General features: G+C 43.9%; 57 protein-coding genes and 2 riboswitches. Of the genes, 47 read left to right on the forward strand and 10 right to left on the reverse strand.

Translation table 11 applies throughout. The features are described 5' to 3' along the window. Positions 1 to 148: 148 nt before the first annotated feature. The 8 genes from ACUB3H_RS05900 (at position 149) to ACUB3H_RS05935 (ending at position 7,028) form a co-directional block, all read left to right on the forward strand. The gene (locus tag ACUB3H_RS05900) at positions 149 to 541 is read left to right on the forward strand and encodes an alpha/beta fold hydrolase (RefSeq protein ID WP_459129737.1); all 393 of its coding nucleotides are present in this window, start codon (positions 149 to 151) and stop codon (positions 539 to 541) included. A 121-nt stretch (positions 542 to 662) separates the two neighbouring features. Next, positions 663 to 2,444, forward strand: a complete 1,782-nt coding sequence (locus ACUB3H_RS05905) for a serine hydrolase domain-containing protein (RefSeq protein WP_459129738.1) — start codon at positions 663 to 665, stop codon at positions 2,442 to 2,444. Between the two features lie 8 nt (positions 2,445 to 2,452). Then, positions 2,453 to 3,106, forward strand: a complete 654-nt coding sequence (locus tag ACUB3H_RS05910) for a response regulator transcription factor (protein ID WP_459129739.1) — start codon at positions 2,453 to 2,455, stop codon at positions 3,104 to 3,106. Next, positions 3,106 to 4,029 carry a sensor histidine kinase gene (locus ACUB3H_RS05915; RefSeq protein WP_459129740.1) on the forward strand — a complete coding sequence of 308 codons (924 nt, stop codon included), beginning with the start codon at positions 3,106 to 3,108 and terminating at the stop codon, positions 4,027 to 4,029. Before ACUB3H_RS05910 ends, ACUB3H_RS05915 begins: the two co-directional genes overlap by 1 nt. 90 nt (positions 4,030 to 4,119) lie before the next feature. Further along, positions 4,120 to 5,343, forward strand: a complete 1,224-nt coding sequence (locus ACUB3H_RS05920) for an MFS transporter (RefSeq protein ID WP_459129741.1) — start codon at positions 4,120 to 4,122, stop codon at positions 5,341 to 5,343. A 3-nt stretch (positions 5,344 to 5,346) separates the two neighbouring features. Continuing rightward, the gene (locus ACUB3H_RS05925) at positions 5,347 to 5,811 is read left to right on the forward strand and encodes a macro domain-containing protein (protein WP_459129742.1); all 465 of its coding nucleotides are present in this window, start codon (positions 5,347 to 5,349) and stop codon (positions 5,809 to 5,811) included. A gap of 62 nt (positions 5,812 to 5,873) precedes the next feature. Beyond that, positions 5,874 to 6,287: a GtrA family protein gene (locus ACUB3H_RS05930; RefSeq protein WP_459129743.1), complete on the forward strand. Its 414-nt coding sequence runs from the start codon at positions 5,874 to 5,876 to the stop codon at positions 6,285 to 6,287. Positions 6,288 to 6,296: 9 nt separating this feature from the next. Beyond that, positions 6,297 to 7,028 carry a carbon-nitrogen hydrolase family protein gene (locus ACUB3H_RS05935; RefSeq protein WP_459129744.1) on the forward strand — a complete coding sequence of 244 codons (732 nt, stop codon included), beginning with the start codon at positions 6,297 to 6,299 and terminating at the stop codon, positions 7,026 to 7,028. A gap of 8 nt (positions 7,029 to 7,036) precedes the next feature. Here ACUB3H_RS05935 and ACUB3H_RS05940 read toward each other — a convergent pair whose 3' ends face one another. Further along, entirely contained in the window at positions 7,037 to 7,378 is a 342-nt protein-coding gene (locus ACUB3H_RS05940; RefSeq protein ID WP_459129745.1) for a Spx/MgsR family RNA polymerase-binding regulatory protein, read from the reverse strand. After that, positions 7,375 to 8,289, reverse strand: coding sequence for a folate family ECF transporter S component (locus tag ACUB3H_RS05945; protein WP_459129746.1), 915 nt, complete (start codon positions 8,287 to 8,289; stop codon positions 7,375 to 7,377). The genes ACUB3H_RS05940 and ACUB3H_RS05945 overlap by 4 nt, the downstream gene beginning before the upstream one ends. A gap of 36 nt (positions 8,290 to 8,325) precedes the next feature. Continuing rightward, positions 8,326 to 8,420: riboswitch (THF riboswitch) on the reverse strand. Between the two features lie 79 nt (positions 8,421 to 8,499). Here ACUB3H_RS05945 and ACUB3H_RS05950 point away from each other — a divergent pair. Next, positions 8,500 to 9,108 (forward strand): LysE/ArgO family amino acid transporter, encoded by a 609-nt coding sequence (locus ACUB3H_RS05950; protein ID WP_459129747.1) that lies wholly within the window; start codon positions 8,500 to 8,502, stop codon positions 9,106 to 9,108. Between the two features lie 24 nt (positions 9,109 to 9,132). On the opposite strand, the gene ACUB3H_RS05955 is transcribed toward ACUB3H_RS05950, so the two are convergent. Further along, positions 9,133 to 9,504: a DsrE family protein gene (locus tag ACUB3H_RS05955; RefSeq protein ID WP_459129748.1), complete on the reverse strand. Its 372-nt coding sequence runs from the start codon at positions 9,502 to 9,504 to the stop codon at positions 9,133 to 9,135. Between the two features lie 135 nt (positions 9,505 to 9,639). Here ACUB3H_RS05955 and ACUB3H_RS05960 point away from each other — a divergent pair, with 135 nt between their 5' ends. After that, positions 9,640 to 12,234 (forward strand): calcium-translocating P-type ATPase, PMCA-type, encoded by a 2,595-nt coding sequence (locus tag ACUB3H_RS05960; RefSeq protein WP_459129749.1) that lies wholly within the window; start codon positions 9,640 to 9,642, stop codon positions 12,232 to 12,234. On the opposite strand, the gene ACUB3H_RS05965 is transcribed toward ACUB3H_RS05960, so the two are convergent. Beyond that, positions 12,224 to 12,610, reverse strand: coding sequence for a hypothetical protein (locus ACUB3H_RS05965; protein WP_459129750.1), 387 nt, complete (start codon positions 12,608 to 12,610; stop codon positions 12,224 to 12,226). The genes ACUB3H_RS05960 and ACUB3H_RS05965 overlap by 11 nt on opposite strands. Before the next feature lie 76 nt (positions 12,611 to 12,686). On the opposite strand from ACUB3H_RS05965, the gene ACUB3H_RS05970 reads away from it, so the two are divergent. After that, positions 12,687 to 13,277 (forward strand): SIMPL domain-containing protein, encoded by a 591-nt coding sequence (locus ACUB3H_RS05970; RefSeq protein WP_459129751.1) that lies wholly within the window; start codon positions 12,687 to 12,689, stop codon positions 13,275 to 13,277. On the opposite strand, the gene ACUB3H_RS05975 is transcribed toward ACUB3H_RS05970, so the two are convergent. Next, on the reverse strand, positions 13,274 to 13,729 hold the full coding sequence (locus ACUB3H_RS05975; protein WP_459129752.1) for a YbaK/EbsC family protein: 456 nt from the start codon (positions 13,727 to 13,729) through the stop codon (positions 13,274 to 13,276). The genes ACUB3H_RS05970 and ACUB3H_RS05975 overlap by 4 nt on opposite strands. A gap of 52 nt (positions 13,730 to 13,781) precedes the next feature. On the opposite strand from ACUB3H_RS05975, the gene ACUB3H_RS05980 reads away from it, so the two are divergent. After that, positions 13,782 to 14,333 (forward strand): hypothetical protein, encoded by a 552-nt coding sequence (locus ACUB3H_RS05980; protein WP_459129753.1) that lies wholly within the window; start codon positions 13,782 to 13,784, stop codon positions 14,331 to 14,333. A gap of 10 nt (positions 14,334 to 14,343) precedes the next feature. Continuing rightward, entirely contained in the window at positions 14,344 to 14,901 is a 558-nt protein-coding gene (locus ACUB3H_RS05985; RefSeq protein WP_459129754.1) for a hypothetical protein, read from the forward strand. Between the two features lie 6 nt (positions 14,902 to 14,907). On the opposite strand, the gene ACUB3H_RS05990 is transcribed toward ACUB3H_RS05985, so the two are convergent. Both ACUB3H_RS05990 and ACUB3H_RS05995 read right to left on the reverse strand, forming a co-directional pair. Then, complete coding sequence (locus ACUB3H_RS05990; protein ID WP_459129755.1) at positions 14,908 to 16,197, reverse strand: metallopeptidase TldD-related protein; 1,290 nt, start codon at positions 16,195 to 16,197, stop codon at positions 14,908 to 14,910. Then, a complete protein-coding gene (locus tag ACUB3H_RS05995) occupies positions 16,197 to 17,615 on the reverse strand; it encodes a TldD/PmbA family protein (protein ID WP_459129756.1) in 1,419 nt (472 codons plus the stop codon). The genes ACUB3H_RS05990 and ACUB3H_RS05995 overlap by 1 nt, the downstream gene beginning before the upstream one ends. Before the next feature lie 75 nt (positions 17,616 to 17,690). Here ACUB3H_RS05995 and rlmH point away from each other — a divergent pair, with 75 nt between their 5' ends. The 4 genes from rlmH (at position 17,691) to ACUB3H_RS06015 (ending at position 21,598) form a co-directional block, all read left to right on the forward strand. Next, a complete protein-coding gene (gene rlmH, locus ACUB3H_RS06000) occupies positions 17,691 to 18,170 on the forward strand; it encodes a 23S rRNA (pseudouridine(1915)-N(3))-methyltransferase RlmH (protein WP_459129757.1) in 480 nt (159 codons plus the stop codon). A 111-nt stretch (positions 18,171 to 18,281) separates the two neighbouring features. Then, positions 18,282 to 19,619 (forward strand): APC family permease, encoded by a 1,338-nt coding sequence (locus ACUB3H_RS06005; protein ID WP_459129758.1) that lies wholly within the window; start codon positions 18,282 to 18,284, stop codon positions 19,617 to 19,619. 108 nt (positions 19,620 to 19,727) lie between these two features. Then, a complete protein-coding gene (locus ACUB3H_RS06010; protein WP_459129759.1) occupies positions 19,728 to 20,450 on the forward strand; it encodes a queuosine precursor transporter in 723 nt (240 codons plus the stop codon). A gap of 8 nt (positions 20,451 to 20,458) precedes the next feature. Then, the gene (locus tag ACUB3H_RS06015) at positions 20,459 to 21,598 is read left to right on the forward strand and encodes an MFS transporter (protein WP_459129760.1); all 1,140 of its coding nucleotides are present in this window, start codon (positions 20,459 to 20,461) and stop codon (positions 21,596 to 21,598) included. On the opposite strand, the gene ACUB3H_RS06020 is transcribed toward ACUB3H_RS06015, so the two are convergent. Continuing rightward, positions 21,570 to 23,114, reverse strand: coding sequence for a ClC family H(+)/Cl(-) exchange transporter (locus ACUB3H_RS06020; RefSeq protein WP_459129761.1), 1,545 nt, complete (start codon positions 23,112 to 23,114; stop codon positions 21,570 to 21,572). The two genes, ACUB3H_RS06015 and ACUB3H_RS06020, sit on opposite strands and share 29 nt — an antisense overlap. 119 nt (positions 23,115 to 23,233) lie before the next feature. On the opposite strand from ACUB3H_RS06020, the gene ACUB3H_RS06025 reads away from it, so the two are divergent. The 25 genes from ACUB3H_RS06025 to ACUB3H_RS06145 all read left to right on the forward strand — a co-directional run bounded on the left by ACUB3H_RS06025 (position 23,234) and on the right by ACUB3H_RS06145 (position 46,592). Then, positions 23,234 to 23,863 carry a precorrin-8X methylmutase gene (locus ACUB3H_RS06025; RefSeq protein ID WP_459129762.1) on the forward strand — a complete coding sequence of 210 codons (630 nt, stop codon included), beginning with the start codon at positions 23,234 to 23,236 and terminating at the stop codon, positions 23,861 to 23,863. 20 nt (positions 23,864 to 23,883) lie between these two features. After that, a complete protein-coding gene (locus tag ACUB3H_RS06030; protein WP_459129763.1) occupies positions 23,884 to 24,990 on the forward strand; it encodes an Ldh family oxidoreductase in 1,107 nt (368 codons plus the stop codon). Positions 24,991 to 25,049: 59 nt separating this feature from the next. Next, positions 25,050 to 26,525: a zinc ribbon domain-containing protein gene (locus tag ACUB3H_RS06035; RefSeq protein WP_459129764.1), complete on the forward strand. Its 1,476-nt coding sequence runs from the start codon at positions 25,050 to 25,052 to the stop codon at positions 26,523 to 26,525. Between the two features lie 23 nt (positions 26,526 to 26,548). Next, positions 26,549 to 26,779 (forward strand): glutaredoxin family protein, encoded by a 231-nt coding sequence (locus ACUB3H_RS06040; protein ID WP_459129765.1) that lies wholly within the window; start codon positions 26,549 to 26,551, stop codon positions 26,777 to 26,779. Next, positions 26,772 to 27,476: a hypothetical protein gene (locus tag ACUB3H_RS06045; protein ID WP_459129766.1), complete on the forward strand. Its 705-nt coding sequence runs from the start codon at positions 26,772 to 26,774 to the stop codon at positions 27,474 to 27,476. The genes ACUB3H_RS06040 and ACUB3H_RS06045 overlap by 8 nt, the downstream gene beginning before the upstream one ends. Next, the gene (locus ACUB3H_RS06050) at positions 27,473 to 28,261 is read left to right on the forward strand and encodes an alpha/beta hydrolase (protein ID WP_459129767.1); all 789 of its coding nucleotides are present in this window, start codon (positions 27,473 to 27,475) and stop codon (positions 28,259 to 28,261) included. The genes ACUB3H_RS06045 and ACUB3H_RS06050 overlap by 4 nt, the downstream gene beginning before the upstream one ends. Before the next feature lie 43 nt (positions 28,262 to 28,304). Then, a riboswitch (cobalamin riboswitch) is annotated at positions 28,305 to 28,474 on the forward strand. A 112-nt stretch (positions 28,475 to 28,586) separates the two neighbouring features. Then, entirely contained in the window at positions 28,587 to 29,327 is a 741-nt protein-coding gene (locus ACUB3H_RS06055) for an energy-coupling factor ABC transporter permease (RefSeq protein WP_459129768.1), read from the forward strand. A 3-nt stretch (positions 29,328 to 29,330) separates the two neighbouring features. After that, entirely contained in the window at positions 29,331 to 29,624 is a 294-nt protein-coding gene (locus ACUB3H_RS06060) for an energy-coupling factor ABC transporter substrate-binding protein (protein ID WP_459129769.1), read from the forward strand. Further along, positions 29,605 to 30,420: an energy-coupling factor transporter transmembrane component T family protein gene (locus ACUB3H_RS06065; RefSeq protein ID WP_459129770.1), complete on the forward strand. Its 816-nt coding sequence runs from the start codon at positions 29,605 to 29,607 to the stop codon at positions 30,418 to 30,420. The genes ACUB3H_RS06060 and ACUB3H_RS06065 overlap by 20 nt, the downstream gene beginning before the upstream one ends. Further along, a complete protein-coding gene (locus ACUB3H_RS06070) occupies positions 30,404 to 31,210 on the forward strand; it encodes an energy-coupling factor ABC transporter ATP-binding protein (protein WP_459129771.1) in 807 nt (268 codons plus the stop codon). Before ACUB3H_RS06065 ends, ACUB3H_RS06070 begins: the two co-directional genes overlap by 17 nt. Continuing rightward, positions 31,189 to 31,908 (forward strand): sirohydrochlorin cobaltochelatase, encoded by a 720-nt coding sequence (locus ACUB3H_RS06075; protein WP_459129772.1) that lies wholly within the window; start codon positions 31,189 to 31,191, stop codon positions 31,906 to 31,908. The genes ACUB3H_RS06070 and ACUB3H_RS06075 overlap by 22 nt, the downstream gene beginning before the upstream one ends. Continuing rightward, positions 31,898 to 32,965: a cobalt-precorrin-5B (C(1))-methyltransferase CbiD gene (gene cbiD / locus ACUB3H_RS06080; protein ID WP_459129773.1), complete on the forward strand. Its 1,068-nt coding sequence runs from the start codon at positions 31,898 to 31,900 to the stop codon at positions 32,963 to 32,965. The genes ACUB3H_RS06075 and cbiD overlap by 11 nt, the downstream gene beginning before the upstream one ends. Beyond that, positions 32,955 to 33,632: a precorrin-2 C(20)-methyltransferase gene (gene cobI, locus ACUB3H_RS06085; RefSeq protein WP_459129774.1), complete on the forward strand. Its 678-nt coding sequence runs from the start codon at positions 32,955 to 32,957 to the stop codon at positions 33,630 to 33,632. The genes cbiD and cobI overlap by 11 nt, the downstream gene beginning before the upstream one ends. Then, the gene (gene cobM / locus ACUB3H_RS06090) at positions 33,629 to 34,393 is read left to right on the forward strand and encodes a precorrin-4 C(11)-methyltransferase (protein ID WP_459129775.1); all 765 of its coding nucleotides are present in this window, start codon (positions 33,629 to 33,631) and stop codon (positions 34,391 to 34,393) included. The genes cobI and cobM overlap by 4 nt, the downstream gene beginning before the upstream one ends. Then, positions 34,371 to 35,321 (forward strand): cobalt-precorrin 5A hydrolase, encoded by a 951-nt coding sequence (locus tag ACUB3H_RS06095; RefSeq protein WP_459129776.1) that lies wholly within the window; start codon positions 34,371 to 34,373, stop codon positions 35,319 to 35,321. Before cobM ends, ACUB3H_RS06095 begins: the two co-directional genes overlap by 23 nt. After that, positions 35,318 to 36,040, forward strand: a complete 723-nt coding sequence (gene cobJ, locus ACUB3H_RS06100) for a precorrin-3B C(17)-methyltransferase (RefSeq protein WP_459129777.1) — start codon at positions 35,318 to 35,320, stop codon at positions 36,038 to 36,040. Before ACUB3H_RS06095 ends, cobJ begins: the two co-directional genes overlap by 4 nt. Then, on the forward strand, positions 36,037 to 36,759 hold the full coding sequence (gene cobK / locus ACUB3H_RS06105; RefSeq protein ID WP_459129778.1) for a precorrin-6A reductase: 723 nt from the start codon (positions 36,037 to 36,039) through the stop codon (positions 36,757 to 36,759). The genes cobJ and cobK overlap by 4 nt, the downstream gene beginning before the upstream one ends. After that, on the forward strand, positions 36,728 to 37,855 hold the full coding sequence (gene cbiE, locus ACUB3H_RS06110) for a precorrin-6y C5,15-methyltransferase (decarboxylating) subunit CbiE (protein ID WP_459129779.1): 1,128 nt from the start codon (positions 36,728 to 36,730) through the stop codon (positions 37,853 to 37,855). The genes cobK and cbiE overlap by 32 nt, the downstream gene beginning before the upstream one ends. Continuing rightward, entirely contained in the window at positions 37,852 to 39,180 is a 1,329-nt protein-coding gene (locus tag ACUB3H_RS06115) for a cobyrinate a,c-diamide synthase (RefSeq protein ID WP_459129780.1), read from the forward strand. The genes cbiE and ACUB3H_RS06115 overlap by 4 nt, the downstream gene beginning before the upstream one ends. Positions 39,181 to 39,196: 16 nt before the next feature. Beyond that, a complete protein-coding gene (locus tag ACUB3H_RS06120) occupies positions 39,197 to 40,144 on the forward strand; it encodes a nitronate monooxygenase (RefSeq protein WP_459129781.1) in 948 nt (315 codons plus the stop codon). Positions 40,145 to 40,243: 99 nt separating this feature from the next. Beyond that, on the forward strand, positions 40,244 to 41,584 hold the full coding sequence (locus tag ACUB3H_RS06125; protein ID WP_459129782.1) for an MATE family efflux transporter: 1,341 nt from the start codon (positions 40,244 to 40,246) through the stop codon (positions 41,582 to 41,584). Further along, positions 41,581 to 42,360 carry a PfkB family carbohydrate kinase gene (locus ACUB3H_RS06130; RefSeq protein WP_459129783.1) on the forward strand — a complete coding sequence of 260 codons (780 nt, stop codon included), beginning with the start codon at positions 41,581 to 41,583 and terminating at the stop codon, positions 42,358 to 42,360. The genes ACUB3H_RS06125 and ACUB3H_RS06130 overlap by 4 nt, the downstream gene beginning before the upstream one ends. Positions 42,361 to 42,368: 8 nt before the next feature. After that, a complete protein-coding gene (locus ACUB3H_RS06135; RefSeq protein WP_459129784.1) occupies positions 42,369 to 43,658 on the forward strand; it encodes an MFS transporter in 1,290 nt (429 codons plus the stop codon). A 95-nt stretch (positions 43,659 to 43,753) separates the two neighbouring features. Further along, the gene (locus ACUB3H_RS06140; RefSeq protein WP_459129785.1) at positions 43,754 to 45,226 is read left to right on the forward strand and encodes a PHP domain-containing protein; all 1,473 of its coding nucleotides are present in this window, start codon (positions 43,754 to 43,756) and stop codon (positions 45,224 to 45,226) included. Positions 45,227 to 45,398: 172 nt separating this feature from the next. After that, positions 45,399 to 46,592, forward strand: coding sequence for a CehA/McbA family metallohydrolase domain-containing protein (locus ACUB3H_RS06145; RefSeq protein WP_459129786.1), 1,194 nt, complete (start codon positions 45,399 to 45,401; stop codon positions 46,590 to 46,592). A 52-nt stretch (positions 46,593 to 46,644) separates the two neighbouring features. On the opposite strand, the gene ACUB3H_RS06150 is transcribed toward ACUB3H_RS06145, so the two are convergent. Beyond that, positions 46,645 to 48,453 (reverse strand): sigma 54-interacting transcriptional regulator, encoded by a 1,809-nt coding sequence (locus ACUB3H_RS06150; protein ID WP_459129787.1) that lies wholly within the window; start codon positions 48,451 to 48,453, stop codon positions 46,645 to 46,647. Between the two features lie 134 nt (positions 48,454 to 48,587). Between ACUB3H_RS06150 and dapF the strand changes: the two genes are divergently transcribed. From dapF to ACUB3H_RS06175, 5 genes are all read left to right on the forward strand, one after another. Beyond that, positions 48,588 to 49,436, forward strand: a complete 849-nt coding sequence (gene dapF, locus ACUB3H_RS06155) for a diaminopimelate epimerase (RefSeq protein ID WP_459129788.1) — start codon at positions 48,588 to 48,590, stop codon at positions 49,434 to 49,436. Further along, a complete protein-coding gene (locus ACUB3H_RS06160; protein WP_459129789.1) occupies positions 49,436 to 50,689 on the forward strand; it encodes a dicarboxylate/amino acid:cation symporter in 1,254 nt (417 codons plus the stop codon). Before dapF ends, ACUB3H_RS06160 begins: the two co-directional genes overlap by 1 nt. 4 nt (positions 50,690 to 50,693) lie before the next feature. Further along, a complete protein-coding gene (lysA, locus tag ACUB3H_RS06165) occupies positions 50,694 to 51,992 on the forward strand; it encodes a diaminopimelate decarboxylase (protein WP_459129790.1) in 1,299 nt (432 codons plus the stop codon). A gap of 8 nt (positions 51,993 to 52,000) precedes the next feature. Beyond that, positions 52,001 to 53,023: a 1-aminocyclopropane-1-carboxylate deaminase/D-cysteine desulfhydrase gene (locus ACUB3H_RS06170; protein WP_459129791.1), complete on the forward strand. Its 1,023-nt coding sequence runs from the start codon at positions 52,001 to 52,003 to the stop codon at positions 53,021 to 53,023. 339 nt (positions 53,024 to 53,362) lie between these two features. Continuing rightward, entirely contained in the window at positions 53,363 to 54,727 is a 1,365-nt protein-coding gene (locus ACUB3H_RS06175; protein ID WP_459129792.1) for a YjiH family protein, read from the forward strand. Positions 54,728 to 54,771: 44 nt separating this feature from the next. Here ACUB3H_RS06175 and ACUB3H_RS06180 read toward each other — a convergent pair whose 3' ends face one another. Beyond that, entirely contained in the window at positions 54,772 to 56,166 is a 1,395-nt protein-coding gene (locus ACUB3H_RS06180) for an NCS2 family permease (RefSeq protein ID WP_459129793.1), read from the reverse strand. Positions 56,167 to 56,291: the final 125 nt, after the last annotated feature.

Below are 56,291 nucleotides of genomic sequence, written 5' to 3' on the forward strand. Positions count from 1 at the left end.
ATGTGATAAGAAAGCGTCCTATTCCTCATGGAATCCTTAGAAGTTCAGCGGCCTTCCTTATTGTCGGTATTCTTCTCGCGGTTGGTTTTACGTGGTTTACTCAAGTTACAGCCTATACTCCACCCATTTTAGATGACAATGGAAGGGTATGGATTATCTAAACTACCTCGGTAGCATCATGGGAAGTAATCCTGAAATCAATGAGGGTGGAGACATCCTAGGAGACATCTTATCCGAAGAATATGGAATGCTCGATAAGGTGAATTATATTCGAGGGCTCATGGAGAACTTTGGTTGCTTCTATCTTCAGCTTTATCCTATTGATCTACGTGAGTGCTATGATAAACTTGAGGTGCCTGTGTACTTCCTACTCGGAAGACACGACATCAATGCGCCTCTCTCTTTAGCACAAGATTATTTTGATCGTCTTGAAGCACCGAGAAAGGAGATTCGTTGGTTTGAGCATTCAGGTCATAATCCTTGGCTCACGGAGAGCGATCTCTTTGTACAAACGGTGCTGGAGTTAACAGGTGTAAGCTGATTTCTAAAGCCAAGCAAGTGTGCTTGGCTTTTTTCGTGCAATGGAAGAAATAATGTTCAGTTAATACTTCCTAACATTCGATTAATAGAGGTACCCTATACTACCAAATGGAGGTACTTTTATGAAAAAGATTATCGCATTATTACTAGTCGTTCTTTGCACTACTTTTAGCTTTACAGGCATCGTCTTTGCCGCAGACTTAGGAAATTTACCCAACGAGGTTGAATCATTTATCGCAGAGAGAAAGGCTGGAACAGCCTCGGTTTCCTTAGGCGTATTTCAAAACGGAAAACCTCTCTATTCGACACAATATGGTTACATCGATGAAGAGAACAAGGTCCTCTCAGGGAAGGATACGATCTACGAGTGGGGTTCTGTCTCCAAGGTTTTAGTGTGGATTTCTCTGATGCAACTAGAAGAAAGTGGAAAAGTGGATCTTACAAAAGACGTAAAGACCTATCTTCCAGAGGACTTTGCTTCAAAGCTCCACTTCTCTTATCCCGTTCGTCTTCTAGACATCATGAATCTTCAAGCAGGCTTTCAAGAAGTGGGTCTTAAGGTTGAATTTGACGAAGGAGAGACGATTCCAGATCTAGGAAAGCTCCTTTTAGAGAGCGAACCGAAGCAAGTGTTTAAGCCAGGAACAGTCACTGCTTATAATAACTGGACACCAGCTTTAGCTGCCTATGTCGTAGAAACAGTAAGTGGTAAACCCTTTCGTGAATACGTACAGGAAAATATTTTTAAGCCTCTAGGCATGAATCACACGGCAGCAGGATCCGACTGGAGCGATAATCCCTTTGTAAAAGAGAACAGACCTCGTTCAAAGAGTTACTACTACACTTCTGAAGAACACGAAAGTTTGGGCACAAATATCAAATATATTGGTCTCTACCCAGCAGGAGCATCAGCAGGTACGTTTGAAGACTTTCTAACCTTTTCCACGGAATTTACTTCTGACCATCCACGCTTCTTTAAAAACGCAGAAACGTATAAGAAGATGCTTGACGCCTCCGTTCTTTTCTCCGATGGTCTTCCTCGCATTCACCATGGACTCCTATCGATCGATAATGTGAAGCATCTCATTGGTCATAGCGGTAACACGCAGGGCTTCACTTCAGCCTTTTGGTTTGATCCTGAGACAAAGCTCGGTTATGTCGTGATGACGAATGAGCCAGGAGAAACGGCCTATAACTATGGATTCAGTGAGTTCTTATTTGGCACTTTGAAGGCACAAGCGAAGCCGGGCACAGATATCTCTGGACTCTTTACGAGTGAACGTTCCATTCATCGTGGCGCTCTACGCTTTATCAAATATTTGAATGGAATCCTTCCGATTCAAGCGACCGAAAGTGAGAACGTATTTCAAGTTCCTATGGCTCAGATAAAAGTGACCTCTTTAGGAAATCACCGCTACCTCTTTGACAACGGAAATGGCTTAGCTTATCAAGTGGTCGAGAAGGACGGGGGAAAGACCTTAGAGAACTTTACGACCGATAGCAAACACTTACCTTTAGCGGAAACCATCGGTGCGTATGGCTTACTGATCGTAACCCTTCTCGTTCCCGTCGCTCTTCTCATTCGCTTCCTTGTCCTTCTCGTAAAGCGTTTAAGAGGTAAGACCTTTAACGTCTTCACAGCTGGTATGGTGAGTCACATTGCTGCAGCCGTCATTTCCCTTGACTTTATTTACCTCTGGCTCTTCTGCCCGAGCTATTCAAGAACTCACTTACTGATCGTAAGTATCATTTGTATCCTAGCAAGTGTTGTGATTGTTACGAATTTCGGCTTAAAGCTTTATAATAGAGTAAAGGGCGAAGGAAAGGGACTTGTAGCTGTAACCTGGCCACTACTCATTCCCGCCTTTGCATGGTTTTATGAGCTATTTAACTTCTGGGCTTAGGAGAAGGTATGAACAAATATCAAATTCTCATCTGTGACGATGAACAAGAGATCATCGACTTACTATCCTTATATTTTGATGCTGAGATCTACGACATTCATTCAGCTAATGATGGGAAAAGAGCACTTGAGATTCTAGAGAGTGAACCCATTGATCTCGCACTCATAGACATCATGGTGCCGTCGATTAATGGCTTAGAGCTCATCCAGAAAGTAAGAGATCGCCTAGAGATTCCCTTGATCATCATCTCTGCACTCGATCGCTTACAGGATAAGCTCAAAGGCTATGAGATTGGTGCAGATGATTACATTGCGAAGCCCTTTGAACCCATGGAGGTTTTGGCTAAGGTTAAGAGTCGCTTAAAGAGTAAGAAGAGTGAAGAAGTGATCGAACAGAATGGGGTTCTACTTGATACCATCCGCTGTCAGCTAGAAGTGAATGGAGAGCGTATGGATCTAACCAAGGTAGAATTTGAAGTTCTTCAGCTACTCATGAGTGAGCCTATGAGAGTCTTTACCAAAGAGCAGATCTACAGTGCTGGTTGGGATGAAGAATACCTCTTTAATGACAATTCGATTCGAGTCATCATCAATCGCATTCGAAGCATGGTAGGCGAAGAGCATATTGAAACCATCCGTGGCATCGGATATCGGTGGAAATGATGAAAAAACTCCAACATAAAATCATCCGCTCCTTTATCCTTCACGTTCTCTTTTTAGCTCTCGTTCAAGCCGTCTTTAACGATGGCTTTAATGTCCTTATAGAACGTCACCTGAAGGGTTGGGGACCGACGTACTTGTACGCCATGCTTCTTTTAAATCTCCTATTGGACATTGGAGCTTTCACCCTTGTCGCCTTGCACTTTTATCATCGAATCAAAGGCTATATCGATGAAGAAATGAAGCGTCAGATGGAGGAGGAGCATTTTCTCTATTCCTCCATTGCGCACGATTTAAAGACGCCTATGACCATTATTAAAGGCTATGCACAAGCGCTCTTAGATGAGAAGATTCCCTCTGAAAAACAACCAGAAATCTATCGAATCATTCGAGATAAGACCGACCGTTCGGTCGTACTTTTAAGTGATCTTTTGACGTATTCGAAGCTTCTTAAAGAGGAACTGAAAAGTGATGATAACCTAGAGCTTGTCGATTTATCTCAAACTTTAGTTCAGATGGTTGCTGATAATTACGATCACATTGAAAAAGAAGGCGTTCAATTAGAGCTGGATGTCAAAGAAGAGCTCAAATATCCCATCCAACCGCTTGATTTCAGACGAATTTGTGAGAATCTACTCATGAATGCCATAAAGCATAATGAACGTGGTGTATCCATAAAAATTGGACTTCAAAAGCATGAAAACGAAGTGATCTTTTACGTCGCTGATTCAGGAAAAGAGATAACAGATGATCATATTTTTGAGGCGTTTCATACAGGAAATGAAGCTAGAAGTCCAGAGTCAGGCCATGGACTTGGATTAGCCATTGTCTCTAAGCTTGTAAAAAAATATGGAGGGAGTGTTTCAGTAGAAGCTCCTTATTCCACTTATACCAAGGCTTTTGTCGTGAGGTTTCCTGTAAAATAAGTCTCCCTCTCGTTTGACTAATGCTCAATAAAGGATTAAAATAACGGAGTTGAAATTGTCATCCTATGCTTAATGGATTGGAGGCTTTCCATGGAGACAAAAAAACATCGATTCACTCCTGCTGTAACTGTCATTATCATGTTTGGCATCATCAGTATGCTAGGCGATATGGTCTACGAAACAGCAAGAAGTAGTAATAGTCAATATCTAAATCTCATTGGAGTCAGCGCTACCAAAGTGGGAATTGTCTTTGGTATTGGAGAGTTCCTAGGTTACTTTGTTCGACTCTTATCAGGCTTTCTTTCTGATAAGAGCGGAAAACACTGGATCTTTCTCTTCATCGGTTACGGACTTCTCATTGTCGTACCTTTCATAGGCTTTACGCAGCACTGGAACATCATTCTCGTCCTCATTCTCATGGAACGCATCGGTAAAGCACTTCGTAGTCCTGCGAAGGATACGGTACTGTCTGAAGTTGCCAATAATCAAGTGGGCATCGGCTTTGCCTTTGGTCTTCAAGAAGCACTCGATCAGATTGGTGCTTTTGCAGGTCCACTCATCTTTACAGCCGTCTTTTACTTTACTGGAAAGCATGGTCTTTTTGAGTATCAGCTAGGTTATAAGCTTCTACTTATCGCTTACCTCGTCTTAATGGCCGTTCTTACCCTCGTCTATTTTCACATTCAAAAGAATCATCTCATCCCTGAGGTCAGGAAAGAGCATCACAGTGAGCGTCTCCAACCGATCTTTTGGATCTATACAGCCTTTACCTTCTTTTGTATGCTAGGCTTTGTAAACTTCAGTACCATAGGCTACCACCTAAAGGAAACGAAGTTACTGAGTGACGGAAGCATCACACTGATCTATTCCTTGGCCATGGTCGTCGATGCCGTTTCTGCTGTCATTGTAGGAAAGGTCTATGATAATATTAAGCTTAAATCGGGAAGAAAAGCAGAAGGCCTCTTAGTCTTAATGGTTCTTCCTGTCATCTCGATCTTTCTGCCCCTCTTGACACTCAGTCGCTCCGTTGTGCTCATCGTCATCGGAATGATCGTCTTTGGTATCATCATGGGTATTCAAGAGACTGTCATGCGTTCAGCCATCGCTGACGTTACACCTTATGATAAGCGCGGTACAGGTTACGGTGTCTTTAATACGGGCTATGGTTTAGCGCTCCTCTTTGGCGCTAGTATCATGGGTTATCTCTACGACCAAGAACTCATCAGTGCGATTATCATCTTCACTGTCATTACACAAGCCATCGCTGTTGTACTCTACTACAAGATGAACCAGATGGTTAAGAAGGAAAAATAAAAGATGCCATTCGAAGTGATCCACACAGACATCACAACACTAGCGGTCGATGCGATCGTAAATGCTGCAAACACGTCCCTCTTAATGGGAGGTGGCGTGTGTGGAGCGATTTTTCGCTCTGCTGGAATAGAAAAGCTTGAACGTGCCTGTAGAAGTCTTGCTCCCATTCAAACGGGAGAGGCAGTGATTACAGAGGGGTTTAACCTGAAGGCCTCCCATGTGATTCATACGGCAGGACCGATCTATGAAGCATCGAATGCAAACGAATGTAGAAGACTTCTCGCTTCCTCGTATGAGAATTCTTTAAGGCTCGCATACGAGAAGGGCCTTAAGTCCATCGCCTTTCCCTTAATATCGAGCGGTATATACGGTTACCCTAAAGAGGAAGCCTTTGAGGTTGCAAAGAACACCATAGAGGACTTTCTAAAGACGCATGATATGGATGTCTTTTTAGTGCTCTTTCCCTAGAGATCGAAAGATCTCTTTTTTATTTTCTATCTAAATCATGTAGAATGGACCTAGGAGGAATTATGAAAAACGAATCTTGGATTCAAGTAGTAAAATTTACACTGCTCTCGCTTTCTGCAGCAGTCGTCGATACGGCATCCTTTTTCCTTTTAAAGCTCATTTTCCCAACCATGTCCATAGGACTAAGACAGACCATCAGTGTCATCCTCTCTGTCCTCTGGAACTTTACGTTAAATAGGCGCTATACCTTTAAATCATCGAATAATATTCCGATCGCGATGCTTAAGGTCGCCGTCTTCTACGTCATCTTCATTCCCATCTCTTCATGGGTAAGTACTGTCCTTTCACAGATGGGTGTTTCTGAAGTCATCATTAAGGGGCTCACCTTAATCGCCAATGGAATCGGTGAATTCATCTGGTGGAAGTTCGTTGTCTTTAAGGGAAGTGAGAATACAAACGATCTAGCAAAGAAATAGGGAAAGAGAATGAAAATTGGACTATGTAGCTTAGCCTTTAAGACTCATGAAACAAAGAAGAATCTTGAAACAATGCTTTCGACTCTTGAAGCGTATCGTGGAAAGGTCGATCTACTCCTCTTTGGTGAATCGTTTTTACAGGGCTTTGAAGCACTTAGCTTTCACTATAAGACCGATAGAGAAGTAGCCGTTAGCGTAGAGGGTCCTGAGATCGAAGTACTTAAAAAGAAATGTAAAGAGACAGGAGTCGCTCTGAGCTTTGGCTTCATTGAACGAGAGGAATACCTTTATTCGAGCCAGCTTACGATCGGCCCCGACGGAGAAATACTCGACCTCTTCCGAAGAGTCAGTGTCGGTTGGAAAGAATCCATTGCAGACGAACACTACAAGGAAGGAGAGGGCTTTCACCTCTTTACATACCTAGAAAAGACGTTTGCCGTGGGACTCTGCGGAGACTTCTGGTTTGATCACAATGTAGAGGCTGTAAGAGCGCTTCAACCTGACTATGTGCTTTGGCCTGTTTATACGGACTTTTCATCTCATGAATGGAATAAGACCATGAAGTATGAATATCTAGAGCAAGCGAAGAAAATAGGTGAGAGAGTGCTCTATGTGAACTCTGTCTGTTACGATAACGATGGACCCGAAAGAGCAAAGGGTGGGGCCTGCTATTTTCATGCTGGAACCATTCTCTCAGAACATCCTTCTGGAACAGAGGGAGTACTCGTTGTAGAATGTTAAAGGTCCTCCTAGCGGAGGACCTTTTTCACGTCTTGACCTACGTAAATCTCTTCGTCTGTAATGAGAATGGGACGTTTTACTAACATTCCATCACTCGCTAAGAGATCTAGTTTTTCATCTTGACTCATATCTTCAAGTTTTTCTTTAAGACCCATCTCTCTGTAAAGCGTTCCACTCGTATTGAAGAAGCGCTTAATAGGGAGTTTCGACTGTTCAAGCCATTTCTTTAGTTCATCCCTTGTGGGTCTTTGGGCCTTGATGTCTCTTTTTTCTAACTTATAACCCTTATCTAAAAGTTCCTTTTCGATGCGCTTACAAGTCGTGCAGCGCTCATAGCAGATGAAGATCAACGGGTTGCTCCTTCTCGCTTCGCACCGAAGGTGATGACCTTTGATAAGACATCGTTCATGCTAATGATTAAGAAGGCATAGATCGGGATGCTCACGAGTTGCTTTGTGAGAGCCTTGATCGCATAGAATTCGAAGGTGTTCTTTGCATAGAGGAGTGCTTGGAAATAGGGAACCATGAGGACAGAGGTGATCATCTGGCCGATGAAGATTCCAATGAGTACCTTTATGAAAGAGAGCTTTGGATACTTTTCTCCTAAGAGCGTTGTAACGAGTACGGGAATAAGTCCTGTAAGGGCTGAGGTGAGTGTGAAGATCGGGTTAAAGGCATTTCCAGAAGGTCTTACGAGAAAACCTAAGAGGTCTGCCAGAGCTCCTACAATGAATCCTCCGATGGGGCCTAGGACGTAGCCACCGTAGATGATCGGAAAGCCTCCGAAGCTTACGCTTCCAACGCGTAAGGAGTTAATGGCTACAGAGAGTGCGATAAAGACGGCCATCGTCGTGATGCGGTTCGTCGTAAGCTTTTGACGATCCTTTTCTAGAATCTCTGCAATGGCTCCTCCAAAGAGTCCTACGATGATCCCGATGAGGATCATCCAGTAGAAATTACTACCTAAGAAGCTATTGAAGGCATCTGATTCTTTTACATATTTGGCGAGGGCTTTCGCACTGAGATCAGGCGTGTAGGGAATGTTTAGGCGAAGGAGTATTCCAGCACCTACCGTTAGGAATCCAAAGATCGAACCGATGACTCGGTTGGAACTAAGACTCAAGAGAAAGACTGCGGCCAAGGAAAAATAGTAACCTACGATGAGTGTAGGCTTTGCTCCAAAGAAGATCGATAAAGCTCCTGCAATGGCCAGTGCAAGAACGACGATCCACTTTCTTAGTGGTAAACTAAAATGTTTCATTCATCCTCCTTTTTATCTACTTAAGAGGACTTCTTAAGCAGTGAACGCGGTCATTGATCGCAAAAATTACTTTTTTCGTATTGGAGCGACGTCCCATCTCCAATCACTTAACGCCAATGACCTACCCTGAGCAATTCTCACTATAGAGAAAAGCTTTCTCGTTGTCAATTCCTGTGGTAAAGTTAATGTATCTATGTTTAGGGAGAAATTATGCAATTCTTTTTTCAAGGCTTTTTAATGGGGCTCGCATATGTCGCGCCCATTGGTACTCAGAACTTATTTATGATTAATACGGCCCTTACGACCTCAAAGAAACGCACGCTTCTTACAGCACTCATCATTGCTTTCTTTGACATTACGCTTTCCTTTGCCTGTTTCTACGGCATAGGAATTTTGATGTCTCGCTATGAGCTCGTTTCAAAGATTGTGCTTGCAATCGGGTCTATCGTCGTCATCTGGATCGGTATCGGTCTTCTTCGCTCAAAGGCAACCTTCTCCAAAGTCGATGTAGATCTTCCGCTCTTTAAGGTTATTGCTACAGCCTGTGTCGTCACATGGTTTAATCCGCAAGCCATCATCGATGGAACGATGCTTCTTGGATCCTTTAAGGCATCGATTCCAGCAGGGCTCGACCAGTTCTTCATTTACGGCGTCATGACTGCCTCACTCACATGGTGGCTTACGCTATCTACCGTCGTCGGCTTTTTAAAGCAAGCGATGAACGACAAGATTCTAAGAGCGATAAATATTGTAAGTGGATGTATTATCGTTTATTACGGAGTAAAGCTCTTAATTAGCTTTATTAAGCAAGTAATGTAAAATAGCGCAGAAACTGCGCTATTTTTAGTTAAGCTGTAAGCTTTTTTTGGCACTCATGAGTGCATCTACGACATAGTCTGCCGTAATCATTGAGGCTCCTTCGATGAGGTCTGTTTCTTCGACTCCATTATGCTTCATACAAGCGGTGCAGACCTTTAAGCGTCCGCCATTATTTAAAAATTCTGGAATCAGCTTTTTAAGAGGTTCGAAGGGTGAGCCGATGTCAATCTTATCGGCATAGCCTTTCTTTGCTAAGAATACGCCATTCGAAAGAAGGAGTAGTTCTACGTCGTGGCCTTTTTCTAAAGCCATAAGTCCCATAGAGAAGGCGATGGTGACGTTGTTACTATTGTCTTCGTTGTGGGTTAGGGTAATGAGTAAATCGATATTTTCCATATTTTGCTCCTTTCAAGGAGTTTATACCCCAAACTAGCATCAGCCAAAAATAAAAAAGAAATATTAGAAAGAACTCTATTTGTCATATAATATGGGTATATTCAAGTCGTTATCTCTATGAAAAGGATGGAATCAATGAATACTTGGCATCATTTGTCAGAAGAACAAGTTCTAAAAGAGCTCGATGCGAGAAGAGAAGGTCTCACTTCAAAAGAAGCGGAAGACCGACTCAAAACGTATGGAGCAAACGAGTTAGAGGGAAAGAAGCAAGAAAGCCTTTTTAAGCGCTTCCTCATGCAGATGAAAGATCCTATGATCATCGTTCTACTCGTTGCAGCAGTACTGAGTGTCGTTGCAAGTGGCTTTACCGACTGGGTCGATGCAGTCATCATTCTACTCATTGTCGTCATTAATGCAGTCATTTCGATCTCTCAAGAGGATAATGCGAATAAGGCACTAGAAGCCTTAAAGAAGATGTCGGCACCTTTGGCGAAGGTCTATAGAAATGGTGTCATCGAGAGAATTCCAGCAAACCTCATGGTTCCCGGTGACGTCTTCCTCTTAGAAGCAGGCGATCTCGTTCCTGCCGACGGTAGACTTTTAGAGGCTGCAAACCTCAAAGCCGATGAATCTGCGATGACGGGTGAAAGCGTTCCTGTATCGAAAAATGTCATCGAATCGCTACCAGAAGAGACGGTGCTCGGTGATAGAAAGAACGGCGTCATCAGTTCTACCGTGATTACAAACGGTCGCGGTGTAGCAGTCGTTACAGGTACCGGAATGAATACGGAAGTCGGAAAGATCGCCAACATGCTCTTAAAAGAAGATGAGGGTGAGACACCGCTTCAAAAGAAGATGACAGAGATCTCGAAGAGTCTTTCCATCATCTGTCTCGTCGTCGTTGTGATCATGTTTGGCGTCGGTCTCTATTATAAGAGAGGACTCCTAGAAATCTTTATGATGGCCGTATCCTTAGCTGTTGCAGCCATTCCTGAAGGCCTTGCTGCGGTCGTTACGATCGTTCTCGCTCTAGGCGTTCAGCAGATGGTTAAGCGTAATGCCATCATTAAAAAACTCCCTGCTGTAGAAACGCTAGGAGCTGCTAGTGTCATCTGTTCCGATAAGACGGGAACCTTGACACAAAATAAGATGACGGTCGTTGAAGTCTATACACCCAATGAATCAGACCGTGCGCTCGCCTTAACGATCGGTAACCTCTGTAATGATACCGTCATTAAAGAAGAGGGCGAGAGCTATACGCTCGCAGGTGATCCGACCGAAACAGCCTTTATCGACATTGCTTTAAAAGAAGGCATTCATAAGGTGAAGCTCGAGGAAATGTATCCGAGAGTAGAGGAACTTAGCTTTGACTCAGAGCGCAAACTCATGAGTACGATCCATAAGATAGACGGTCGTTTTAGAGTCGCTGTAAAAGGCGCTCCCGACGTGCTCTTAAAGCGTTCTAACATCGATCAAAGCTTACGAGAAGAAATCCTTCAGAAAAATGCTTCCATGGCATCGAATGCACTTCGTGTACTAGGTGTCGCATATAAAGATATCGATTCCATTCCAGCAGAACTCAATTCTGAAACGCTTGAAAACGACCTCACCTTTGTCGGTCTCATCGGTATGATCGACCCGCCGAGACTCGAAGTAAAAGATGCTGTAAAAGAATGTGCTCAAGCCGGTATTCGTCCAGTCATGATTACGGGTGACCACAAGCTCACTGCAGTCGCCATCGCAAAAGAACTCGACATCTACCGCGAGGGAGACAAGGCTCTTTCCGGTGAAGAACTCGATCAGATTAGTCAAGAAGAACTTGAAAAGACCGTAAAAGATTACTCCGTCTATGCTCGTGTATCTCCTGAGCATAAGATGAGAATCATTGAAGCGTGGAAATCGAATCACCAAATTGTCGCCATGACGGGTGATGGTGTAAACGACGCTCCCGCCTTAAAGGTTGCAGATATCGGATGTGCCATGGGTATTACAGGTACCGATGTCGCAAAGGGTGCTGCCGACATGATCCTTACAGACGACAACTTCTCGACCATCGTCCATGCGGTGGAACAAGGTCGTGGAATCTTCTCTAACATTAAGAAGTCGATTCAATACCTCTTAAGCTGTAACCTCGGTGAGATCTTTGTCATCTTCATCGCTACCGCCTTAAATTTCCATCAGATGCCACTCGTTGCGATCCAGCTTCTTTGGCTAAACCTCGTAACGGACTCCCTCCCAGCCCTTGCGCTCGGTATGGAACCGCTCGAAGATGGACTTATGAACGACAAACCGAGAGATCCGAGAGAGAGCATCTTTGCTCATGGATTCGCCTTTAGAGTGTTCTTCTACGGCGTGCTCGTAGGTGGCGTCACCTTAACTTCCTATGTTCTAGGTGAATACTTCCTCTCCGATCCATCGAAGGCTGATGGCATTGCAAACACCATGGCTTTCGCTACCCTCGTCTTCTGTGAACTCACAAGAGCCTTTGCGATTCGAAGTGAAAAGCACTCCGTTTTCAAGATCGGTCTCTTCTCGAACCCCATGATGAACCGTGCTTTTGTGGTAGGCCTTGCGTTACAACTGGCAGTCCTCTTCATCCCACCGCTTCAAAAGATCTTTAAGGTGACGGACCTAAATGGTATGCAGTGGCTCACAGTCATTGGACTTTCACTCATACCACTTGTCATCAGTGAAATTGGTAAGCTCATTAAAAAATCCTCTAGTAACTAGAGGATTTTTTTACGCTTCTTATGATGAGTCCCACACCAGCTAGGATGAGTGTCACATACAAGAGATACTCAAAGAGCGAGGCTGGCATAAAGGAGAAACGAACACTCAATATGATCGATACGAGTATGAAGATGGCTCCCAGTAGCATCACGAGCTTTGACCAGAATGCCTTGGGGTTAATGAAGTAACCTAAGAGTCCGATGAAGAAGGGGACTGCGACGACGCCTGTGGGAACGGAAATCCCGCCTAAGTTCCAGTTGTAGAAGCTCGTGTAGACACTCACTTGTCTACTAAGTAAGAATAATCCGACGGCAAGTAGGACAATGCCTAGTAGCGTATCGAGAGAAGAATGCTTGTTTTCTGAGTTATAACCCATCTTTTCCTCCTTGAGATCTATCTCTTCACCCTCATTATACCCAGCTTTTTGGGGTACTAATGACATGGAGGAAAAGATGAAGACCATAGAAATTAGTGTTACAAGATCGATCGAAAAGAGCCCTGATACCATGTTTTTAGCCCTAACTATGATAGAAAGAAATAAGCTCTATCAAGACGGCTCGAGCGCGATCGAAAAGAGAGTTAAAAAATTACAAGAACTACTTAAAGGGGAGCCCTTAACGATCCGATCCTTCCGTGTCAACGAAGAATACACCTACGAAGAAAATAAAGAAATCTTTTCAGGCTATGCATTCCGCTATGAGCTTTCGCTAGCCTTTCCCTACGATCGTGAAAAACTCGATTCCATCTTAACTTGCATTCAAGAAAGTGGTGTCGATGTTACGATGGCACTTTCATTTGGACTAAAGGACACCGAATCTATTCAAGAAGAGCTCTTAAAGAGCTTAGCGGTGGATGCCAAGAAGAAAGCTACGCTCTTACTTGAAGCGAGTGGAAAGAAACTGGGTGAAGTGCAGTCGATTGAATACCTCAACGCCGCACCATCCCATCGTTACGAAAGCATGAAAATGCTTAGTGCAAGTAGCATCGATCCTGAAGACATTTCCTATAGTGAGAGCGCAACGTTTGTCTTTGAGATCCTCTAGATTTTACTGATATCGACCCATACGCCTTTTGTGATGTGCTCGAGTTCATCGGGAGTGAGTTCAATGGCGCTGTGGTCGTTACCTGTCGCGGGAAATACTGTTTCGTGACTTTTTAGAGACTGGTCGAGGTAGATCGGTACCGTCACGCCAAAGGGACAGACGCCTCCTACCTTCTGTTCTAAGAGCGTTTCGACCTCACTTGCATCTAGCATTCGGGCCTTAAAACCAAAGGTCCCCTTAAACTTTTTGTTATCGATTCGGCTTTCGCCGCTCATGACGATGAGCATTGCACTGTCGTCCTTTCTAAATGAAAGTGTCTTTGCAATGCGATCGTTTTCGACACCGAGAGCCCTTGCTGCCTCAGGAACTGTTGCTGTCGATTCTTCCTTTAGGATGATCCTTTCCGCTAGACCAAAGGTCTCAAGAAAGGCTTTCGCTTTTTCTAAACTCATAAGAAACCTCCTAGGTCTATTCTAACCTATGTTTCAAAAGAAAGGAGTACCGATGAGAGATGGTCAAATGATCTTAATTTTGAGCACGTTCGCATTCGTGCTCGTTTCAGTCATCTACCAATTTGCTGTGGTTCCAAGGATGACTCGAAAGGATCGAATTACTTCAAAGACGGTAGGAACCGTTATCGGATACAAATACTTTAGCGATACGGGGATTAAGCTTCCTCACGTTCAATATGAAGTCGAAGGATCGATCTATAAGGTGATCGGACCGTCCTTCTTATCGGTAACCAGTTTACCTACGAAAAAAATCGAAGATCCAGAGACGGTTTTTATCACGAACATTGAATCCATCTCAAACCTACCCGATCACTTTAAAATCCGCCATCGCGGAATCATTCCAAGGTTTAAACCAGAAGATCCCATTAGGCGCTACTTTCCAGAGGGCATGAAGGTCGATGTCTACTTTAACCCTTCTAAGCCTAAGGAAGCCTATGTCATAAGAGATGAGGGGATCGATCCCATGACACCTAAGATGTTACGGATCATGATGGTCATTTTTGCTGTCGTTTCCATGATCTCTGCCGTTTCATCACTCAAATAAAGGAGGAGTTATGATTTTACTTACGTTTTATCAAAATGATCGAGAGCTACCGTTTCTCATCTTTAAAGATGATGATGCGGCCTATGCTTTCTGTCAAAAATTACCGGGATTTCTAGATCAAGATGAGGAGATGAGCCTCGATGAAGCGAAGCTTCCTCCCTACATGGAAATTACTTATGAGAACAAGCGCATCCCCTTTACGAAGTTCATGTTTGAACCCGACGTGAAGATCGAAATCTTCTTTAAGTACTTCCCGTTTGCCGACGGAGAAGAAGAGGGTCTCATTGAAGGAGTTACGAAGGTCGATAGCTACATCGTCGATAATAGGGAGGTAGAGGAATACATCACGTCGCGTGAAAAGCGAGCCGATTTCGTCTGTAAGCTCTTTGAAGAGCACGGCTTTGAAGCGCTTCGAAGTCTCAGAGGATCTGAAGATGGAGAAGCGATTCTCTATAAAAAAGCGGGAGATGTGGACTATCACTTCTTTGATCACCTCGACCCGAACTTTATCTATGACTTAGATGAAGAAGAAGTAAAAAAAGAAATTGAAGAAATAGAAGAGGCCTAGGATATCCTAGGCCTCTCCAATTGCAGTGACATGATCGATTGAAATGAATTGTGGTACACGGGAATTACTGAGGTTCATGAGTTCCTTACTAAATTCAAAGTGATCTTGAACAGAGAAAATATTCTCCGAAATCGATCCACCTGTTAAGTAGTGCGTTTCTTTTCCGTCATAGTACTTCGCAAGGCGGTATTCTCCACCGAAGTCACCTGTTATTCCATCACTTAAAAAGCTTGACCAGCTTAGAATCTCTAAGTAGGGAACGCTCTTTAGTTCTTCCTCACTCTTTTTTCCAGGATTGACTTCAAAGCTATAGACAATACCTTTGTTTTCAATGCCTAAATAATGGGTGAAGCGGGCTGAGCCGTTGAGATTCTTTACGACACCGTTTTCAATGAGAACATAGGGAGAAAGAATCTTTCCTTGTTCATCGACGGGGGCAGCGCTGTTTGCTGTCTCAAGCGTTGGGTTTAGCGTAATCGTGAGCGGTTCCACCGGGTTCTTTTGGAACGATTCACCAATCTTTGCCTTAGTCATCTTTTGGTAGACTCTTCCAGCAGAAGCTTGACCTAAGTAGAACTGTAGGAATTCCTCTACAGCATCTCCGCGAAGGAGTAATCTCACGTCCTTCATCATCTTCGCTTGAACGGCTTTTGCACGTCCGTCAGTTTCTTCGAGTTGATCGTGAACGATAGCATCGATGCGGTCGAGCTCGAGTTCTGTCATCGTGTAGATCTTAAAAATTTCTACCGGTTCAACCGTTCCAGGATGCTCTGTGACGAGTTCCATCGAGAAGCGGTTATAAGGATATTTTACGTCGACACCCTTTGAGGTGATAACGCGTTCAAATCCTTCTTCTCCGAAGAGTTCAACGCTGTTGATCTTCGATTCAAAGTTACGAGCCTTAAAGAGAAGTTCTGTCAGTTGATCAAATGAAGCGAGGAAGGCTTCTTTGGTGTGATGGTCCTTCATCGTAAAGGGTGTGCCTTCCTTTTCAGGGAGGTCATACCAAGCGTTCTTAATAAAGTGTGAAGCTAGGATGGCATCGTCGATGTTCTTTTCAATGCTTTCAAAGTCATCGGAAACTCCGACCGCAATCGAAGAATGTCCCTTATATTTTTTACCATCTTCTTCGAAGTCTAGGAATACTGTGATTGTAAAGTCGTGAGAATCTCTAGCGCGGTTTAGATCGAGGTTTTCTTTAATAAAGAAAACTTCCTTTGTGCTTACTTGTTTTTCTTTGATGATCCAGCCGGAGAGACCTTTTTTCTCTAGTAGATCTTGAATTCTTTTAATCATTAGCCTAAACGCCCCCTTGCCTTGAGATAACTTCCTCCCGTAGAGGTCTTTACGTATTCTTTCCAGCCCTTACCGCAGTAGCCAGAGCCAGAGAGCTTAAGATCCTTAGAAACCATCGATACGCTCTCTAGGAGGTCTGGGACGTATCCTGTCAGTACGACAGGGCTAACAACTTTTCCTGTGAGCTTTCCATCGATAATTTCTCTACCGAGCGATGCGACACACTGAATTCCCCAGTTTTTGGGATCTTCCATACCGCTTTGAAGGCCTTCTAGAAGATAACCCTTCTTCATGGAGCGGATCATGTCTTCTAGATTCGAATCTCCTCCTTCGAAGAAGGTGTTCGTCATACGAGTGTAGGCTTTTCTCTTGTAGGTTTCTCTTTTTCCGTTTCCTGTAGGTTCTACACCGAGTTGAAGTGCACTCAGTTCATCGACCATACCGGTCTTAAAGATTCCTTTATCGATGATAATGGTGTCTGTTCCTAGGTTTCCTTCGTCGTCAAAGAGGTAGCTAGAGCATTCATTGTATGCCTTTGCACCGTCGTGCATCGTGATGAGGTCGCTCGCTACACGCTTACCTAAGTATTCTTTTCCTTTGGCGCGTTCCTTTAAGAACATGTCCATCTCTGCACCGTGACCAAAAGCCTCGTGGGCGATGAGACCTGTGAAGTCAGGATCACAGATGAATTCGTATTCACCTGGTTCCATGCGCTCGCTCTTTAATAGATCGAGGGAGGCGTCAACAGCGCTCGATGTTTCCTCTTCTAAGCGATCGACGAGTTCGCTTCCTCCTACGATTGAAGCGGGGATAAAGGCAACCTTCGTATTCTCTCCATCGCTTGCAACGGCTACTGTGTATCCATTGGCATAAGCATAGCTTTGGTAGAGATCGCGATTTTTTGATAAGAAGAGCTTGTTCACTTGTGTGACAGTGATAGATACATCGACCTGAACGAGTTTCTCACTTTTTTCTTTTAGCTTATTGTGAAGGACTTGAAGTTTTTCTAAGATGCTTTGGCTGTCGTCCTTATTCGGATCGTTTTCTGCTTCACCGATGTATTCTAATGTAAGTGGTTCATCCTTAGGGAGGCTCTTGTAGCGTAAGAAGGAACTATTTTTATAATGCTTTCGGTCTTCTTCTGAAACGGTTCGAATATTTTTTATGACGGTATCTAGATCGAACTCGTTAAAAGAATACTCGCTTACAATACCGTCTTTAAAGACGCGTACGACAAAGCCACGTTCGACGTCCCCTGTTGGACCGACCATTCGACTCGTTGTACTGACGGAGTACCTTTTTCCAGTGACGTCTGTAGCAAGTACACTGGCGTAGTCATATTCCTCATTGAGACGAGCGATGAGCTCTTTTAAAAGGGGCTTTTTTTCAAGTAAAAAACTTGAAGGTGTTAGTTTCATAGAATCTCCTTTCTTTGTGAGTATAGCACTATGGAAAATCGAGCGCAAATCAGTTAAGATGCACAGGGAGGCTTTATGAAAATCACTGTCATTGCCGTAGGAAAATTAAAGGAAAAATATTGGAAAGAAGCGCTCGAAGAGTATAAAAAGAGGCTCTCTCGCTATGTGAAGCTAGAGATCGTTGAAGTGAGTGATGAGAAGACAAAAGAAGAACTCACAGAGGTCGAAGCGGAGCAGATTAAAGAAGCTGAGGGAAAGCTCATTTTAAGTAAGATAAAGCCCAAGGACTTTGTCGTGACACTTCAGATTGAAGGAAAAGAGATGTCTTCGGAGCGTTTTTCAGAGACGCTTAAAAGCTTTCAGGACCGAGACGTCGAATCGGTCGTATTTATCATCGGTGGAAGCCTCGGTCTTTCAAGGTCTGTGACTAAAAAATCGAAGCTACCTCTTAGCTTTGGAGCACTTACGTACCCGCACCAGATGATGCGAGTGATGCTACTCGAACAGATCTATCGGGCTTTTCGTATCATGCATGGGGAGCCTTATCATAAATAAAACGAAATAGACGTGTTGAATGTTTGGCTAGAAGTTTACGAAAATACTCCTTGAAGAATGATTTAGCCTTCAGTATAATGGGGAACAATTATTACTTTTAAGGGGGAAAAGATGCAGAGTACAAAACACTATGGATTACTAACAGCTATTACTATGATCGTCGGCATTGTGATTGGCTCTGGCATCTTCTTTAAAGCACCTAGCGTACTCATCGCAACAAAAGGAAGTATTACACTTGGAGTGTTATGCTTTGCTTTTGCCGCACTCAATATCATATTTGGGTCCTTAGCGCTTTCAGAACTTGCCAAACGAACGACGAGAAGTGGTGGTCTCATCACTTACTTTGAGGAATTTGTCTCTAAAAAAACCGCAGCAGGTATCGGTTGGTTCATGCTCTTTTTTTATCTTCCAGCGATTAACGCTGTTGTAAGCTGGGTTGTGGGGATGTTTCTCTATGACTTCTTAGGCTTATCGTTTGAACCGGAAAAAGCACAGCTTTTCCAGGTTTTACTAGGTTTTGTCGTGATAACGATCGTCATCTTTACGAACTACTTATCGTATCGATTCGGTGGCTTTATACAAAATAGCACGACCTTTATTAAACTCATTCCCATGGCTTTTATCGCAGTCCTAGGATTTATCACGCCACATGCTTCTCCGGTAGAAACCGTGAAGAGCATTTCTACAGGGGGGCTTGGATTTTTATCAGCCCTTGCACCCGTTGCATTTTCTTATGATGGTTGGCATCTTGCACTAGGAATTAGTCATGAAGTAAAAGATGCTGAGCGCAACATGCCAAAGGCTTTAACCGTTGGACCGCTCATCGTTCTCATCTTCTACGTGCTTTACTTCGTGGGCTTTACAAAGCTCTTAGGCGTAGAGACGATTCTTCAGTATGGAAACTCTTCACTTTCTAAGGCTGGGGAGATGCTCTTTGGTCCACTGGGATCAAAAGTCTTTCTCTTTTTCATCATCATTAGCGTCTTAGGTGTAGTAAATGGTATCTCCATGGGATCCATTCGCATTCCTCAAGCGTTAAGTGAAAAGGGAATGTTACCTTCTGGAAGTCTTCAGAAAATGGATTCGAAGCGAGAGCTCTCTCTCGCATCGACGCTTCTTTTCTACGGACTAAGTGTCTTTATGCTTCTTTTGCACTACCTCACGATGAGGTATAAGTTCCTAGGAAACAACGACCTATCAGAGGTGGCCATTGCCTTTGAATACGCTTGCTTCATCATTCTCTTTATCTACATGCTAAAGATGTATAAAAGGGGAGAGATCAAGAGTCGCTTTAAGGGTCTCGTCTGTCCGATGTTAGGAATTCTCGGTTCCTGTATCATTCTCTATGGATCCATTTCTCCGAATCCCTTACACGCGATGATCTACATGCTCTTCTGTTTCGTCGTCTTTCTTTTCGGCGTGTTTTACTACAAGAAAAGGAATCATTGACACGAATCGTTTTCACCGAGTAAACTGAATTGAACCCAAAGACAGTTCGAAATCCTCCTGTCTCTAAACAAAACTAGGTTGCCCTCAGGGCTATTATTAGGAGTTCTAATGAATGAAATGACACTAATTATCTGTACCGCGATCTTTTTTCTAAGTGTCCTCGTCTTCTACCGCTTCTTTGGTCTCGTTGGACTCTTTGGCTGGACCGTTTTTGCGACGATTACTGCAAACATTGAAGTCGTCGTTCTCGTGAAGGCCTTTGGACTCGAGCAGACACTCGGAAACATTCTCTTCGCTACGACCTTCCTATGTACGGACATAGCGAGCGAAATGTATGGAAAAAAGGCAGCGAACCACATCGTTAACATTGGTATTGTAACGAGTCTTCTCTTTATCGTACTGACACAGAGCTGGATGTACTACGTTCCAAGTACCAATGATTTTAACTATGTTCACTTAAAGTCGCTCTTTCAGAGCACCCCAAGAATCCTCTTAGCAGGACTTGTGACCTATGCCATCTGTCAAAAACTCGACGTTTGGCTCTATCACAGCTGGTGGGGTCTCACGGCAAAGAAGAGCCATTCGAAACGCCGCTTCCTTTGGTTTAGAAATAATGTTTCGACTATGATGGCTCAGCTTGCAAACACGGTGCTCTTTACCTTAGGAGCTTTCTATGGTACGTATGAGTGGCCCGTACTTATAGATATTATGATTACGACCTATATCATCTACTTTGTTCTTGCACTTTGCGATACGGGTATTCTATATTGGGCAAGAAGACTTAAGGATATTGGTAAGGTCAATGAATTGATGGATTATAAAGAACAGTAGGAGTATGAATGAAAAAGTGGGTTCAAATGTATTTGCTCTTTGTGATCATGCTATGTTACGCCTTCGTAGAAAATACGAGAGGCGTACTAGCACCTTCATTTAAGAGCTTTTTTTCTATATCAAGTCTCTATTTTAGCTACATGCTAACCTTTGGAGCGATCGGTTACATCCTAGCGACGTGGTTAAGCGATGGGCTTATTAAACGACTTGGAAGTAAGCGGTCTCTTCTCTTATCGCTTCTCATGTGCTCAGTAGGCCTCTTTACTTTAGCCTTTTCAAAGAACTTCTTGATGCTTCTTGTGGGCATGTTCTTTGTAAACTTTGCCCTAGGAGTGAATAACGTCACTTCAAACGTGCTCGTTAGCCTCATCGACTTAAAGAGTCCCGTCTTTATCGTAAATATTTTGCACTTCTGTTATGCGATAGGAGCTGCCATGGGACAGAACATCCCAGGTCATCTCGTCGACTTAGGAATCGACTTTCATAAGATCTACCTCGTGCTTGCGATCCTAACGACCCTCATTTTTATCGCTCTATTAGGAGTAAGTTACCCTGATGAAGAAAAGAGTGAAGAGAAAGAAGTTCACTTCATATCTCTAATAAAAGATCCGCTCTTTTTGCTCTACGTCTTGAGCCTAACGACTTATGTCTTTGCAGAGCAAGGGCTTGCAAGCTGGCTTGTCGACTATCTTCACGAGGTGAGGGGAGCGACGCCTGGAAGCGGTGCGTTAGTCATGACGTTCTTCTTCATCCTCTTAGCTTTAGGACGCTTCTTAGGTGGCATGTTTTTACGAGGAGAAGAAAAAAAGACCGTTTTAATCGGTCTTTCACTTGGAGTCACGTGTATCTTTTTGGGCATCGTTCTCGACGGCCCCTTCCGCTATCTCATTAGTTTAAGTGGCTTCTTCTTTTCGATCATCTTCCCGAGCTTTGTCCTCATGATTCCTAAGGACTTTACGAAGAGAAGGTCCATGGTCTTAGCTGGCGTCCTTGCCATTAGTCCCATTGGAAATATGCTCTTTAATCAGCTCATGGGTTTACTCGTCACCTGGATCGGCTACGAAAAAGCCATCTACTTTATCGTCATTAGTGGCCTTATAAGTCTTTTAAGCCTTTCACTTACAGAACTTCGAAGGAAGACTTCGTAAGTTCCATCCAGCGATCCTTTCCGCGCTTTTCGTCATCCTGAAGAAGGACGACGAGGTAGTCACCAGCGAGGATCCTGGTATCTCCCTTCGGAATCATCTCTTCATCGTTTCTTCTGAGTTCGATGATGAGGTCGCCTTTAGGAATAGAGATGTTTTTAAGTTCCTTATTTTCTATCGCACTACCCACTTCTACGATTAATCCTTGAATCGCGCCTCGCCTACCTAAGGTGAGGCGTTTTCCATTGGTCTCTAAGTAGCGGTCCAAGAGGACGTCGTAGATGGCGGGGTTCTTCAGTTTATCGCTTACAAAGAGTGCAACGAAGACACAAAGGGCTACAGGTAGTAAGTGTACAAGCGAACCCGTCATCTCCGCCGTAAGAAGTACGGCCGTTAGCGGTGCTTTTACGGTAGCTCCTAGTGCTCCTGCCATTCCAGCGATCGCGATAAAGGGGAGGAGATCTGCGGGAAGGCCAAAGTAAAGGAATACTTTTCCTAAGGTTCCTGCAAAGAGGGCACCGATCGAAAGGATCGGAAGAAAGATCCCTCCAGGTACACCTGAGGCAAAGCTCGTCGAGGTAAAGAGGAGCTTTCCTAGAAAGAGGATTGCGAGTACCTTAAGCGGAGTGCTTTGTAGCTCGCTTAAGTGGATGAGTTCATCGCCTCCACCTAAAAGCGACGGTAGAAAGAGTCCTACAGGAAGCGCAATGAGAAAGGATAGAATGGGCCTAAAGGTAATGGGAAGCTTCTTAAAGAGTTTCTGAAATCCTAAGAAGCACTTATTGATGAGGATTCCTGCGATTCCTGAGATGATACCGACGGGAATTAAAAGAGCATAATAAGAAAGGGGAAGCTCTTTTAAGGGTAAGAACATAAGGACAGGTTTGAGTCCAAAGATGACCTTACTTACAAAGTCTGCTGAAAGGGCAGCAGAGGTTGCCGTGAGAAGGACGACGCTCGAAAAGGAGCGGTGAATCTCCTCGAGCGTAAAGAGAATTCCCGAGATCGGCGCATTAAAAGCAGCAGCAAGACCTGCCGCAGCACCTCCTGTCACGAGGCACTTCGTTTCTACGGCATTGGAATCGAGTCCTTTGGAAACGATCTTACCAGCACTTGCTCCAATATGTATCGAAGGCCCTTCTCTACCGACACTGAGTCCAAAGAGGACCGCGAGTGCACCGCCTAGAAAGCGCACGACAAGTGTTTTAATGGGTTCGATGTAGAGACCGTAGAGGATGATTCCCTTTGTCTGAGGAATGCCACTTGATGAAGCCATCGGTTCATTTTTTATGAGGTAACCGACCATAAGCCCAAAGGTAACGATGAGGAGTAGAAAGGGAAGAATCATAAGAGGGGTAGAAGCGAGATAAGCGTAGATTCCCTTGGAAGCTTTTAGGGCTTCTCGTATGACGATGCGATAGAGGACGGAGAAGAGTCCTGCTAAAACGCCTACTAGAATACCTTGGGTTGCGATCGACCACTTGTTTTTTCCGAGTTTTTTACGTAGTTCGTTTTCCATAGTTCTCCTTTAAAGCGCATCTATTCTACCACGTTGACAAGGAAAATGAAAACAAGTACGATTTAAATAACAACATTTGAAGCTAATGATCTTAAATATAGATATAAGAAAGGAGTCCCATGATCGAACTAGAACGCGTACTTCCAGAAGAAATTGAAAAGCGAAGCTTTGAACTCATTAAGAGCGAAATGAAGAGCTCGATCGATCCGGATCTTTTACCGATTTTAATGCGTGTCATTCATACGACCGCTGACTTTGAATATGAAGAAACACTCACCTTTTCAGAGGATGTCTTAGCGTCAGCCGATAAGGCGTTTAAAGAGCATGCGACCATCGTCACAGACACCACTATGGCGTTAAGTGGTATTAATAAAAAAGCCCTAGAAAAGCTTGGTCTAAAGGCCGTGTGCTTTATCGGAGATGAGGATGTAAGAGAACATGCCAAGGCCAACGGTACGACGCGCTCGAAAGAGAGCATGAAAAAGGCCGCTTCTCTCGAAGGACCACTCATCTTTGCTATAGGAAATGCTCCGACGGCCTTGATCGAGCTCTATGAACTCATCGTAAGGCAAGAGATTAATCCAGCGCTTATCATCGGCGTTCCCGTCGGTTTTGTCAATGTCGTGCAGTCGAAGGAACTCATTCTTCTATCAAAGGTTCCCTATATCGTAAACCGTGGAAGAAAAGGTGGAAGTAACGTAGCTGCAGCCATCGTCAATGCTTTGATGTATCGTCACACCAGAGGGTAAAAAAGGAACAGGAGGGCCTTATGTCTACATTCAATATGGATTTCGAATCACTCGATACGTTTATGCGTCTAGCTTTTGAAAAGCTCGGTGTGCCGAGTGAAGATGCTCGCTTTTGTAGCGATGTTCTTTTAGAGAGCGACCGCAGAGGCATCGAAAGTCACGGAGTCAACCGTTTTAAACCGATCTACGTCGACCGCATTATCGCAGGCATTCAACAGCCTGTTACAAAGATCGACATTCTAAAGGAGACGCCAACGACGGCTGTCCTCGACGCCAACCACGGCATGGGCATGGTGGCATCAAAAAAAGCCATGGAAATGGCTATCGAAAAAGCCAAGAAGTACGGCATGGGAATGGTTGCCGTTAGAAACTCCACGCACTACGGTATCGCAGGATACTACGTGACGATGGCTACGAAAGAAAAAATGATCGGTATCACAGGAACGAACGCACGTCCCTCGATCGCACCGACCTTTGGCGTAGAAAATATGCTAGGAACAAACCCCTTGACCTTTGGTATGCCAACCGATGAAGATTTCCCCTTTGTTCTAGACTGTGCGACGAGTATCGTTCAGCGCGGTAAGATCGAATACTACGCAAGAAGCGGTAAAGATACGCCAGCCGGCATGGTCATCGGTGAAGACGGTTCGACACTTACTGATTCGAAAGAGATCTTAAAGGATCTTGTCGCAGGAAAAGCAGCACTAGCACCACTTGGAGGTGTTGGGGAAGAGCTTGCAGGATACAAAGGATACGGCTATGCAACAGTCGTAGAGATCCTCTCTGCAGCACTCCAGCAAGGAAACTTCCTCCACATGCTAAATGGTCTCGATCAGGATGGAAACAAGGTACCCTTTGGCTTAGGCCATTTCTTCCTCGTGATCGACACCGAAGCCTTTATGGGTGCAGAAGGATTTAAAAAGGTTGCAGGAGATATCTTAAGAGAACTACGTGCTTCGAAAAAAGCCAAGGGTCATACACGTATTTTCACTGCAGGAGAAAAGGAATATGAAGTCTGGCTCGAAAGAAAAGAGACGGGCGTTCCGATTAATGACGCTGTTCAGAAGGAATTTATCGCTGTACGCGATAAGCTAGAGCTCGATTTCAAATTCCCCTTTGAAAGGTAATGATGGAAGAAAAGAAGCCTTCAAAAATACCAGAACCCAAATATAACCAAAAGAAAAGAATGAAAAAAGATGCAGAGGTTCTCATCGAAGAACCGAAAAAGAATGGCACCTTACTTGGTCTTGCCATTCTTTTTGCTGTGCTTCTTTTCATCGGACTTTCCGTCTACTTCATCGGAAGAGATACCTTTAGTAAAGAAAGCTTCCTAAAGAGCGTCAACAGCGTGCTCGATGAGCCCGATAAGAGCGGATTCTTTTCCTTCTTTGTAGAGGGATCTTTTCCGCTTCAGGATCAGAAGAACTTTTTAGAGCTTCTAAAGGATCCCAACTACGTGAGATACCTAAAAGATACGCTCTATAAAGGTGGAGGAGACGTCGAGGTCGTAAAGAACGGAAAAGCGCTCACCTTTACGAAGTATGGACTAAAGCTTAATCCTTTAAACTTAAGCCTTTCCAATCTCGATCGAAGGCTTACGGTGACGCTTCAAAAGAAGAAAGAGACGATTGAACCGAAAGCACTAAAGGAATGGGGATATATGACACCGGGCATCTATGAGCTCTCGATCGAGGATGGAGAAAAGAGCCTTAGTATTCCTGTAAAGCTCACGCGTTTTGAGACAAAAGCTCCTTCTTTACGAATTGACCTAGAGAAGGATTATATTGATGTAGAGATTCCGAAGGACTTTCCTCAGGCAACGATCGTCATGAATGGAAAGAGCACAGAGAAAAAGGTAAAGGATTCAAACCAGCTTGGCCTTATAAAAAGAGGCTCTAGCATATCTCTCGTCTATCGCAATAAGCTAGGTACAGCCATGAGCGATGAATGGATCGTCGATCAAAAGAGCCACGATTTTACCTTCCCAAATGCTATGAGCTTAAAAGAGTATCCACTCGATCAAGTGATCTTTGTGAATGATAAGGAGATTGGAACGGTTTCTGATTTCAAATCCTCCGATCTTCTCCTCCTTCCTTTAGAGGAGACCGATAAAGTGCAAATTGTCTCCCCTCAACGTGCTCTTGAAGTGAAGACGAATCTTGCCATCGAAAAGAGCAACGTCTCTCCTGGTCGCTTTACGATAGGGCCCGTAGAGGAAGGTACTGTGAAGTACTTAAAGAATCTCATGCTCACCTATGTGAGAGAAGATCGAGATGCAAACTATCACAACCAGCTCTTCTACTACGGCACGGTCATGAATAATAGTCCCGACCACGCGCGACTAAACGATGAGATGAATGCTCGCATCGAAAGAAAAGAGTATCTTGAAATTACTCCAATCTCTGTGACCTTTGACAACGACTCCTTCGAGTATTTTGCTGAAAAAGGAACGATCTACATCTCCTTTGTCGAACGCTATAAGTTCCATTATAAAAAGTTTGTCGAAGGAAAGATGGTGCGCGAGGGAGACGGCAGCTCCAGTAAACTCAAGATCATGGCACGTAGCTTTTTCGGCTGGAAATTCTACAGTGGAGACGAGAATAAAGAGCTTGGAGGAAATACTGAGACAATACAGGTTGAAGAATTCAATTCGGGGTATTAGTAGGTAGAAATTGGAGGTATAAAATGAAAGAAATTAAATTGTATACAAGTTCAACTTGTCCTCATTGTTATACGGCAAAGGATTATCTCTCAAAGGAAGGCATTCCTTATACAGAGCGTAACGTCAGCAACGATCCAGAAGCTATGAAGGAATTCAGAGAGCTAAAGGTGATGGGCGTTCCGACCTTCGTCATTGGCGATGAAGTCATCGTAGGCTTTGACAAAGAAGCTGTCCTGAAAGCAATGAATGACTAAGAAAAGCTCTCTTAAAAAGAGAGCTTTTTTCTTGGCTTTTGGACTGCTTCTCTTTCTTCTCATTCCCACCGAACTCCGTGGCACGAGTCTCGTAAAGCTTCAATCTATTTTAAGTCACCATGATCTCTTTAAGAAACACGATGTTTCGATCAGTTTTCCCAGTCATCCTGACTTTAGCCTAGGGATGAAACGCTTTGACACGGATAAACTTACGATCTACTATAACTTTGGAAAATTTGAACACTTCCGTTCAAACTTCTATCACCGTGAAAGTGATACGTATAATTCCCACTTTGGAGCCTATCTTTTAGAGGGAATGCGAACGGAGGAAGAGATTCTAGAGAGCTTTCGATACGATCAGACGATGCTCGTTCTACCGTCGATTGGGAAAATGGATGGTGTATTTTGCGTTCTAGAGATGGAACGAAAAGAGACCCGGGGAATGGTTCGAATCGATGCAACCGTTGAGACCAACAGTCCGCTTCATAAGAAAAAGGGATTTTTTACAGGCTACCTCCAGTATGGAAGCCCGTCCTATGAGGGCGAAGATTATCCCGTAGAGAAAAGCGAAGCGAGAATCTACATCCATTATTTAAAAGATAAAGATGCGACTGTCATTACATATGTCATGGCTAAAAATAAAGAGATTGTCGAGCGTTATTCCAAAGAAATTTTAGAAAGGATAGTGATCAAATGAAGATAGATACCACGAACCTTCAAAGTGGTGGTGTACTTACAAGCTACCTCTTTGACAAAAAGACAGAGGATGAAAACTGGAAGCCAGTAAAGCGTCCTGCACTCTTAATCCTTCCCGGTGGAAGTTACATGTACGTATCGAAGCGAGAGGGAGAACCTGTAGCACTTCATTTTTTGATGGAAGGTTACCAGGTCTTTGTCCTAAAGTATCGAACGGGTGAGGAGTCGATATACCCTAATCCTCTAATCGATGTGAAGGAAGCGATGGAGTATATTCTCAAAAATTCCCAAGAATTCTCAGTCGACACAGAGAAGATTGCCATTATGGGCTTTAGTGCAGGGGGCCATTTAGCACTCGTCTATCAGTCGAGCGAATACATCAAAGCGAAGGCTACAGTTTCGATCTATCCGATTGCAGCCTTTGGAGAAATGATTAAAGCTTATGGAGAAATTGACTACGACGTAGAATTTCCCATAGGTGCCATGATCTCAAACTACGAAGAGGAGAAGGATCCTGAAAAGCTCATAAAGAAAGACAACCCACCTCTCTTTATCGCTTACTTAAAAGACGATGAACTCATTCCGAGTTACACGACGTCGCACTACGTGACAGAGTTATTAAAAGCTGGCTGTGACGTGGAAGCACACCTCTTTAGAAAGGGACTACACGGTCTAAGTGAAGGCACAGGCTTATCGAATCATTCGAGAAACGTTGATCGAGACTTTTCTCTTTGGGTCCCACTTTGTAAAAATTGGCTACGAGGGATTTTAGAGTTTCAACTATAGTGTTGACAGTCTTTCGTTCATCCCTTATGCTTAAATAGAACTGAATAAGGATCAAAGATCAAGCGTGTGAATACACATGGGAATCAAGTGCAAATCTTGAACGGTCCTGCCGCTGTAAGGAGGGAGAATTCTACTGATGCCACTGGGAAACTGGGAAGGCGTAGAATGTCTGAGATCTCCGAGTCAGAATACCAGCTGATCTTTTTACACATCAAAGCTCTACAGGAAAATAGAGTGTGTTGGGAGTTAAACACTGCTATTTTCATAGCAGTTTTTTTGTGCCCTTATTCCTAAGACAACAGGTCATTTGTCAAAGGAGGATAAGATGACAAAAAAAGAGAAATCGTTACTCGTACTCGCACTCGTGGTTGCCTTTGGTTTTGGAATCGTTCCCACAGCCAGTGGCATGCACATCATGGAAGGATACTTATCGCTTCCCTTCTGTATCGCTTGGGGAGCTGTGTGTCTTCCGTTTTTAATACATAGCTACTTTTCCATGAAACGCATCGTAAGTGAGCGCCGTGAAACCGTATCGCTCTTAGCGATGATGGGTGCCTTTATCTTCGTTTTAAGTGCATTAAAGATTCCATCGGTTACAGGTTCTAGCTCCCATCCGACAGGAACAGGTTTAGGAGCAGTCCTCTTTGGAGCGTCTCCCATCGCTCTCTTAGGTCTCATCGTACTTCTCTTTCAAGCGGTACTGCTCGCCCATGGAGGACTTACAACACTTGGAGCTAACACTTTCAGTATGGCCATTGTTGGACCGATCGTAAGTGCTGTGATCTATAAAATGATGAACAAGATGAAAGCTCCGAAGCACTTTAGTATCTTTCTTGCCGTAGCTCTTGGTAACCTCACGACTTATGTCGTCACAAGCGTTCAGCTTGCACTCATGCACCAAGGAGCTGGCGTGGGCTTCATGACATCACTCACAAAATTTTTAATGGTCTTTGCGGTGACACAGATTCCACTTGCAATCATCGAAGGCCTCGTCAGTGTCATTCTCGTCATGGCCTTAGAAAAGTATGCAGCACCCGAACTCAAGCGTTTAGGATATGAGAGGTAAGACATGAAAAAAGCATTTCTATTATTGTTATTAGCCGTCGTCATTGCCGTTACACCCCTTCTTTTTATTAAAGACAGTGAATTTGCAGGTGCAGACGGTGTCGCAGAAGAAGTCGTAGAAGAAGTGAATCCTGGTTATGAGCCTTGGGCAGAGCCCATCATGGAACCTCCAGGAGGAGAGACCGAGAGTCTTCTCTTTGCACTACAAGCAGCTCTCGGTGCTTTTGTCATAGGCTACATCATGGGCGGTTTTGTCACGCGCTACCGCATGAAGCATCATGAAGTCGAAGCTCTTTAAAGGAGCGCTTTCGGTTATAGCGTTTGTAAGCCTATTTTACGGTCGAACAGAAAGAATTCATATGGGTGTCTTTCTTGTCATCGTGATGTTTTACATCCTACATGAAAGTCATCACCTTCGAATTGAGCGCATTCAACAGAATCACGCACTCATTGGGCAAAAAACAGGGCTTAAGGTCTTGTTTTTTGCCTTTCACATGATAGCCGTGCTTGTGATCGATTCGCTTCCTTTCTTACTAGGAGTCTTAATCTTAGAGGTCTTCTTTACGCTTCTATCTAAGATTAAGCTTAAGCACATGATCGAAGTCATGGCACTACCTATGACCTATGTGCTTTTAAGTATCGTTGCTTTCCGCTTGAGTGAACTTAGCTACGAGAGCGTCATTCTCATAAGCCTACGTGCTTTTGTAGCCTTTACAACGCTCCTAAGCTTTTTACTTATGACCCCTATGCATGAACTCATCACCTTTTTATCTGGAAAACTGCCAAAGCTCGTGGTCGACCTCTTGTATCTCATTCATCACGACATCTTTGTCTTTTTAAAGCACTCTCACGAAGTCTCAAGAGCAGTGCGTGTCCGAGGGGGTTCCCTAAACGTTAAGACGGCTGCCCTTCAAGGCGTCTCCATCTTTATGAAAAGCATGCACTTTAGTACCTTACATAGCAGAGCCTTAGAGACGAGAAATGTCGGAGAACGAATCGAGTTTCTTACTAGGAAAAAAGATCCACGCGTTTCTTTAGGACTTCTCCTCGAACTCATGCTACTTTCAGGAGGTATCGTTGTTTCAATTATCTGATGTATCCTTTTCCTATGAAGACGATCTCGTATTAAAGGATATTGAATTAACCATAGAAGAAGGAGAGCGCGTCTGTCTGATCGGCTCCAATGGATCGGGAAAATCGACGCTTTTAAGCCTACTCATAGGGTTAGAGCATGCTAAAAAAGGAAAGCTCTCCTTTAAAGGACAGCCGTACTCAAAGGATAAGACCTTTTTGAGAACGCTTCGACGCGAGATCGGTTTTCTCTTTCAAGATCCCGATACCATGATGATTGCACCGACTGTCTTTGAAGAGATCAGTTTCTCTGCAGTGAATCAAAAAACCGATGAAGAGATTATTGAAAAGCGAGTGGAGATGCTCTGTAAGCGCTTTTCTTTGGAAGGCTTTGAGGAGAGAGTCGTCTACCACTTAAGTGGAGGGGAGAAGAAACGAGTAAACCTTGCGAGCGTTCTCGTGACAGATCCCAAAGTGCTTTTAATCGATGAACCGGAGTCGAGCCTCGACCCATATCAAAGGACTGTCATGGAATCGTATCTCGAATCGATTGATAAGACCTTTGTCGTAGCGACACACGATATGAATTTTGTTTGGCAGTTTGCGACGCGCGTCGTCGTATTACATGAAGGCAGGATTCTTTTTGATGGGAAAAAGGAAGCGTTTTTTAGCAATGAAGCGCTTGTAAATGAAGCGAATCTCGAACTTCCTGTATTTTATCTCATCTCAAAGCTACTACAAAAGAAGGGAATCATTGAAGAAGATAAGCTTTTCTACAGAAAGGAGGAGCTATGCGAGGCATTCTATTTGTAAGTTTTGGAACGACACATATTGAAGGGATTGAAAGAGCCATTACGCCCCTTACGAAGTCCCTTCAGACTTTGGGGCTTCCTCTTGAACAAGCCTTTAGTTCGAACATTGTGAGAAATCGCTTGAAAGAAAAGAATCGTTTCGAAAAGAGCATCGAAGAAGCGATATGTGCTCTTAAAGAAAAAGGGGTAACAGAACTTATCGTACCTACGACCTTTCTTTTAGAGGGCTTAGAATATCAGAAGCTCGAAGCGAAGCTTAAGGAATCAGAACTTCGTTATCAGCTAATAAAACCCATTTTAAGAAGGGATATTGATGCGAAAGAGCTTATTCAAAAGCTTCTTAAAGCGTTTGATAGAAAGGAAGATGAACTTCTTCTCATGATGGGTCATGGAACGAGTGATGAAAGTGGGGCGGTGTATCAGCTGTTAAATGATACATCGATAGAAAAGGGTCTTCCTTTTAGAGCCTTTGCGATTGAAGGCGAGCCTTACTTTGACTCCGTAAAAGATACCTTTAAAGGTTCCATCTTTCTTGCACCGCTTCTCTATCTATCAGGAGAACATGCGAATAACGACATGATCGAATTCTACGAAGAACTTAAGAGCTTAGGCTTTGCTACGCGCTATACGACCGTTTCTTTAGGAGAACTATCTTGGGTTCGAGAAATGATTTTTGAGGAGACAAAACGTGCCCTTTGAAGCATACAAAGAGATCGGTAAAGAAAAACTTAGACTCGGCTTTACGACAGGGACAGCAGCGACCCTTGCTGTAAAAGCAGCGCTTCTTACACTTCTTACAGGAGAAGAGCAGTCCACGGTGTCGATCGTAACACCTTCAGGGATGGAGGTTGAAACAGAAGTCGAGCGGACCGAAAAGAAGGAACATTCCGTTCGAACGTGTGTAAAAAAGGATGGCGGTGATGACATCGACCAAACGCATGAACTCGAAATCTGTGCCGAGGTAGAGTGGAATGACCACTATGAACTCACGGGTGGTGAGGGGATAGGGATCGTCACAAAAAGAGGACTCAGTATTCCTGTAGGAGATTATGCTATAAATCCAGTCCCACGACAGATGATTAAAAAAATTGTCCACGAACTTTTGGATGACGGCAAGGTCAAGGTTTCCCTCGATGTTCCTCAAGGAAGAGAAGCGGCCAAAAAGACCTTTAATGAACGCATGGGCATTGAAGGGGGCATCAGTATTATCGGAACGAGTGGCATCGTTGAGCCCATGAGTAATAAAGCACTCATTGAAACGATCCGCATGGAACTCAACATCCTTAAAGAAGCGGGCGAAAAAGAAGTTCTTTTGACACCTGGAAATATCGGTACCGATAGGCTTCAGTCCTTAGGGCTTAAAGGAAGAAACGTACAGTATTCAAACTTCTTAGGAGAAGCTTTAGACTTCGCGGCGCAGTATGATTTTTCTAAGGTTACGGTGCTTTCTCACATTGGAAAACTAGTAAAGGTTTCACTTGGGGCAATGGATACCCACTCGAGAACCGTAGATGGTAGAAAAGAAGCGATCATCGCAGAAGCCTCTCTTTTGGGCGTCGAACGTGAGATCTTAGAGAAAATAGATAGCGAAGTGACAACGGAAGGGATGTTTTCCCATCTTAAGGACGATCCCAGGTATGAAGCACTCAAAGAGAGATTATACCTTAAAGCGAAAGCGAACATTGAAAGACGACTCGGTCACAGTGCACGAGTGATCACATTTTTAGGCGAGGAGATTTGGGGCGATGGGTTCTAAACTATATGGAATAGGCGTGGGTCCGGGGGATCCCGAGTTACTCACATTAAAAGCATTAAAGACGTTAGAAGCGGTCGACGTCATCGCTTATATCGTCACGAAAAATGAAAACAGCATGGCGAAGGATATCGTAGAGGGGCTCGTAGATTTTAGTACGAAGGAAGAACTTCTTTTAGAATCCAAAATGACAAAGGATAAAGCACTTCGAGATGAAGTACACAAAAGAAATGCTGAACGCATCGTCGAAGTACTTAAGAAAGGTAAGAGCGTTGCCTTTCTTACGATCGGAGACATCACCATCTATTCTACCTTCCGCTATATCTCAGAATTCATCGAAAAGAATGGTTTTGAGGTCGAGTGGATCAACGGCATTTCTAGCTTTTCTGCAGCTGCCGCGAGAGCCAAGATGAGTCTCACGGAGATTGACGAATCGCTTCACATCTACCCTGCGAGCTTTCCCATCGAATGTGAAGGCCATTCTGGTACCCAAGTCTTCATGAAGAGTGCTTCCCATTACGAAGCACTTCGTGAAAAGCTCTTAAAGAATAAAAAAAGGTCCTATCTCGTCTGTGAAAACGTCACCGGAAAGGATGAAAGCATTCTTCCACTCGAAGAAAAGACCTCTAGCTCATACTTTACACTAATCATTTCAAAGGAGACCTTATGATTTACTTTATTGGAGCAGGAAGCGGTTCCGTCGATTACATCACCGTTAAAGGAGCACGTATCCTTAAAGAAGCAGACGTCATCGTCTATGCAGGAAGTCTTGTGAATGTCGACCTGTTAAAAGACGTAAAGCCAACGTGTAAGCTTTATGACAGCAAAGAGATGGACCTCGAGGCAGTGTTAGATGTGCTTACAAGTGAGAAGGGAACGGTCGTGCGCTTACACTCAGGAGATCCTAGTCTCTATGGTGCGATCCGTGAGCAGTTTACACGCCTCGATGAACTCGGTATCGCTTACGAGGTCGTCCCTGGAGTCTCTTGCTTCCAAGCGGCTGCTGCAACACTTAAAGCAGAGTACACGCTTCCCGATGTCTCTCAGACGCTCATCATCACGCGCATGGAAGGAAGAACGCCCGTTCCGGAACTTGAAAAACTCGAACGCTTAGCGAGTCACGGAGCGAGCATGGCCATCTTTTTAAGCATCAATCTCGTCGATAAGGTTCAAGAAGCACTACTTAAGGGTGCTTACACGGAAGAGACACCTGTCGCTGTTGTCTATAAGGCATCTTGGCCAGAAGAACGCGTATTCCGAATGAAGCTTAAGGACTTAGCCAAAGTCGTAAAGGAAAATGATCTCACGAAGACTTCGATCATTTTAGTTGGAGACTTTTTAGGCGATACCTTCTCGCTTTCAAAGCTCTACGATAAGACGTTTGAAACGATGTATAGAAAGGCCGAAGATGGATCTTCTGCTAGCCTTTAGTGATGAAGGCCAACGCATCATAGAAAGAATAGAGACCTTTCTTCCAGAGGCGATTCTTAAACCAAGAGAGATGGCTGGAAGTGAATTCCTAGAAAAGCACATCGATAAAGCCGAACGCATCGTCTTTGTCGGTTCAACGGGAATTGCCATTCGCTTGATGTTAGACTATATAAAGAGTAAGACCAAAGACCCTGCCGTCGTCGTGATCGATACCAAGGCTCGCTTTGGCATAAGCCTTTTAAGCGGACACTTAGGTGGAGCCAACGACTTCACAAACTTTTTAGCAGAGAAGCTTCAAGCGACGAGCGTCATTACGACAGCTACCGATCTAAAAGGACTCGTCGCCGTCGACGTATGGAGTCGAAGAATGGGCTATGAACTTCTCTATCCAGAGCGCATCGTAAACGTCTCTTCGAAAGCACTTCGAGGAGAGACGATTCGAGTGAAAAGTGAAGTCGAGGTCGAGCTTCCCGAAGGCTATGCCTTTTGTTCGGAGAATGAAGATGTACTCATAAGTCCTTACGTAAGAGAGACGAAAGGAGTTCAGCTTGTTCCCAAGCTCTTTCACCTAGGAATGGGTGCTAGAAAAGGAGCTCCAACGAGTGAGGTCTTACGCGGTACACGTGAATTATTAAAGGAACAAGGGATTCGAGAAGAAAGCATTAAAGCCGTTCACTCCATCGATATCAAAAAGGAAGAGGAGTGTTTAAAGGAAGTCGCAAGCTACTTTAAGGTTCCCTTTTTGACTCACACGAAAGAAGAGCTAAACCGCTTAAAGGGAGACTTTAGTAGTTCTGAACTCGTCCTTCGTGTGACGGGGGTAGACTGTGTTTCAGAGCGTTCAGCACTCATAGATAGTGATGAGCTCGTAGTAAAAAAGATCAAAGGAGAGGGTTTTACGCTCGCTATCGGAAGGGAAAGAAAATGATTTTATATGTCGTTGGGATCGGCCCAGGAAGAAAAGAAGAGATGACCATAGAAGCATATGAGCTTCTAAAGAAAGCTGACATCATCGTCGGTTATAAAACATACGTGGAACTACTAAAAGAGTTCTTCCCAGAAAAAGAATTCTTTCAGTCGACCATGAAGAAGGAAACGGAACGCGTCGATGAAGCGTTTCGTCTCGTTCAAACGGGAAAGGACGTTTGTCTTGTTTCAAGCGGGGATGCTGGAATCTATGGATTAGCCTCTCTCGCTTATGAAAGAAGACCAGAAAACGTAGAGGTCAAGGTCATAAGTGGCGTCAGTGCCTTATCGAGTGGAGCGAGTCGCTTAGGAGCTCCCTTAGGTCATGACTTTGCAGTGATTAGCTTAAGTGACCTTTTAACGCCACTTGAAGAGATCTTTATGAAGGTCGAGCTCGCATCAAAGGCCGACTTCAACCTCGTCATCTACAACCCTTCAAGTATCAAGCGTCATGACTATTTAAAGCGTGCTGTAGACATTATGCTTCAATATAAGGATCCTACTACACCAGCTGGACTTGTAAGGCAGATTGGAAGAAACGACGAACATATTGAGGTATGCACACTAAAAGAACTCTTAGAGAAGGAAACCGACATGTTCACGACTGTCTTTGTCGGATCAAAACGCACAAAGACCATCGATGGATTCTTAGTGACTTCAAGAGGGTACGACCGAAAATGAATGAGGTGTTTCTCTTTGCTGGAACCACAGAAGGAAGGCTTTTAGTCGAAGCGACGAAGGATTTCGTTCCTTACCGCGTCTTTGTCGTCACAGAATATGCAAAAGACCTCCTTACCGATGTAAGGGTCGAGGTGGGAGAAAAGAGCGAGGAGGACTTAAGAGCGTTCTTTTCTAAAAAGCCCGCTCTCGTCATCGATGCGACGCACCCCTATGCGAGAAACATCACGAAGACTTTAAGAAAGCTAACTTCAGAGTATGGCATCGAATACGTGAGGCTAAAGAGGCCGGTCGATGAGATCGAGGGGTATTCGAGCTATGAAGAGATCGTAGATTATCTTCGGGAAAGACCTGGAAACATTCTCCTTTCAACTGGTTTTAACAGCTTAAAGAGTTTCTTAGAGTTAAAGGACCGTATTTTCCTTCGCATGGTTCCACACGTAGAAAATATTCAAAAAGCCTTTGAATATGGTCTCAGTCCCAGTCAAGTGATCGCCATGATGGGACCCTTTAGCTATGAACTCAATAAGGCCATACTAAAGGACCTTTCGATCCGCTATCTCGTAACAAAGTCCTCGGGAGGTCCAGGAGGCTTTGAAGAAAAAAAGAGAGCAGCAGAGGATGCTGGTGCGGAGTTGATCGTACTTACACCGCCTCAAGAAAGAGGCCAGACGATAGAAGAGGTAATCGATGATTTACGCAGTCGCTATGGGTCCAGGTAGTCCCGAGCTTCTCACCGAGGCAGCTAAAAAAGCACTAAAGGAGAGTGATCTTTTCATCGGCTCTCGAGCTTTATTAGAGCTTGTAGAGGGCGAAAAGGTCGAAGCCATCAGTGCGAAGAAAATAAAAGAAGTGATCGAAGAGAATCCCGGTCGCACGATTAGCGTCCTTTTTCGCGGTGACGTCGGCTTTTTTAGCGGAGCAAAGAAGCTGTTAGAACTTGTCGACGCGGTCGTCATACCTGGCATCTCGAGCTTTCAGTACTTCTTTTCAAAACTCAAAAAGAGCTATGAAAACGTCGATTTCGTAAGTCTTCACGGAAGAGAAAACCTTTCTCTTTCTGACCGAAAGCATGCTCTCTATCTTACGGATTCTCAGCACACTCCAAAGTGGATTGCAGAGAGATACCTTGAAAAGAACCTGACGGGAACGATGAGCGTTGGATCGAATCTTTCCCTAGAAAACGAACGGATTGTCGTAAAACCTTTTGATGAAATCGATGTGGAAGACGGCTTCTCTCTCTGCTATGTAGAAGTCGATTCGCTTCCTCGAACACTACTTCGAGATGACGATTTTCTTCGAACGAGTGTCCCTATGACGAAAGAAGAAGTTCGACTCATTGCACTAATGAAGCTAAACTTAGCCCCTACCGATACCTTTTTAGATGTAGGAGCAGGAACGGGTTCTGTAGGACTCACGGCTTCAAGACTTCTTCCCGACGGATCGGTCTACATGGTCGAGGTGAACGACGAAGCCTATGAGACTTCGGAGAAAAACATCGAACGACTTGCTCCTAAGAATGTAACGCTTCTAAAAGGAAATGCCAAAGAGATCATCGGATCGCTTCCAAAGATCGATAAAACCTTTATCGGTGGCACGAGAGGCTCCTTAAAAGAGATCCTAGAAGAGCTAAAAAAGAACAACGAGCACATGGAAGTTGTCATAAGTGCTCTCACTTTAGAGACCTTGAAAGAAGTGATGGATCTTACGGAAGTAAAAGATGTCACGATGATTTCTATCTCGAATTCCAAGCCCCTAGGCCGCTATCACATGATGGAAGCGAAAAATCCCATCTACCTCTTTGAGGTCAGACTATGAAGGGCTTCCTTTTAAGCTCCATCTCAAGTGGAGGAGGAAAGACGACGTGTAGTCTCATTCTCCTTTCGCTTTTAAAAGAACGGGGGAGTGTTCAAGCGTTTAAGTCGGGTCCTGATTACATCGATCCCATGTTTCACCGCTCACTCGATGGTGTCACAAGCTATAACCTAGACACCTTCTTTTTAGAAGACGAAGCGCTAAAGAACTTATTCTCTTCAAAGCTTTCAAGTGACTTTGCACTCATTGAAGGGGCCATGGGATACTATGACGGACAATCCATAACCTCTGATAAAGGAAGTGCTTACTACCTTTCAAGGCTCTTAAAGCTTCCGACGGTGCTCGTCGTAAATCCCAAAGGGATGGGAAGGTCACTCATCGCACTCGTAGAGGGCTTTAAGCGCTTTAAAGAAGACTCCAATATCGTTGGAGTGATCCTCTCTCCTTGTAAAGAAAGTCACTATAACTATCTAAAGGAAGGCTTTGACCTTCCTCTCATCGGCTACCTTCCTGAGCTCGATCTCGAGATGCCCTCAAGACACTTGGGTCTCGTGCAGGCGAGTGAATTAAAAAATCTACCGGAAGAGATCGAACGAGCCAAGGAGATTGCAAGAGAGACGATCGATCTCGATCGACTCATCTCTCTCATGAAAGAGATTGAAGCGAAACCTGTAGAAACGGTTCAAAAGGAGGAGAAAGTAAGAATCGGAGTCGCTAGAGATGAAGCCTTTTCTTTTTACTATCCGGAATCCTTAGAGGAACTTGAAAAAGAAGGGGCTGAGATCATTCCTTTTTCACCGCTTCAAGATGATCATCTTCCGGACGTTTCCGCACTCTACTTTGGAGGCGGGTATCCTGAACTCCACGCCAAAGCACTTTCTAGTAATACATCTTTTATCGAAGATGTCAGAAGAGCTTGCAGTAGCGGCATGCCGATTTTCGCTGAGTGTGGAGGATACCTCTATCTTTCAAAAGAACTCTATAGTAGTGAGGGCGAAAGTTATCCCATGGTAGGTTTACATGGGGGTATCGCGAAACCTTCTAGCTCACTTTTTCCCTTTGGTTACGTCACTGTTGAAGCATCCGAGGATAACATTCTCATGAAACGCGGTGAAATGGTGAAAGGGCACGAGTTTCACTACTGGAAGATTGAAGAGACAGAAGGGGATCTCGTGCTTCATAAGGAAGGGAAGAAAAGTAGGGAAGTTGGTGTGGCAAGAGACAACCTATTCATGAGCTTTATTCATGTGAGCTTTTTAAGTAATCCGGCTATAGCTAAAAACTTTGTATCGTCTGCTTTGACTTATCTCGAGAAAAATCGGGTATAGGTAGGGCGGAGGAACCATGAAAATAACAGAACTTTTAAACATAAAATATCCTATTATTCAAGGTGGAATGGCCCGTATTGCACGCGGTAAGCTTGCAGCGAGTGTATCGAATGCTGGAGGCCTCGGTCTTGTCGGCACGGGAGGATTTCCCTTTGAAGAATTTAAGAAGGAAGTTGCTATCGCAAGAGAACTTACAGAGCCTGGTAAGGTCTTTGGCGTAAACCTCGTATTAATTGAACCAGATATTGAAGAAAAGATTCAATATACGATCGATCAAAAAATTCCTGTCGTGACGCTCGCTGCTGGAAATCCAGCTCCTTACATCAATCGTCTAAAAGACGCTGGTATCAAGGTGCTCTGTGTCATCGGAAATTCAAAGATGGCAATAAAGTGCGAAAGCTTAGGGGCTGACGGTGTGATTCTAGAAGGTCTAGAAGCCGGAGGACACCTCTCGAAAACGACGACCATGGGAAGTTTACTTATAACAGCTCGTTCTGTTTCCATTCCCGTCATCGCTGCCGGTGGCATCGGAGACGGTGCACAGATCTTAGCCTGTGAGATCATGGGTGCTAGCGGAATTCAGATGGGTACGCGCTTCTTAGCAAGCGATGAAACACCTGTTCATGATAACTTTAAAGACCATGTCGTTGCTGCAAAGGAGTACGAGACAGCTGTCATTGGAAGTGCCTACGGTCATACGACGAGACAGCTTCGAAATGAGATGACAGATGCTGCGGTAAAGGCAGAAGCAGAAGGTGCTAGTCTCGAAGAATTCGAAACAATCGTTCGCGGTACTTTGTCAAAGGCTGTTTTTGACGGTGATGTCACGCATGGATCGATGATGGCAGGAATCAGCGTCGGTCTCGTTGAAAAGCGTCAAAGTGTGAAAGAAATTTTTGAAGAGCTCATTCAAGAATATAAGGAGGCGAAGAAGAAAATTATTCAAACGGACGATTTTCTCTAATTTTCTTTAAAGAGCCTATGGCTCTTTTTTTATTGTGTTATAATTGTACTTTGTAGGAGGTGCGCCATAGAACAAAATCGCGAATATAAATTAGAACATATGCCTATTCCCAAGCTCTTTTGGACCTTTAGTTTTCCCGCCATCATCGGTATGCTCGTGCAAGCACTCTACAACATCGTAGACCGCATTTTCATTAACCGCATTGAAGGCATCGGTGCCATTGCTGTAGGTGGAGTAGGAGTTGCCCTTCCCATCATGTTTGTCTTTTTGGGATTTTCCATGCTCTTTGGCATTGGAGGAGCAACCAATATATCGATTAAACTCGGTGAAAAGCGTCACGACCTGGCAGAAAAGGTCATGACCAATTCACTTTTTATGCTCTTTGTTACGAGTCTTATCCTCTGTATCGCCGTTCTTTGGGATACGAAGGGACTCCTCACGCTCTTTGGTGCGACGCCAGAAAACGTCGAATACGGTGTCAGCTATTTACGCATCATTGCCATCGGTAACCTTTGGAATACGTTTGCTTTTGCCTTTACGCATTTGATGCGATCAGAAGGAAATCCGACAAGATCCATGGTTGCGATGTTCATTGGGGCAGGAACGAACCTCATCTTAGATCCCATTTTCATCTTTACGTTTAAAATGGGCGTTCAGGGAGCTGCCTATGCTACGATCATCAGCCAGTTCTTTAGTCTCGTATGGAGTCTATCTTATTACCTTTCTGGTAAGAGCCACTTGAAGATCAAACTTCGTGGCTTTAAGCTTGACTGGAAGATCATCCGTATGGTCATGGCGATAGGACTGAGCCCCTTTATCATGCAGATTGGTTCGAGCGTCGTAGGAGCTGTTTTTAATAACAGTCTTAAACTCTACGGAACAGCACTTTCTCAAAGTGCTTATATTACGATCAATTCTATTACAATGCTCTTTTTCATGCCGATCTTCGGTATGAATCAGGGACTTCAGCCGATCGTGGGATACAACTACGGGGCGAAGCGCTTTGATCGCGTGCTCGAAGCATATAAAACGGGTGTACTTTGGGCGACCGTCGTTGTTACAGTCGGTTGGATACTCACTCGAACGATACCAACCCTTCTCATTCATATTGTAGCGACCGATCCTCTCCTTGTAGAAGAGAGTCGAGTTGCCCTCATGATCAGTGAGAGTGTGATGTTCATTGTCGGTTTTCAGATTATTTCTACGGCCTTTTTCCAATCGATCGGAAAGGCAAAAATCGGCTTTCTCTTATCACTCGTACGAACGGTCATCGTCCTAGCTCCGTTACTTGTGATACTTCCTAAGTTCTTTGGAATCAATGGAATTTGGCTTTCCATTCCTGTTGCTGACGTCATTGCTGGACTCATCGTCCTTTACTTTATTACGAAGGAATTAAAGCGATTAAAAAGAAACGAACAACTCATGAAGGAGACGGAATGAAACTCTGTGCCATAGGCGACAATTGTGTCGATTATTATCCCGATCTAAACTGCCGTTTTGCGGGAGGTAATCCGATCAATGTAGCTGTCTACTTTAAAGAGCTCGGTGGTGAATCGAGTTATATCGGTCGAGTCGGTGACGACGAAAATGGAAGCTTTTTAGTAGAAGAAGTGAAACGAAAAGGTGTCGATGTTTCAAAGGTTCAGGTTGTACCAGGAAAAACGGCTACCAGCCAAGTGAAGCTTAGAAGAGGCGACCGCGACTTTGTCGAGTACGATCCTGGTGTTAGTCGTGGATTTGATGTCATCGCAAGTGATCTTACCTTTATTCAAGAGCACGATCTGATCTTCTCCGGTAGATGGGGAGAACTCGTCGACGAACTAAAGGCATTAAGTCACATGATGATCGCCTTTGACCTCGCAGACATCTACGACGACGAACTCGCTAGACGCGTTCTCACCTATAGTGACATCGCCTTTGTAAGTGTCCCGAAGTTAAATACAGTAGAAATCCTCGACCTTTTAGTGAGTCTTTCAAGCTACGGGCCAAAGTTAACCATCGCAACACGTGGTGCTTTAGGTTCTATCGTCTTTGACCGAGAAACCTTCTATGAGTACCGCTCGGAACCGGTGACACCGGTCGATAGCTTAGGGGCAGGCGATAGCTTTATCGCAGGATTTTTGCTCGCTTATCTAGAGGGAAAACCGATTCGTGAGTGTCAAGAACGAGGTGCCAATAAGGCGATCGAGACGATTTCTCACATTGGGGCATTTTAGGAGTCAGTATGGAAAACAAACTCATTCTCATGATCGTGACGCTCATCTTTTCGATCGGTCTTACGATCTACCTCTTTAGGCACTATGAACTAAATAAGAAGCAATTCTTTCTCTTTCTCTTACTCGTGGCCTTTTGGTCTACGGTAAACGTCATCCGAAGCTACCGTAAGAGCTATGCACTGCAGCCCTTAGATGTGGGAGGACTTGCAATGGGAGCGGTTAAGGCTGCAAATATTGCCGCTGCCTATGGGCTCATCAGTCTCATCATGCGTTTTCCCGTCTTTTGGATCGCCGACTGGTTCCGCTCGAGAAGAACGATGTTCTTTATCTCGACACTCTTTTTAACGATTACTGGAATTTGGGTCTTAAAAAACCCAAGCTTCGATAGCTTGCTCTGTTCGAGCCTTGCCATGGGTCTTGGAGCGAGCATGCTCTCCGTCTTTAATGTAGCCTTCAGTGAGACGTTCACTCCGAAGCAAGCGATGATGAGCGTATCGATCCTTTCAGTAGCCCCGCTCCTTGCGGAATTTATGATGTCGCCTTTTCAGTACTTTGCTACCTTACATAAACCTAGAAACTACGCATCCCTTTGGGTCGTAAGTCTCGTACTCTGCGTCGTGACACTCGTAATGCTCTTCTTATTTAAAGAAGATAGAAGCCCCAAAAGACTCATGACCAAGGAATCTTTTAAGCGTGTCATTTCCCACAGAGAACTTTGGATCTTTGGAATCGTAGGTATTCTCGTGAGCTTCATTCGCTTTGGCCTCACGGGTTCCAACCTCGTAACCTACGTTCAAAGCCCCTTTATCGACATGTCGCCACTTCTAGTAGCCTACATCGACTTCATCTACTCTGTGACGCAACTCGTCGCTGGCGTTCTCGCAGGACTCTACTTTGCTAAGCGCTTTTCAACCGTTAAGACACTTACACTTGGACTCATTTTAAGCTTTAGCTTTAATGTCATCTTATTACTTACGAAAAACCCGACCATCCTCTTTATTACGTATGGTATCAGTGGCTTTGGCTATGGACTCACCTATAACTCGCTCATCGGCCTTGCCATGGAACCTTACGAAAGAGAAGATCGCTCGATGAGCATGGGAATCTTCCAGACCTTCTTTTCGATCGGAATCTTTTACGGAGATAAGGTCTATGCACTGATTCAAAAGACACTTCCTGAACATATTTCAGAGGAGCTCATGTATCAAAGAGTGTTTCTCGTAATCCTTGGATTTACAACGGCTACCATACTTTTAGTGGGGCTATTACGAACCATCACGAAAAAGGCTCAGAATTGAGCCTTTTTTTGTTACCTCCTCTTTACAGAGAGATTAAATACGATTAACGTATCTTTCCTACAATGAAAGTGATCTTAATCTTACAAGGAGGAAACATGAAAGCTTTTAAGCAAGTTTCAAAGACGGTTCTTTCCCTTATGCTAGCTCTTGGCATGCTCATTACGCCAAGCTTTGCAAATTCTTACGGTATGGAATCCCATGCGAACCAAGACTTCGAAATTTCTAACCCTTATAAGAACGTTGACTGGGAAGAGTTCAAGCAATACAAAGCTGACTTCCACGCTCACTCAACAAACTCTGACGGTGGAAACCTCACAAGAGACATGGTAGAAGATCACTACAAAAAAGGTTATGACATCCTCGCTATGACTGACCACAACTACGTTACACGCGGTTGGGAAAACGCTGGCGAAGGCGCTATGACTATGGAACGTAAACAAGAGATCCTAAAGGGCGTAGGTCGTGATGGCAAGCCAATGATCGACGTTACTTTTGGTGATGAGCAATCCAAAGTGGACCACATCAACACCTTCTGGACAGACTGGAACAACTCCGATGACGCTTCGATGAGCGACACACTTAGACATGCAGAAAACCTCGGTGGAATCAGCCACATCAACCACCTCGGTCGTTATACAAAAGCCTACAAGCCTGGAAAACAAGAAAAATCAAACGATCCAAAAGAAATTCAAAAATACATAGACCTTTTCAGCGCTTACCCAAGCTGCGTTGGAATGGAAATCATCAATAAGCTCGACAACGAATCACGTCAAGACCGCGTTATGTGGGACAACATCCTCAAGGTTATGATGCCAAAAGAGCGTAACGTTTGGGGCTTTGCTAACGACGACACTCACAGCCTTAACGCTACAGGTTATGCATTCAACATGATGCTCATGCCTGAACTTACGGAAAAAGCTACACGCACAGCAATGGAAACAGGTGCTTTCTACGCTGTAAGCCGCATTTCACGTCCTGATGGAATCAACTCCATCATGGCAGACTCTACACTTCAACCAGGAAGCGGTAAGAGCTATACGACATACCTCATGAAGGGTACAACACCTGTTATTACAAACATCGAAGTAAACCAAAAGAAAGACACTATCACTATTACAGGTAAGAACTACGACAAGATCGAATGGATCGCTGATGGCAAGGTCATTGCTACAGGAAACACCATCGATCTCAATGACTACGAAGGAAAAGTAAACTCCTACATCCGTGCTCAACTCAAGAGCCAAACAGGTATTGCTTTCACACAACCTTTTGCTCTTAAGACAAAGGCTAAAGCATTCCGTCAAATCAAAGTAGAAGAGAAGAGCAAGTCTGCACTTCTCGCATTTGATACACGTGATAAGAGCGGTAAGGGATACCAAGTTTACCTCTCTAAAGAGGGTGTTGACGGTGACTACCAATACTACAGAAACGTATCCTTCAACGAAAACGGCGTTGTAGTAAAGGGACTGACAGCAGACAAAGAATACCATGCTTACATCGTTTACTTAAAGGATGGTATCATTGTCGAACGCAGTGAGCCTATCGCTGTAAAAGCTATCGCTGAGTAATAACTATTTCTAAGAGCTCCCAATCATGGGAGCTCTTTTTTAGTGGGGCAATTATGCCCTGTTATGAAATTGGCTCATGGTTTCCTTACTCTATTTTTACAAAAGTACCGATTAGTATTAACATGGTTTTTCTACAATAAGAATGATCTAAATAAAATTTCTAGGAGGAAACATGAAAGCATTCAATCGTGCTTCAAAAACGGTTCTTGCACTCGTACTCGTTCTTGGTATGCTTTTCACACCAAGCTTCGGATTCGCTTACAGCGAAGGAACAAAGGATTATGTCATTTCCAATCCTTACAAAGATGTAAACTGGGCAATGTACAAGCAATACAAAGCTGACTTCCATGCTCACTCAAAGAACTCTGACGGTGGAAACTGGACATATGAAATGGTCGAAGACCACTACAGAAAAGGATATGATATCCTTGCTATGACAGATCATAACTACGTTACACGCGGATGGGAAAATGCTGGTGAAGGTGCTATGAGCATTGAGCGCAAGCAACAAATCCTTCAAGGTATCGGACGCAACGGCAGACCAATGATCGACATTACATATGGTGATGAGCAATCAAGAAAAGATCACATCAACACCTTCTGGACTGACTGGAACAACAGTTACGGCGCTACAATGGCTAACACCTTAAACCAAGCTCAAATCCTTGGTGGAATCAGCCACATCAACCACCTCGGTCGTTACACAGGTTCAATGTACGATCCAGCTATCAACTTCGATCCAGCAGTCATTCAAAAGTACACAGACCTCTTCACAGCTTATCCAAGCTGCGTTGGTATGGAAATCATCAACAAGCTCGATAACGAGTCACGCAATGACCGCGCTATCTGGGACAACATCCTCAAGGTTATGATGCCAAGTGGACGTAACGTTTGGGGCTTTGCTAACGACGATACACACAGCATTAACGCTACAGGATATTCCTTCAACATGATGCTCATGCCAGAGCTTACTGAAAAAGCAACACGTACAGCTATGGAAACAGGTGCATTCTACGCTGTAAGCCGCGTTTCTCGTCCTGACGGCATCAATGCTTACCTTCCTAACGGTGCTTCCATGCCAGGTAGCGGTAACTCACGTACAACATACCTCATGAGACAAACGACTCCATCCATCACAAACATCGTAGTTAACCAAAAGAGAGACATCATCACAATCACAGGTAAGAACTACGACACCATCGAATGGATCGCTGATGGTAAAGTCATTGCTACTGGTGAAACAATCGATCTTAACGACTACGAAGATCAAATCAATTCCTACGTTCGTGCTCAACTTAAGAGCAAGACAGGTATTGCTTTCACACAACCATTTGGTCTAAAGACAAGACCTGTATACAGAAGATAGTTATCTTTTAGAGAAAAGGATGCTTCCTTAATGGAGCATCCTTTTTTTGTTCCTATTTCACTTCAATCGAAAAACGTCTCAGTTTCTCATAAAAAGTCGTTTTAGATAGTTTCAATTCTTCCATAGCAAGCTTCTTATCTCCTTTAGCGCGGTAGAGGGCATTTTCTAGAAGCTGCTTTTCAAACGCTTCCATTTCTTCTCGAAATGATCTTTTTGATAACGATACTTCTGGTTGAGGCATCAATTGGACTTGAAGATCCTTGGAAAAGATGAGGTTATTGGTGCTAAAAAGGGCCGAACGAATGATGATGTTTTCAAGTTCACGAATGTTACCGGGCCAGTCGTAATTTAATAGCATATGAAAGGCCTCCGTCGTCATTTGTTTTTTAGGATAGCTTTTTAAGAATTCATTCGTTAGATCTCGAAGATCCTCTTTTCTATCTCTTAAGGGAGAGAGCCAGATGGGTAAGATATGAATCTTGTAGTAGAGGTCATCTCTGAAATTTCCTGCTAGAATTTCTTTTTCCAGATTTTTTTTCGTAGCCGTTATAAGACGTAACCTGTTCTTTTTTTCGGTTCCTATAAAGCTTCGAAATGTCCCTTCTTCTAGAATGCGAAAGAGTCTAAATTGCATGGCATCGGTGAGAGCTTCGATCTCATCCAAAAAAAGAGTTCCGCTCTGGGCTCTTTCGATCGCACTCATCTGATTTTTCGAACCAAAGAGCTCCTCTGTGAGTTCTCTCTCATCCCTTGATCCGCAGTAAATGTGAATAAAGGGGTCGTTTTTTCTGCCGCTCGCTTTATGAATGAGGCTAGCGATAAGAGATTTTCCTGTGCCACTTTCACCAGAAAGAAAGACGGGTAAATCTGATTCACTCGCTCGAAGAGCAAGGCGTTTAATATCTTGAATGGATTTACTCGTACCTACGAGCTTAGGAAAGCAAGAATCTAAGACTCGATGTTCAAAAAGTCTACGATTTGCTACGTCGAGCTCTTCTATGAGATTGTTTCGTTCTTCAATGACTTGACGTACCTTAGAAATGTCTTCAACCTTTAGTGCTGCTCCTACAATTTTTCCATCCACTGTGATGTGGTAGGAGGAGCAGATGGTTGGTACGCCGTTTATGATTTCAAATTGCTCCTTAAATGGGGCTTCTTTACCTCTAGCAGCATCAAGGAATTTCTGAATCATGGATTCACTGTGATGAACCTTGTCGAGGGACTTTCCTATGACGGTGAAGTCGCTGTATTCAGGGCCTTTTCCTAGGAAAGATTTTTCTCTTAAAAGGTCACCTATGCTCTCTTCACGGGCAGTATAACCGTTATCCTGACAGAATTTGAGTTCAAAGGTATTGCCGTCTAGGATGACAATAAAGCCTAAGGAGTGTATGTAATTCATGGAATAGGATTGATCATTAACCTTGATCGTAAGATGCTTTTCTTTCGTGTCTGCTTCTAGAGAAATTCTTTGTCCTTGAAAGATGACGTTATACTGATAACTTTTAAGCTCTTCGGGCTTTACGACGCGATAAAAGGGTGTGTGTTCGTACGATTTGTAGAGACCTACTGCAAAGAATAGATCATTCGCTTCGAGCTTCGGCTCATGAATTCCTAGAATGGAGAGATCGTCAGACGTTAACGCGCCATCGTCTAAAGAGAAGGCGTAGTCGATCATGATGACGAGGTCTTTTGGTTGGATTTTTCCTGGTGGATGCGTAACGGTATTTCTTGTTTTAATTCCAAAGATCTCCTTGGCTTTATCAGAGTAAAGCTGAATGATTCCTTGGTTATCGATGCAGATGAGTCCTTCTGTCATGATGTCTTCCAGTAGATTTAAGGTACTTTCTGAATTTGTTAGCATACGTCCTCCCGTTTAAGTATAGCAAAATTCCGGAAAACGGGAAAGCGGAATTAGAAAGTGATCAGTGCATTGACATGATATTGATCAGTTAAATAAGATGAATTTAACAAAAAGCCCTAGGAAGGAGGGTTCAGATGAACTTTTGGAAGATGAATGGTGCTGGAAATGATTTCATCATTTTAAACAACATCGAAGAAAAACTTCCTCAAAGTGCTTTTCCAGAGCTTGCACGAAAACTCTGTGAGAGACATCTATCGATTGGTGCCGATGGGTTCATGGTTGTAGAGAAAGCAACAGAAGATGGAGACTTCAAGATGCTATTCTTTAACGGCGACGGCTCGGTCGGCGAAATGTGTGGTAATGGTGCACGCTGTATCAGCCGATACGGTTTTGAAACGGGTTTATCGAGTGAAGTTCAGCGCATCGAAACGACGGCAGGGCTCGTCATAGGAGAAAGGGTCGATAAGAGAAATTACCGCGTCAGACTTAATGATCCCACACTCATTCTTCTCGATAAAGAAGCACTAATCGATGAGAAAAAAGTGCCCTATCACTACATAGAGCTAGGAGATCCAGGCTTACCTCATGCGGTCGTTCCTATCGAGGGGCTTCGCCAAGTGAAAGAAGAAGAGCTCTTTGAACTAGGAAGAAAGCTTCGTTACTACCAAGCCTTTCCCAAAGGTGCTAACGTGAACTTCTATGAGATCATCGGAACGGATCACGTGTACTTAAGGACGTGGGAACGAGGCGTCGAAGGATTTACATATGCCTGTGGAACAGGAACGGCGTCGACCGTACTTGCCCTTACGAAGAAAGGACTTGTAAGTGGAAAAAAAGTGTGTGTCGATATGGTTGGTGGAACACTCACGATTGACGTAACAGAAAATGATCCTATCGATCTCTACCTTACAGGTCCTACGAATATCGTTGCGAAGGGTGAGGTGTTCGATGAGGAGCTTCCACAAATGAAGGAGGAAAAATAATGGAAAAGCAGTCATTTTGGAAGAACTATCGCATGATGATCTTCATGATCGGTGCGATGATTTTAGGCGGAATTTTTGGTTGGATTTCACCGGACTGGGCTCAAAAATTAAAGCCCTTGGGAACGATCTTTATTAACATGATGTTCTGTGTCGTTGTACCGATGGTTTTTGCTTCCATCTCTAGTAGTGTCGCTAACATGCAAAGTCGCGAGCGTGCTGGTAAGATCATGGGTACGACCATTCTTACCTTTGTCGTGACAGGTCTCATTGCAGCTGTGATCATGTTTATCATTATGCAGATTTTCCCGCCTGTTCTTACTCCTTGGAATACGATTCCTAAAGAAGAGATCGGTGAATACGCTTCCATCGGTGATATGATCGTAAACTTCTTTACAGCAAGTGACTTCGTAGGTCTCTTAACAAGAAAGGCTATGCTACCACTCATCGTCTTCTCCATTCTCTTTGGCTTTGCAACAAGCCTCGCTGGTGGAAGAGAGACGCTCGTTGCGAAGTTCTTAGATAACCTTTCTGACGTTATGATGAAGTTTGTAAAGATCATTACCTACTATGCTCCGATCGCATTCTTTTCAATCTTTGCAGGACTCGTTGCTGACTATGGTAGCCTTATTACAGAAAGCTACGGTCGTGCAATGCTCGTATACTATCCTCTTTGCTTTATCTACATATTTACAGCCTTCCCACTTTTCGCTTGGTTTGGCGGAGGAAAACACGGCATCACAGAGATGCTTAAGCACGTTGCAAAGCCTGCTATCGTATCCTTAGGAACGTGTTCTTCTGTTGCTACTATTCCTACCAACATGGATGCTTCAAAGGAAACAGGTATTTCAAGCGACGTCAGTGAAATGGTCATTCCACTCGGTGCTACGATGCACATGGATGGTTCATGCTTCTCTTGTGTCCTTAAGATCGCCTTTGTACTCGGTGTCTTTGGGCAACCCTTTGGTTGGGACATGCTTATCCCTGTAGCTCTCGTTGCAGTATTATCTTCTGTTGGAATGAGTGGTGTACCAGGAGGCGGTTACATTGGTGAATACATCATCTGTTCGATTTTCTTCCCGAATCAGATTGAATTAGCATTCCCGATTCTCGTCGCTATCGGTAACCTCGTAGATCCACCAGCAACGATGATCAACTCGTCAGGTGACTATGTAATTAGCTTTGTCGTATCACGCTTTGTAGATGGAAAGGACTGGCTTGATAAGGCAATTGCAAAAAGGCAAGGAGCGAAATAAGGAAATGATCTGTGAGAATATTTCTGTAAAGGGAAAGCATTTATTCTTTGCGGGCCACGATGTAGTAGAGCTTGCAAAAGAGTATAAAACACCACTTTACCTCCTCGATGAGGAGCGCATCCGTTCCAATTGTAGAAAATATAAGGACCTCTTCTCACGCTACTTTGGGCCTGGTTCAAAGCCTCTTTATGCGAGTAAAGCCAACTGTTTTAAGCGCATGTATGAGATCATGAGGGAAGAGGGAATGGGAATTGATGTCGTAAGTAGTGGTGAAATCTATACGGCAAAGCTCGCTGGATATGATTTAAGAGATGCTTACTTCCATTCAAACAATAAAACCAATGAAGACATCGCTTATGGTATGGAAAATGACATCGGCTATTTTGTCGCCGATAACGTAGAAGAAATTAAAGCGATCGAATCAGAAGCGTTAAAGCGTGGTAGAACGCAAAAAGTCATTCTTCGTCTTTCTCCTGGAATCGATCCGCATACGTATGAAGCGGTAGCTACAGGTAAAGTAGACAGTAAGTTCGGTTCTGCCATCGAAACGGGTCAAGCAGAAGAGATCGTTCTCTTTACGCTAAAGCAACCACACATCGAACTCATGGGATTTCATTGTCACGTAGGTTCACAAGTGTTTGGCGAAGACATCTTTGAAAGAGCGGCACAGATTATGCTCGAGTTCATTCACAAGATGGAAACTATCCACGGATATAAAGCCAAGCAACTCGATTTAGGTGGCGGTTATGGTGTACGCTATACAGAGAGTGATCCAATTCTTGACGTCGAAGTGAAAGTGAAGGAAGTAGCAGAAGCGATTCAAAAGACGTGTAAGAGACTTCAAATGGAGGTTCCAGAGATCCACATGGAGCCCGGTCGAAGTATCGTCGCAGATGCTGGTATGACGCTCTACACCGTAGGTACGGTAAAGACGATTCCTGGCTATAAGAACTATGTGTCGATCGATGGTGGTATGACAGATAATCCGCGCTATGCACTTTATAAATCACCTTATACCTGTGTTTTAGCGAACAAAATGGATGAAGAGAAAGATTTTGAGGCCTCGATCGTAGGTCGATGCTGTGAGAGCGGAGACATCATTCAAGAGCACGTGATGCTTCCTTCAAGCGTCACCCGTAATGACATCGTCGCAGTTTTTACAACGGGCGCTTACAACTATTCAATGGCTTCAAACTACAACCGTTTGACAAGGCCTCCCGTTGTGATGCTTAAAAACAGCCAGGAGAGCTATGTCGCTGTTCGCCGTGAGTCATTGGAAGACCTCTGTAGAAACGACCTTTAGGAGGGTTCATGAAGAAGATTGAGAAATTACAACTTGTAGAAAAAACACCACTTCAACACCTAGAGACTCTTTCAGAAGAACTCGGTGTCAATCTCTATATCAAACGAGATGATATGACCGCTTGGGGAATGGGCGGAAATAAACTTAGAAAACTTGAATACTTAATGAAGGATGCACTCGATAAGGGAGCAACCCGAATTATTACGGTCGGTGGTGTCCAGACGAACCACGGCCGTCTAACGGCTGCTGTTGCGGCAAAGTATGGTTTAAAGAGCACGATCATTGCTGTCGATGAGTATCCCGGAGAGATCAGTGCCAATATCCTCTTAGACCGAATTTTAGGGTCTGATTTCATCTTAAAAAAGAACGATGGAAGAAGCGAAAACGAGCAATTTGAATCGACCATTGAAAAGCTCACAAAAGAGTATGAAGCGAGAGGTGAAGTCGTCTACTCCATTCCAATGGGAGGAAGTAACGATCTAGGAGCTCTCGGTTACTACGACTGTGCGACTGAACTTACCGAGCAAGCGAAGGAGATGAAGCTTAAGAATCCGAGAGTCTGCGTGGCTGTTGGATCGATGGGAACGTATCTAGGACTCTTTTTAGGTCTTAAAGAGCAGAAGTCTCCACTTCGTTTAACGGGTATCGCCATCAGTCCCTTTAGAGAAGAAAAAGAAAAGCGCATCATGGAGTACTTTGAATCGACGACAAAAGCGTACGATATCAATGTTAAGGCAACGCGAGAGGACATGGATATTCAAAAGGACTTCACCTTTGGAGCATACAATAATGCGATTAAGGAAGTCCGCGAAGCCATTACACTGATGGCAAGGAAGGAAGCCATTTTCTTAGATCCTTGCTATACAGGAAAAGCCTTTAATGGCGTGCTAGAGATGATTAAAAACGGAACGATTGCTAAAGGAGAAGACGTCATTTTTATTCATACGGGTGGATTCCCAGGTATCTATTCGAGACACCATAGGACGGAATTTGAACGTGAACTCATCACGGGTATTCGAGTCATTGAATAAAGATTCAAGGTCCCCATCTCAAAGAGATGGGGCTTTTTTTTACCTCAGATATCCATCCCAAATAAGGACGAATATTTCGTTTTTTATTTAACGAAAAAATGTATGATAACTAAGAACCTGTAAAAATAGAGGATAAACAGACATCGTTCTAGATTTACACTGATACATATAAAAAATGGAGTTGTAAATGAAAGTGATTATGATATAGTTGAACTAAGGTTAATAAATTTATGTAAACAGCTATCTTTTTTTGCATAAATGAGAGATCCCACCGTCTGAAATGGCTATCGGATAAGGAAACTTATCTTGAGATAGAAAAAATAACATAGGAGGAACACATTGGAAGAAGTAAAACGTGAAAAAATTACTTTTGGACGTGTGTTGAAGTTCGTTATTCCATCGATCATTGGAATTCTCTTACTTATGACACCATTCCAAAAGGATGGCGCTCAAACCATCATGGTTTCCGTCATCTCAAAGGCGATCAATAAAGCCATCAATTCTGTAACGCCAATTCACTATATCATTCTCGGTGTAATTGTTATTTCTTGTGCATTAGCGTTAATTTACAGAATTGCAAAGCCAAAGTGGATCGAAGAAAACGATCTTCTAAAAGAAGTATCTGATATTTCTGGCTTCTGGCTCATCGTCCGTCTTGTAGGACTCGTTCTTGGCTTCATGACAGCGTTCAATCTCGGACCTGAAATGGTATGGAATGAGAACACCGGAGGACTCATCCTCTTCGACCTCATCGGAGGACTCTTTACGATCTTCTTAACGGCTGGATTTATCCTTCCGTTCCTAACAGAGTTCGGTCTTCTCGAGTACGTAGGTGTATTCCTAACAGGAATCATGCGCCCTGTATTTAACCTTCCTGGTCGCTCCGCTATCGACTGCGTAGCTAGCTGGATCGGTGACGGTACAATCGGTGTTACACTAACGAACAAGCAATACGAAGAAGGTCACTACAGTGCGAGAGAGGCTGCTGTCATCGCGACGACGTTCTCGGCTGTATCGATTACATTCTGTCTCGTCGTTCTTGAAAACATCGGCATGACAGACTACTTCGGACCTTATTACTTAGCCGTATGTATCGCTGGTATCGTAGCTGCATTCATCGTTCCACGTATCCCACCGCTTTCATTAAAGAAGGATACGTACTACGATAAGCCATCACCACAGACAAATGAAGCTATTCCAGAAGGATTTACAAAGAACCAATGGGGACTTCAACTCGCTGTTCTAAAAGCAGAAGAAAACCTCAACGTCAAAAACTTCATGGTAAGTGGTACGAAGACGGTTTTAGGTCTTTGGCTCGGCGTTATCCCAGTCATCATGGCAGCTGGTACGATCGCTCTTATCATCAGTGAATACACAGGATTCTTCGATCTTCTAGGAAAACCATTCCTACCGATCCTACAACTACTCCAAGTCCCAGAAGCTGCTGCAGCGAGTGGTACGATGGTCGTAGGTTTCGCAGACATGGTCGTTCCTTCGATCCTAGCTGCTGAAATTGCTAACCCAATGACACGTTTCATCGTAGGTGCTGTGAGTGTTACCCAGCTACTCTACATGTCAGAAACAGGTGCTGTTATCCTCGGTACAAAGCTTCCAGTAAACGTAGTCGATCTCTTCATTATCTTCTTAGAGAGAACGCTCATTACGTTACCGATTGTAACCCTGGCGGCCCATCTCATATTCTAAGTATCAAAAAAGGAGCTCAATCAAATGAGCTCCTTTTTTAGTCCTTATTTTACAATGACATTGAGTACCATGGAAAGGATAAAGAGAAGAGTTACGATATACATAATCGGGTGAACTTTCTTTCCCTTACCTGTAACGAGCATTGCTAAGCAGTAGAAGATAAATCCTGTAGAAACACCGTTTGTGATGGAGTAACTTAAAGGCATCATAGCCATTGTAAAGAAAGATGGAATGGCTTCTTCAAGTTCTGACCAGTTGATCTTACCGATGGATTCTGCCATGAGAATACCGACGACGATGAGTGCAGGAGCTGTAGCTACGGAAGGAACGACGCTAACGAAAGGCATGAGTACGAGGGAGCAGAGGAAGAGTACGGCTGTCGTAACGGCTGTAAGACCTGTCTTACCACCGACTGCGATACCAGCAGCACTTTCGACATAGGTTGTCGTATTGGATGTTCCGAGAAGTGCTCCGATCGATGTTGCGGTTGCGTCTGCAAAGAGGGCACGGTCAAGCTTGGAACTGAAGCCAGAGCCTTCTGCGTAGTCCTTTTCGTCTTCTTCATCGAAGATGCCTGTCTTACGACCTGTTCCAAGGAAGGTTCCGATCGTATCAAAGGTATCTGTAAGTGAGAAAGCAAAGATGGTTGTAAAGACTAAGAGAAGCTTTCCTGGATCGGCAAAGAGTCCTTGGAAGTCTAGCTTTAAGAAGGTTTCGCCGATGGCAGCGAGTCCACCGAGATCGATCGAAGGATCGTAAACGGAAAGTCCAGTAGCAAGAGCGAGAATCGTACTTGAAATGATTCCGATGAGGATTGCAGCCTTTACCTTTAAGAGCATGAGAACGACGATGATGATAAGTCCTGCGAGTGCAATGAGGATCGCTTTATTATCGAACTTTGCGAGCTCTGGAACGACTGCTTTGTAGACATTACTTGCATCGCTTCCGAAGACCATGTTGACCTTGTCGCCGATGAAGTTTAGGAAGCCTGCGTTAATGAGACCGATGTAAAAGATGAACATTCCGATACCACCGCTGATGGCGTATTGGAGTGATTCAGGGATCGCATTGATGATCATTTTGCGGATTTTTGTAACGGTAATTAAGATGTTAATGAGTCCGCAGATGAATACCATTGCGAGTGCTTGTTGCCAATTGAAGCCCATGGCAAAGCATACAGTAAACGTAAAGAATGCGTTTAGGCCCATGCCTGGAGCTTGTGCGAAGGGGACGTTTGCGAAAAGTCCCATGACGAGTGTTCCGATCGCAGCAGCTAGGATCGTTGCGATGAAGACGGCAGGTTTTGGCATTCCAGTGAGACTCAAGATGTTCGGGTTTACGAACATGATATAAGCCATGGTTAAGAAGGTCGTTAGACCAGCCATGAGCTCAGTGCCGACGGTCGTGTTGTTTTCTTTTAATTTAAAAAATTTATCCATGATAACCTCCATACCCATTGTACAGAAAGAGGCTCTTAGAGACAACAACTTTCTAAGGGAGAGAGAATGAGTCACCTCATTTTTTCATTGACAAAAGAGAAAAACAAAGTAGAATAGAACCGAAC

Source organism: Guggenheimella bovis (genome assembly GCF_054492335.1).

Excerpts from the sequence above, each read along its gene's own strand:
- ACUB3H_RS05900 (WP_459129737.1), top strand. The coding sequence starts at position 149 with ATGGATTATCTAAACTACCTCGGTAGCATCATGGGAAGTAATCCTGAA.
- ACUB3H_RS05905 (WP_459129738.1), top strand. The coding sequence starts at position 663 with ATGAAAAAGATTATCGCATTATTACTAGTCGTTCTTTGCACTACTTTT.
- ACUB3H_RS05910 (WP_459129739.1), top strand. The coding sequence starts at position 2,453 with ATGAACAAATATCAAATTCTCATCTGTGACGATGAACAAGAGATCATC.
- ACUB3H_RS05915 (WP_459129740.1), top strand. The coding sequence starts at position 3,106 with ATGAAAAAACTCCAACATAAAATCATCCGCTCCTTTATCCTTCACGTT.
- ACUB3H_RS05920 (WP_459129741.1), top strand. The coding sequence starts at position 4,120 with ATGGAGACAAAAAAACATCGATTCACTCCTGCTGTAACTGTCATTATC.
- ACUB3H_RS05925 (WP_459129742.1), top strand. The coding sequence starts at position 5,347 with ATGCCATTCGAAGTGATCCACACAGACATCACAACACTAGCGGTCGAT.
- ACUB3H_RS05930 (WP_459129743.1), top strand. The coding sequence starts at position 5,874 with ATGAAAAACGAATCTTGGATTCAAGTAGTAAAATTTACACTGCTCTCG.
- ACUB3H_RS05935 (WP_459129744.1), top strand. The coding sequence starts at position 6,297 with ATGAAAATTGGACTATGTAGCTTAGCCTTTAAGACTCATGAAACAAAG.
- ACUB3H_RS05945 (WP_459129746.1), bottom strand. The coding sequence starts at position 8,289 with ATGAAACATTTTAGTTTACCACTAAGAAAGTGGATCGTCGTTCTTGCA.
- ACUB3H_RS05950 (WP_459129747.1), top strand. The coding sequence starts at position 8,500 with ATGCAATTCTTTTTTCAAGGCTTTTTAATGGGGCTCGCATATGTCGCG.
- ACUB3H_RS05955 (WP_459129748.1), bottom strand. The coding sequence starts at position 9,504 with ATGGAAAATATCGATTTACTCATTACCCTAACCCACAACGAAGACAAT.
- ACUB3H_RS05960 (WP_459129749.1), top strand. The coding sequence starts at position 9,640 with ATGAATACTTGGCATCATTTGTCAGAAGAACAAGTTCTAAAAGAGCTC.
- ACUB3H_RS05965 (WP_459129750.1), bottom strand. The coding sequence starts at position 12,610 with ATGGGTTATAACTCAGAAAACAAGCATTCTTCTCTCGATACGCTACTA.
- ACUB3H_RS05970 (WP_459129751.1), top strand. The coding sequence starts at position 12,687 with ATGAAGACCATAGAAATTAGTGTTACAAGATCGATCGAAAAGAGCCCT.
- ACUB3H_RS05975 (WP_459129752.1), bottom strand. The coding sequence starts at position 13,729 with ATGAGTTTAGAAAAAGCGAAAGCCTTTCTTGAGACCTTTGGTCTAGCG.
- ACUB3H_RS05980 (WP_459129753.1), top strand. The coding sequence starts at position 13,782 with ATGAGAGATGGTCAAATGATCTTAATTTTGAGCACGTTCGCATTCGTG.
- ACUB3H_RS05985 (WP_459129754.1), top strand. The coding sequence starts at position 14,344 with ATGATTTTACTTACGTTTTATCAAAATGATCGAGAGCTACCGTTTCTC.
- ACUB3H_RS05990 (WP_459129755.1), bottom strand. The coding sequence starts at position 16,197 with ATGATTAAAAGAATTCAAGATCTACTAGAGAAAAAAGGTCTCTCCGGC.
- ACUB3H_RS05995 (WP_459129756.1), bottom strand. The coding sequence starts at position 17,615 with ATGAAACTAACACCTTCAAGTTTTTTACTTGAAAAAAAGCCCCTTTTA.
- rlmH (WP_459129757.1), top strand. The coding sequence starts at position 17,691 with ATGAAAATCACTGTCATTGCCGTAGGAAAATTAAAGGAAAAATATTGG.
- ACUB3H_RS06005 (WP_459129758.1), top strand. The coding sequence starts at position 18,282 with ATGCAGAGTACAAAACACTATGGATTACTAACAGCTATTACTATGATC.
- ACUB3H_RS06010 (WP_459129759.1), top strand. The coding sequence starts at position 19,728 with ATGAATGAAATGACACTAATTATCTGTACCGCGATCTTTTTTCTAAGT.
- ACUB3H_RS06015 (WP_459129760.1), top strand. The coding sequence starts at position 20,459 with ATGAAAAAGTGGGTTCAAATGTATTTGCTCTTTGTGATCATGCTATGT.
- ACUB3H_RS06020 (WP_459129761.1), bottom strand. The coding sequence starts at position 23,114 with ATGGAAAACGAACTACGTAAAAAACTCGGAAAAAACAAGTGGTCGATC.
- ACUB3H_RS06025 (WP_459129762.1), top strand. The coding sequence starts at position 23,234 with ATGATCGAACTAGAACGCGTACTTCCAGAAGAAATTGAAAAGCGAAGC.
- ACUB3H_RS06030 (WP_459129763.1), top strand. The coding sequence starts at position 23,884 with ATGTCTACATTCAATATGGATTTCGAATCACTCGATACGTTTATGCGT.
- ACUB3H_RS06035 (WP_459129764.1), top strand. The coding sequence starts at position 25,050 with ATGAAAAAAGATGCAGAGGTTCTCATCGAAGAACCGAAAAAGAATGGC.
- ACUB3H_RS06040 (WP_459129765.1), top strand. The coding sequence starts at position 26,549 with ATGAAAGAAATTAAATTGTATACAAGTTCAACTTGTCCTCATTGTTAT.
- ACUB3H_RS06045 (WP_459129766.1), top strand. The coding sequence starts at position 26,772 with ATGACTAAGAAAAGCTCTCTTAAAAAGAGAGCTTTTTTCTTGGCTTTT.
- ACUB3H_RS06050 (WP_459129767.1), top strand. The coding sequence starts at position 27,473 with ATGAAGATAGATACCACGAACCTTCAAAGTGGTGGTGTACTTACAAGC.
- ACUB3H_RS06055 (WP_459129768.1), top strand. The coding sequence starts at position 28,587 with ATGACAAAAAAAGAGAAATCGTTACTCGTACTCGCACTCGTGGTTGCC.
- ACUB3H_RS06060 (WP_459129769.1), top strand. The coding sequence starts at position 29,331 with ATGAAAAAAGCATTTCTATTATTGTTATTAGCCGTCGTCATTGCCGTT.
- ACUB3H_RS06065 (WP_459129770.1), top strand. The coding sequence starts at position 29,605 with ATGAAGTCGAAGCTCTTTAAAGGAGCGCTTTCGGTTATAGCGTTTGTA.
- ACUB3H_RS06075 (WP_459129772.1), top strand. The coding sequence starts at position 31,189 with ATGCGAGGCATTCTATTTGTAAGTTTTGGAACGACACATATTGAAGGG.
- cobI (WP_459129774.1), top strand. The coding sequence starts at position 32,955 with ATGGGTTCTAAACTATATGGAATAGGCGTGGGTCCGGGGGATCCCGAG.
- cobM (WP_459129775.1), top strand. The coding sequence starts at position 33,629 with ATGATTTACTTTATTGGAGCAGGAAGCGGTTCCGTCGATTACATCACC.
- ACUB3H_RS06095 (WP_459129776.1), top strand. The coding sequence starts at position 34,371 with ATGGATCTTCTGCTAGCCTTTAGTGATGAAGGCCAACGCATCATAGAA.
- cobJ (WP_459129777.1), top strand. The coding sequence starts at position 35,318 with ATGATTTTATATGTCGTTGGGATCGGCCCAGGAAGAAAAGAAGAGATG.
- cobK (WP_459129778.1), top strand. The coding sequence starts at position 36,037 with ATGAATGAGGTGTTTCTCTTTGCTGGAACCACAGAAGGAAGGCTTTTA.
- cbiE (WP_459129779.1), top strand. The coding sequence starts at position 36,728 with ATGATTTACGCAGTCGCTATGGGTCCAGGTAGTCCCGAGCTTCTCACC.
- ACUB3H_RS06115 (WP_459129780.1), top strand. The coding sequence starts at position 37,852 with ATGAAGGGCTTCCTTTTAAGCTCCATCTCAAGTGGAGGAGGAAAGACG.
- ACUB3H_RS06120 (WP_459129781.1), top strand. The coding sequence starts at position 39,197 with ATGAAAATAACAGAACTTTTAAACATAAAATATCCTATTATTCAAGGT.
- ACUB3H_RS06125 (WP_459129782.1), top strand. The coding sequence starts at position 40,244 with ATGCCTATTCCCAAGCTCTTTTGGACCTTTAGTTTTCCCGCCATCATC.
- ACUB3H_RS06130 (WP_459129783.1), top strand. The coding sequence starts at position 41,581 with ATGAAACTCTGTGCCATAGGCGACAATTGTGTCGATTATTATCCCGAT.
- ACUB3H_RS06135 (WP_459129784.1), top strand. The coding sequence starts at position 42,369 with ATGGAAAACAAACTCATTCTCATGATCGTGACGCTCATCTTTTCGATC.
- ACUB3H_RS06140 (WP_459129785.1), top strand. The coding sequence starts at position 43,754 with ATGAAAGCTTTTAAGCAAGTTTCAAAGACGGTTCTTTCCCTTATGCTA.
- ACUB3H_RS06145 (WP_459129786.1), top strand. The coding sequence starts at position 45,399 with ATGAAAGCATTCAATCGTGCTTCAAAAACGGTTCTTGCACTCGTACTC.
- ACUB3H_RS06150 (WP_459129787.1), bottom strand. The coding sequence starts at position 48,453 with ATGCTAACAAATTCAGAAAGTACCTTAAATCTACTGGAAGACATCATG.
- dapF (WP_459129788.1), top strand. The coding sequence starts at position 48,588 with ATGAACTTTTGGAAGATGAATGGTGCTGGAAATGATTTCATCATTTTA.
- ACUB3H_RS06160 (WP_459129789.1), top strand. The coding sequence starts at position 49,436 with ATGGAAAAGCAGTCATTTTGGAAGAACTATCGCATGATGATCTTCATG.
- lysA (WP_459129790.1), top strand. The coding sequence starts at position 50,694 with ATGATCTGTGAGAATATTTCTGTAAAGGGAAAGCATTTATTCTTTGCG.
- ACUB3H_RS06170 (WP_459129791.1), top strand. The coding sequence starts at position 52,001 with ATGAAGAAGATTGAGAAATTACAACTTGTAGAAAAAACACCACTTCAA.
- ACUB3H_RS06180 (WP_459129793.1), bottom strand. The coding sequence starts at position 56,166 with ATGGATAAATTTTTTAAATTAAAAGAAAACAACACGACCGTCGGCACT.